Here is a 54,451-nt window from a genome sequence, read left to right on the forward strand (position 1 = left end):
AGCCGGCCACCGACGTGCGCCTGGTCGGCGTGCACCGCCGGGCCGATCGAGTTGGTGACCACCGCCTCCACGAAGTCCAGATCCCCGGAGATGCGGGCGCTGGTCAGGTTGATCGCGCCGGTTCTCGCCTCGCTACCGGAGAACTGCGCCCCTCTTTCCAAGTGGACGCCTTTGCCGACCTCGATGCTGTTCGCGTTCAACGCGGGACCCAGACTGCTGCTGACCTCCGCCTCCAGCTGGAGCTCGCCATCGATGCGGCTGCCCGCCAGGTCGATCGCGCCGTCCAGGCTGTGACCGTTGATCTTGACCTTGGTCCGGAGGGTCACGGAGCCACCGACCTTCGAGCTGCTCGCATCGAAGCCACAGCCGTTCTTGTTGGTGATCTCGGCGCTCGCCAGGGTGATGTCCATTGCCAGGTTGGCGTTGCTCAAGGTGACCGCGGACGTCCTGGTGTGTCCAACGGCGCGGAGGCCTTTCTCCAGAACGATGAAGCTCTGGATGTGGGCGTCGTCCGCGTTCAGGGCGGGGCCGGTGGGATTCGTGATCCGCACGCCGCTCAGCTCGACATCTCCGGCGATGTGGGCGCTCATCAGGTTGACGGCGCCTTGCCATCCCGCTCCGGTGATGCGGACGTCCTCGCGCACGAACACAGAGCCGTTGACGTGAATCCGCTCGGCCTGGACCGCGGCTCCGGCCGTGTTGGTGACCTCCACGTCTTCCAGGCTCAGGTCGCCGCCGATGTCGCCGCCGATCAGCACGATCAGGCCGTCCTTGCGTTTGCCGTCGACGCGCAGGCCGCCGTCCAGGTGCAGGTCGCCGTCGATGTGGACACCGCCGGCCTGCAGCCCCGCGCACTGTCCGCCGCTGATCGTCAAGGCCCTCAGGTGGGCGTAGCGGGCTTCGACCGGTTCGTCGACGACGCAGTCGTGCAGGAAGAGACCGACGGACGCGGTCACGTAGTCGAGGTCGAACGTGCCTTTGATCCGAGCGGCCTGCAGCTGCACACCTCTGGGATCCAACTCGCCGTGCCGGCCGAGCAGCAGCTCCCTGATCAGCTCCGCGCGCACCGAGGGAGCCGAGGCAGGGCACACCAGCAGCTCGCCGCGCTGGGCGAACCCGATGAGCCGCTTCTCGAACTCGGTCACATAGGGGAAATCCGCAGGTGGGGGCGTTACGTTAGCAATCCGAGCCGCTGAGCCTCCGAAAGTGCCTGAGCGCGGTTGTGCACCCGGAGCTTGAAGAACAACTGCCGCTGTTCCGACTCGACGGTCTTCACGGCGATCCCCAGCACGTGCGCGGTCTGCCGCACCGACTCGCCCCGCGCGATCGACGCCAGGATGTCGTGCTCGCGGTGCGTCAGGGTGGGAACGCTCTCATGAGCTGCGGTTTCAGGGGGCCGGGTGCGGATGAGACCGAGCCGCGCGACGACCGCGGCGGCCTGGACGCGGCTCTGGACGCCGAGCTTGGCGAAGATGCGGCGCTTGTAGTTGACGACCGTGTGCGGGGAGAGCTGCAGCGCGGAGGCGACCGAGGCGGCGGACAGTCCAGAACAGACGTGGGTCAGGACTTCCATTTCACGGTCGGTCAGCGCACCTGGGGCGTATCGGCGCAACGGGACGAGGGGCACGTGTTCCAGCGACGCCCGCAGCGTTGCCAGTCCGCAGGTCGGGCAGAGGAAGACGAGTGGAAAGTCCGGTACGAAGCCCGGTTCCAGCTGGCCCACCACGACGTCGGGTGGTCTGAGCCGGCACAGCAGGTGGAGGTCGTCGAGCGAGCACGCGGTGCCCACGACGAGCCAGCCGGGCAGTGTGTCGAGCCAGTTCGCGACGGCGTCCGTCGTGAGCCGGTCCCAGGAGTGCACTGCGATCCTCGTTGACCGCACGCAGTTGGGCATGGCGCCTCACGCTCGAAGCGAGGCGGCGGCACTTGGGCTTACGTCACAAGATAGGACGTGGGTGGTTCCTGTCGCCAGCGCGACAAGAACCACCCACGTTCGACGAACTAGCCCAATGCCACGGCAAAAATGTGCAGGTTGACATCGTCCGGCAGCACGACGCTGGCGAGCGTCTTGCCTTCCGGAGCCACGTACGTCTTCGTGGCGAAGATGTGCGTGGCGACCTTTTCGTTGCCGCCGCCGCTCTGGTTGCGGTACGGCGTGGCCGCGACGATCACGTTGCCGTAGCTCGGGGTCTGCCCGCCGCCGCCCAGCGTCCAGTCGCTGAAGCCGATCTCGACCGCGGCGGTGGTGCCGTCGGTGAACGTCACCGTGGCGGGCTTGGTGCGGGCGCCGTTGGCCGCGGAGCCGACGAACGCGAGCCGCGTCCCGGACAGTGCAAGCGTTTGCTTCGTCGCGGTCGCGTTGTCCGGCCGGCCCGCGGGGGAGTTCGGCCAGGTGAACGTCAGGCCGTCGACGGTGCCCGTGCCGCCCGGCGGCAGGCCGGCCGTGGCCAGTGCTTCCCTCGAGTAGCTGTAGCCGCCGCCGTCGAAGTCGCCCTCGCCGTCAGCGTCGGCGGAGGCACCGACGTTGTTCACGGCCGCGAGCATGCTGCCCGCCGGCGCGACCTTCACCGTCTGCGGCAGCACGACCGGCTTCGCGGCGCCGTCGACGGTCACCGTGACGGTGAAGTCGTAGAAGCCTTGGGCGGTACCGGTTTCCGCGGAGATCGTGAACTCGGACGGCACCGCTCCGGTGGTGGGCGCGAACTTCAGCGCCTCCGGGCCGGTGATCGTGTAGGTCGCCTTCGGGTCGCCGTCGTACAGCTTGACCGAGTTGACCTTCGCCGTGACCGACTTGCCGGGCTCCACGACGAGCTGGCGCGGTTCGACCGTGAGGAAGTACGGCTGGTCGTGCTTGATCGGCTGCTCGCCGTCGCGGAACGACGGCGGCGCGTCCGACGCGCCCGTGCCCCACTGCGAGGGCGTCTTGCCCAGCACGAAGTCCAGCTTGCCGCCGCGCTCGACGAACGACTCGGGCAGCCAGGTCTTCGTGGTGCTGCGGCCGTTGACCTTCAGCGACTGCACGTACTTCGTGGCGGTGTTGGCCTGGGGCGCGTTGATCGTGATGTCCTTGCCGCCGCCGCGGTTGATCTTCACCGAGGTGAACAGCGGGCTGCTCAGCACCAGCTCCGCGCGCGACGGCACCTGCGGGTAGATGCCCATCGACGTGAAGACGTACCACGACGACATCGCGCCGAGGTCGTCGTTGCCGGGGATGCCGCCGGGAGCGTTCTTCCACAGCGTGTTGATGGTCTCCCGCAACGTTTCCTGCGTCTTGGCGGGCTGGCCGGTGTAGTTGTAGAGCCACGGCACGTTCACCGACGGCTCGTTGTCCAGTTCGGACTTCGCGCCGCCCTTGCCGGTCAACGCCCAGCTGCCGTCGGCGTTGTGGAAGAAGTCGTCGAGCCGCTTGTTCGCGCGGGCGTTGCCGCCCATGGACTGCACGAGCCCGGCGACGTTGTGCGTGACCATCCACGTGTACTGGGCGCTGCTGCCCTCGACGAACCCGTTGCCGGTGTCCGGCGTGAAGTCCTTGACCCACGTGCCGTCGGCGTTGCGGTTGCGGATGTAGCCACCGGTGCTGTGCGCGACCGGGTCGAAGTTGTTCTGCCACCACTGCGCGCGTTCCTGGAACGTCCTGGCGGTCCTGCGGTCGCCGGTGCGTTCGGCGAGCTGGCTGATCGCGAAGTCGGCCGCGGAGATCTCCAGGGTCTCCGCCGCGCCACCCCACGCGTTCGACACGGACGGCATGTACTTGTGCTTCAGGTACTTGTCGAGCGACGGCCGCTGCCCGACCGACATGACGGCCCAGCCGTCCTTGCTCAGGTCCAGCGCCGTCGGCACGGTCGCGGCCTTGACCAGAGATTTGAGCGACGCCTTGACGTCGTACTTGTCTCCGCCGAACGCCGAGATGGCGGCGAGCGCGATGGGCGCCGGGTCGCCGTTCATGACGTGCGTGCCGCCGTTGTTGTGCGACCAGCGGTCCCAGACGCCGTTGTTCTGCTCGGCCTGGTTGAGCAGCGACTGCGCGATGTCCGACCCGATCTGCGGCTCCAGCATCGTGACGAGCTGAAGTTGCGAGCGGTAGATGTCCCAGCCGGAGAACGTGCCGTACTGGGCCTTCTGCCTCGCCTTGTTGATCTTGTGGACCTTGCCGTCGAACCCGGCGTACTCGCCGTTGACGTCGCTGAAGAGGTTGGGGTGCAACAAGGAGTGGTACAGCGCGGTGTAGAACTTGGTCCGCTCGTCATCGGAGCCGCCGCCGACCTCGATGCGCTTGAGCTGCTTCTGCCACGCGATGTACGCGTTGTCCCTCATGTCCTCGATGGACTGACCCTTGTTCTCGCTCGCCAGGTTCTGCTTGGCGTTGTCCAGGCTGACGTAGGAGATGCCGACCTTGACGTTCACCTGCGAACCGGGTGCGAACCCGAGGTAGGCGCCGGAACCCTTGCCCAGCACCGGCCAGCCGTTCGTGCCGTACGTCGTGCCGCCCTTGGAAGTGGCACTTCCGGGCGTGACAACGTTGTCTTGATACGTGCCGATGTCGGTGAAGTCCTGGTCGAACTCCGCCACGAAGTGCAGCGTGTAGTAGCTGCGGCGGCCGACCTGGTTGATGTAGCCGCAGAAGTTGCCGGCGGTGACGCTGCCGGTGATCGTGCGCTTCTCCTTGTCGATCACGGTCTGGGCGTCACTGCTGCCGACCTGCGACTTGGAGGTGTTGATCAGGACCGTGGCCGGCTTGTCGGCGGGGAAGCTGAAGCGCGCCGCACCGGTGCGTTCGGTGGCGCTGAGCTCGGCCTTCGCACCCGACTTGAGCGTCACGTCGTAGCGGCCGGGCTTGGCCACCTCGTCGGCGTGCGCGAACTCGCTGGCGTAGAGCGCGTCGGTCGCGTCCGTGGTCGGACTCGTGGTGACGGTGCCGACGTGCGGGAAGATCGGGATGTCACCGGAGCCGCCCGCACATCCCGTCCCGGACATGTGGGTGAGGCTGAAACCGCGGATCTTCGTGGCGTCGTAGCGGTAGCCGCCGGGTGCCGCGGCGCGCAGGGTGTTGCCGCGGGACGCCTCGGGGCTGAAGGAGAACATGCCGAACGGCACGACCGCGCCGGGGAAGGTGTTCCCGAGGTTGGTCGTGCCGATGAACGGGTTCACGTGTGCTGCCGGATCCGGCACCACCTGAATCTGGGGCTGAGCGGAGGCAGGGACCACTCCGAATGTCATGGCCACCGCCACCGCAGCTGTCGTGAAGACTCTTCGCTGCATGGTCGCGGACCCTACTTACCGTGCCCGCGCAACCCCAGAGAGCGACGCGAAGTTGTCGTCAAACGGACAAGCGCTGCTCCATGAAGGCCCTCAGCGCGGGCCAATCGGTGTCTTCCGCGACCTCTACCTGGTGGTTTCCGGTCACGAGCGCGCCTTCGTCGTCGATGTCGAGTCCGTGGGTCCTCGTGCTGAGCGTGCCGGGAATGATCGCCTCGGCCACCGCGACGGCGTCGTGGACGAGGATGCCCTCTTCGCGGTCGGAGAGGTTCTGCTCGGCGTGGTGCTTCAGGTAGTCGCGGTAGGTGCCGGTGAGGTTGCTCAGCACCGGGTCGACGTTGCTCAGGAACTCGGTGTCGGCGATGCACCGCTGGGTGAGGTTGAGGGGCACGATGATCGGGTTGCCCTTGCGGATCACCGTCTGCGCGGCCTTCGCGTCGGCCCAGAAGTTGAACTCGGCGCGCAGCGTCATGTTGCCGATGCCGAGCCCGCCGCCCATGACGATCAGCCTGGGGAACGTGACGCCGGCTTCGATCGCCTTCGCGATGTTGGTCAACGGCCCGATGGCGGCGACCACCGCGTCCGGGTGGTCCGCGAAGAACTGCGTGACGTCCTCGCCGTGCAGTTGCCGTGGGTTCTCCGGCAACGTGTGCGCCTGCCCGCCGAGCCCGTCCTCGCCATGCACGTCGGAGGCCCCGCCCGGCCCTTCCGCACCTTTGACCACAGGCACGTCGGTGCGGCCGAGGTGCGCGAGCAGTCGCTGGGCGTTGCGGGTGGTGTGGTCGAGCCCGACGTTGCCGAACACCGTGGTGAGGCCGACGAGTTCGACCTCGGGGCTGTGCGCCGCGAGCGCGATCGCGAACGCGTCGTCGACGCCGGGGTCGGTGTCGATGATGAGCTTGTGAACCATGTGTCTAGGGTGCCTGAGACTCGGCGCCGACCTCGGCCACATCCCAGACGAGGCACCGCAAGCCGGGCCGTTCGAGGTAGCCCTCATCGCGCATCTTCGCGTGGTAGCGGCGCGCGTCGTCCTCGTTGTCGTACACCTGGATCGCATGGCCGTCCTGCGACCACGTCCCGTGCACGAACCCCGGCAGCCCGACCTTGCTCGACGCCATCAACGGCACCTGCGCCCGCCACTCGTCGTGCATCTCCGGGCTGAGCTCCCACACGCCTACGACCGTCCACATGCCGCACCTCTGTTCGTCGAGGTCACTTTAGAACTCGGTCAGTGGAGGTCAAGGACTGTGTCGAGCCGTGCCGCGAACACCTCGTCGAAGTCGCCGCTGATCCTCACGGACACGTGCCCGCGGTCGTCCATCAGCGCGAGCCGCAACGTCAGCGCCCCGACGGGGTGCTCGTACCACTCGTCGCGGTCCTCGTCCGTCTTCGGGAGGCCTGCCTCCAGCGCCCCGGCGTCGAGGTCGTCCCAGTCGTGGCGCGCGAGGAACGCGATGTACTCGACGACCTTGTCCAGGTTCTCGGTGAAGATCCAGCCACTCACCTCGTTCACGACCCGCATGGTGCCTCGCGGGTGCGGTGTTCGCGAATAGTTAAAGTGCCGTCCATGACTTCCATGTGGGGCGCTCCGGTGTGGACTCGTTGGGCCAGGTCGCGCCGTGACCCCGCCCAGGCGCGCTTCCTCACGCTGGCCTCCCTGCGCTGGGTCCTGCGCCACCGCGCCTACACCCCCTGGTACCTGGTCAGGTACTGGCGGCTGCTGAAGTTCCGCCTGCTCAACCCGCACGTGGTGCTGCGCGGCATGGTGTTCTTCGGCAAGCGCGTCGACGTCATGGCCCGCCCCGGCTACGGCCGGCTGGAGATCGGGCGCTGGGTGCACATCGGCGACGGCAACGCCATCCGGTGTCACGAGGGGTCGTTGCGCATCGGCGACAAGGTCGTGTTCGGCAAGGACAACACGGTCAACTGCTACCTCGACATCGAGATCGGTGCGTCGTCGCTGGTCGCCGACTGGGTCTACATCTGCGACTTCGACCACAAGACCGAGGACATCACCCTGCCGATCAAGGACCAGGGCATCGTGAAGTCACCCGTGCGGATCGGGCCGGACTGCTGGCTCGGCGCGAAGGTGACGGTTTTGCGCGGCACGAGGGTCGGGCGAGGGTGTGTGCTCGGGGCGCACGCGGTGGTGCGCGGGGACGTGCCGGACTTCAAGATCGCGGTGGGGATGCCTGCTCGGGTGGTCCGGGATCGGCGCGCCGACTACGAGGCGGATGCGCAGCGGCGGGCGGACATCGCAGACATGGCCCGCAAGGCCAAGGACGCCTTGGCCAAGCGGGTCGAGGACGCGTCGGCCTGAACTGTCAGCCGGCCACGGGCGGACGCAAGGACAGCGGCGCGAGCTGCGGGCGCTTCGGCGTGAAGCCGTCGCCGGGCTGGCGGCCGATCAGCTTGTTGCGCGTCCGCGTGTAGGCGACGGGCAGCACCTGGTCGCGCAGCCACCGCCAGTGGTCCAGCAGTGAGGCCGGGGCGGCCTCGCCGGGTAGCGGTGCCAGCCACGACGGGTCGAAGTCGAGTTCCAGTGCTGTGAGCAGGTGGCCGGCCAGCCGGCGGTGGCCCAGCGAGGACAGGTGCAGGCGGTCCGGGCCGAAGTACCGCGAGTCGTGCACGGCCTCGTCGGCGGCGACGTCGACCAGAACCGCGCCATAACGCGCCGATGCAGTGCGCACGGCGTCGTTCAAAGCCTCGATCCGTGGACTCAGGCGCCAGCCGAACGGCATGCGATGCGAGATGTCGCTCAACGTGAAGACAGCGACCGTAGGGGCGAAGGACGTCACGGCGCGTACGGCGGCGTCCACGCGTCGGGCGATCTCCGGACCGGAAGCGCCGGACATGACGTCGTTGCCACCGCAGAACACGGCGACGAGATCGGGTTCCAACACCGAAGCGGACGGGACCTGTTCCACCAGCATCTGGTCCAGGCGACGGCCCCGCACGGCCAGGTTGGCGTAGCGGAAGCCCGGCGCGTCCAGCACGGACGCGACGCGGTCCGCCCAGCCCCGGTACCTGCCGTCGGGCAGCAGGTCGTCCAGACCCTCGGCACAGCTGTCGCCGAGGGCGACGAAGCGTTGGTATTTCATTCAGTCCTCGGTCACCTGTTGTTCATGTGGCCGACGACTGTAGCGAACCTAGGTGAACAGATTGCCCGTAGCGATCTTGGGACGGCCCAGCACGCGTGGTTCGCGCACGAAAGCAGAGGCATAAACGGCAGCCGTGTCGTGCGCGATCGTGGCCCAGTTGAAGTCCGTGGCCAGCCGCTCCTTGGCCGCACGGGCACGGACCGCCGCAGCGGCAGGATCGGAGAGCACGTCACGCACGGCTCGGGTGAGTCCGTCCACGTCACCGGGGGCGAACGACAGGCCGGTGACGCCGTCCAGCACGACCTCGCCGAGGCCACCCGCGGTCGACGCCACGAGGGGTGTCCCGGCAGCGGCGGCCTCCAGTGCCACGATGCCGAAGGGCTCGTAGCGAGAAGGCAGAACCACGGCGTTGGCGGCTGTGAGCAACGCCGCCAAAGACCTGTCGGAGAGATGTCCGACGAACTCCACGGCCCGCAGCACGCGGTGCTTGCGCGCCTGTTCCTGCAGCCACTCGGTCTGCGAACCTCCGCCGGCCACGACGACCCGAGTGCCCCGGTGGAAGCGGCGGATGCGGGGGAGCGCGGCGATAAGGTCCTGGATGCCCTTCTCCCACTCGATGCGGCCGAAGAACAGCAGCAACGGATCACCGTGCGGCGAGTGGGCACGGCGAGCGGCGCCGACGTCCTTCGCGCGCACCTTCCAGCCGCCGGGCTCGATGCCGTTGTGCAGCACGGAAACGTCGGCGGTGTCCACATCGAACAGATGTGCCACCTCGCGCCGCATCGCGGAGGAGCAGGTGATCAGAGCGTCGGAACGGTTGGCCAGCCACCACTCCACGGAGTGCACCTGCTGGTTCAACGGGTGCGAGAGCCAGCCGGAGTGCCGCCCGGCCTCGGTCGCGTGAATCGTGGCCACCAGAGGAACGCCGAAAGCCTCGGCCAACGCCACGGCCGGGTGCGTGACGAGCCAGTCGTGGGCGTGCACGACGTCCGGACGCCAGGAGCCCAGGGACAACCCGGCGCGCGTCATCGCGTGACCCATCGCGAGGGTCCACGCCAGCAGGTCCTTCTCGAAGACGAAGTGCGCGGGGTCCTCGGCGACCCGGATCAGCCGCACGCCCTCGCTCACCACGTCGACGGTCGGGTGCGTGACGGCGTCGGAGCCGGAAGGCTGACGGCACAACACCACCACGTCGTGCCCCTGCGCGGCCAGCTGTGTCGCGAGCGCGTGGACGTGCCTGCCCAGTCCGCCGACGACCACCGGCGGGTACTCCCACGACAACATCAGCACGCGCATCCCGCTACCTCATTCCTCGCGCGTCCAGATGCCCGAAGGGGCCATCCGCCGCACGGAGCTCCGTTGCCCTCGTGTGCCCACGACCGCCACGCGCCAACGCCGCCAGCTCGCTGAAACGATCGCTGTGAATCTTCGCGCGGTAGCGGGCGTAGTCGGCGGCCGAGTCCTTCGTGACCATGAACGCCCAGTCGCTCGACAACGCCAGCAACGCCTCGCGCACCGCCTGGTCCAGCACCGGGTCCCGGACCTCGCAGGAGAAGTCCAGCCCCAGCAGTTCCTGTTGCACCGACGCGTTCAGCGACACGATGTCCGACACCTGCGCGCCGTCCCACACCCGCCAGTCCTTGCCGCTGCCCCACGACGACGCCGGCAGCTCCACCGGCGCACCGACGTGACCGGCCTCGACGGCGCCGCGCAACGTCGTCACCCGCACGCCCGCCTCCGGCAACGCGCGCAGCACGCCTTCCAGCCACAACGGACCTTCGTGCCACCAGTGTCCGTAAAGCTCGGTGTCGTACGCAGCCACGACGAGCCCGCCGTCGATCGCCCGCAACCGCCGTACGACGGTCTCGACGAAGTCCTCGACGTGTCGATCAACGGCCTCGCGCGCGAGCAACGGGTCGTACGGCCGCTTGTCCTGCGGCGCCACGTTCTTGCCGGTCACCCGTGCCGGCTTCAGGCCCGTCGGGTGGTCGTAGGTGTGAAAATCCCGGTACGCGGCATCGCCCGGATAGCCGACCTTCGGCGACCACACGCGGTACGAGACTTCGAGATCACGCCCGAACGCCAGCACGTCCGACGACCCGACGGGGTGCGCCGACGACGTGTCGCCGTGCAGCGCGGGTCCGTCCACCATGAACCGCTGCACGCCCGCCGCCGCATACCCGGCTTCCATGCCGGGCGAGTAACCGCACTCGGGCGCCCAGATCCCCTCGGGTGCGCGGCCGATCCGCAGCGCCGTGTCGTCCAAACCGGTCCGCAGCGCGAACTCCCGGACACGTGGATCCAGCAACGGCTGAAAGGGGTGCGTCGCCGGCCCGCCGAGCAGCTCGATCGTCGAAGAGTCCACAAGGGACCGCAGCAGTGGCGAGAACCCGTGCCGCCAATGCGATTCGAACTGGTCCAGCGCCCAGGAAGACGCCCGGTGTTCGTACGTGGACAGCTCGCGCAGCCGTTCGCCGGCGAAGTGCGAGCGCAGGTGCCAGTTGCCGAGCCAGTCGTGCGCGCCGCGTAAGCAGTACGGGTCGTCGAGCTGCGCGGCCAGGATCGGCGTGACGCCGAGCGTGAGGACGTCCTCGCGCCCCTCGTCCGCGAAACGGCGCAGCATGTCGACGACGGGCAGGTACGAGTGCGCCCACGCCTGGTAGAGCCACTCCTCACCGACCGGCCACGCGCCGTGGTGCGCGAGCCAGGGCAGATGGCTGTGCAGGACCAGGCAGAACGTGCCCTCGGAAGCCTTCTGGGTCACGCGCGCACCGCCACGGCCACGAGGTCGAGGCAGGTGTCCATGTCTTCGGACGTGATGTCGAAGTCCTCCACCGTCACCGACTCGACCGCCTCCTTGAGCTCGGCGGGCCACGGCGCACCCGACAGGGCGACCTCGACCTGTGCGTCGATGATCCGTCCATCCAGGAGGGAGTCAAGCCTCTTCCCGTGACGCAGTCCCGTCAGTTCGTCAACGCGGAAACCGGCGTCGCGCAGCATCTCGTCCAGTTCGGACGGTGCGAGCTCCCTGGTGTGGAACGGGTTGAGCGGCGTGTCCTGACCCGGCGAGAACGTCAGCCTGTTCGGCGTCGTGACGATGAGCTTGCCGCCGGGGCGCAACACCCGCAGGCACTCGGCGAGGAAACCCTCCTGGTCCCACAGGTGCTCGATGACCTGCAGGTTCGCCACGACGTCGACGCTGCCCGACCGCAACGGCAGTGTCGCGAGGTTGCCGCGCAGCACGTCCAGCTGCGGGTACGCGCGCGAGACGTGCTGCGAGGTCAGCTCGTCGTAGTCGAGCGCCACCACCCGCCGTGCGACCGTGCGGATCAGCTGGGCGCCGTAGCCCTCACCGCACCCGGCCTCCAGCACGACGGCGTCCGCGCAGTGTCCGATGAGGTGCAGGTAGGCGGCCTCGTGCCGGCGGAACCAGTAGTTCTCCTCGGCGATGCCGGGCACCGTGCGTTCGCCGGTCAGGGGGAGGGTCACGCCGCCAGGTTACTTGCCAGTAGAGCGCCTGCGAACTACCTGGTGCGCGACGGCGACAGCGACCCCTGTCGCGGCGAGCACGGCCGTCATCGCGGGGCTCATGTACTTCGACAGGCTGGGTGCCTCGCTCGGCCCGGTCAGCCAGAGCGTCAACGGGGTGGCGTAGGCCAGCGCCAACGCTCCTGTCCACCAGCGCAGGGCCTTCGAGCGGCGGTCGCGCAGGCTGGCGACGAGCACGACGGCGATCGGAATCCCGGAGAGCAGCCCGAACTTGCCGATCACCATGACGGGCACGGCCCAGGCCGCGACCAGGGCGGACGTCGACGGGTGGGCGGCGGTGCGGGTCTTCGCGGACATGACAGGCTCCTCGGTTCGTTAGTGGTTCTTCCTTCAGTTAGATGTTCTAACTGAAGTGACACCATGAAGCTAGACTGCGGTGAGCGTGTGAGTCAATAACGAACGTGAGAGGGTCTAACTATGGAGACAGGGCAGAACCCTCGGGAGCGCTATCGGGTCCAGGTGCGCGACGAGGTCAAGCGGCACGCGTGGGGGCAGATCGCCACGGCCGGGGTGACGGCGTTGTCCCTCAACGCCATCGCCAAGGAGATGGGCATGAGCGGGCCGGCGCTGTACAGGTACTTCGCCAGTCGCGACGAGCTGATCACCGCGCTCATCCGGGACGCGTACCGCAGCCTCGCCGACACCGTCCGCGCCGCGCACGAGCCCGGCATCGACGTCGTCGGGCTGGCCGCGGTCATCAGGGCGTGGGCCCTGGAGGACCCGCACCGGTACCTGCTCATCTACGGCACGCCGGTGCCGGGCTACCACGCGCCCGACGAGATCACCGCGATCTCGAACGAGATCCTGGCGGTGCTGCTGGAGGTCTGCGCGGACCCGTCAGAGGGCACCGAGCAGACCTCGTTCGACGTCGAACTGGCCGGGAACCGCGAGTGGGCTGGCCGTCTGCCGGCGTCGTCGACGACGGTGCATCGTGCCCTGTCGTTCTGGGTGCGGCTGCAGGGCGTGCTGTCGCTCGAACTCGCCGGCCACTTCCCGATGGGGTTCGACCCCGGCCTCCTGCTCGAGGAGGAGGTGACGCGGCTGTGAAGGTCAGAAGGGCGAGACGGTCACGGCCAGCGCGCCGGGGCCCACGTTCGCGCCGATCGCCGCGCTGACCTGGGTCAGGACGATGTCGCGGGCGTGCGGGATCCGCTGCTGCAGCAGCTTGAGCAGCTCGTGACCCTCCCTTTCGGCCGCGAAGTGCTCGACCGCGAGGTCCACGTTGCGTCCATAAGCGAGTGCCACGGCCTTGTCGACGAGCTTCGACAACGCCCGTTCGCGGCCCACGACCTTGTCGAACGGCTCCACCTCGCCGTTGACGACGGTGAGCAGCGGCTTGACCGAGAGCGCGTCGCCGAAGAGCTTCGCGGCGGCGCTGACCCGGCCGGCCTGGCGCAGGTAGTGCAGCGTGTTGACGTAGATCAGCACGCTGGCGTTGCGGCCGCGCTCCTCGGCGACCTTGCGCGCGTTCTGGACGTTGCCCCCGGACTGCACGATCCGCGCGGCCGCGAGCGCCGCAAAGCCGAGCGTCATGCCTGACGAGTGCGAGTCCACGATGAACACCGGCACGCGCGACTTGGCGGCGGCAGCCTTCGCCGCGTCCGTCGCGGGGGAGAGCTTCGGCGTCACGTGCACCGAGACGATCGTTTCCGCGCCCTTGGCCCACGCGTCCTGGTAGGCCCAGAAGAACGCGTCCGGTGCGGGCGGCTGGGTCGTGATCGGGATCTGCGCGTCCATCGCCTGCAGCAGCCGGTCCGTCGGGACGTAGGCCTCGTCGATCAGTTCCGACCCGATCTTGAGCTGCATCGGGACCGTGATGATGTTGAACCGCTCGGCCAACCGGGTCGGGAGTGACGCGGTCGAGTCGGTGACGACGGCTACTCGTGAGGACACGAACGAGAAGGTTAACCAAGGGTGATCGAAGTAGCCACGACCGATCGATGGCAATTCGTGTGATCTGCGCCTGGGCGGTTGCATTCCGTACACGGCGAACGCGCGGAGTGAACCCCTCGGAAAGGCGTCCTACTTGACACAATCGGGTGACTGCTCGTTGTTTGGAGTTGATCTACGGGCGTCTCGTTTGCGCAGGAAGCCCGCGTTATTCCACGTGTTACATGCACCCGTTCTGTCCACTGTCGACGCTGGTTGGCGGTACCGGCCGTGGGTAAGCTCGCACAATCTTCAGCCTGGTTGAGTGAGTAGGTGACCATGGGTGCAAAAGAGCAGGAACTAGTTCCGCTGCACGCCGCTTTCGACGTTGTCTACCGAGGTTTTCATCGCCGTCAGGTCATCGACCACATCGAGAATCTCGAGGAGCAGCTGCGCTTCACGAGCGTCGACCGTGCCGAAGCTCTGGCGCAGGCCGCTGATTTGCGCAAGCTCCTGGAAATGACGCGCCAGGACCTGGACGAGGCGCGCGCCAGGATCGAACGGCTGGAGTCGACCTCCGGTACGCACGCCGGCGCCACCGAACGCATGCACCGCATGCTCCGCCTCGCCGAGGACGAGGTCGCGGAGATGCACCTGCAGGCCGAACGTGAGTGCGCCGACCTCCGCCAGCGCACCGACGTGGAGATCGCCGCGTTGCGCGCCGAGGCCGAGCGCGAGTCCGCGGCGATGCGTTCCGAGGCCGAGGCCGAGCTCTACGCGGCCCGCCAGGACTGTTCGTCCCGCGCCGCCGCGATGGAGCGGCGTGAGATCGAGATGGAACGTCGCTGCTCCGATCTCGAAGCGCAGCACCGCCAGCGCGCCGACGAGGTCGAGCGCGAGTGCACCGAGGCGGTGGCCCAGGCGCAGGCGGATGCCGACCGCCTGCTGCGGGAGACCGCGCTCCAGTGCAACTCCCTGGAGGCCGACTCGGAACGCAAGCGCGAGAAGGCCCAGCAGTTCTTCGAGCTCACCATGACCCGCCGCCGCAACGAGGCCGCGCAACACCTGCAGGAGCAGGAGGCGCTGGCCAAGGCTCGTGCCGAGTTCGTGGTGAAGGTGGCGTGCCGCGAGGCGAACAGGCGGCTGGCCGATGTCGCGCAGGAGATGGACGAGCTCCGCGAACTGCGCCGCGTCGTGCACTCCCAGCTCTCCGCCGCCCGTGCCGCGTTGTCCACGGCCGCCGAGCGCGTGGCGCCGGCGATGATCCCGGAGCAGGTGGCCGCGTCGTGAAGCGCTGGGTTCCGCTGGTCGTCGGTGCGCTGATGGTGCCGGCGTCGGTGACGGCTTTCGGGTTCTCCGTGTACGGCGAGGAACTGTCGACGGCCTTGTCGTCGTCTCCCGCGGTGCCGCCGGTTCCGGCTCTCGCGCTGCCGGCGCCGGTGATGCCCCACCTGGAGCCGGAGCACCGCCTGCAGCTGCCTCCGCTGTTCGTGTCGCCGGACCGGGCGCAACAGGCCGTGCGGGCTCTGTTCGCGTCGCACGCCGTCAAGGGCGTGACCTTCGCGCCGGGCACGGCGGACCTCGTGGGGCGCGGCGCCGATGTGCAGCGGGGGCTGGCGTCCGCGTTGCGGAACGTCTCGGGCGGTGTGGTCACGTTGGTCGCGCACGCGTGGAACGGTGAGACGGCCTCTCACCGGTGCGACGTGCTCGCGATGCACCGGGCCGGTCTGGTGCGGGACTACCTGGCCGCACAAGGGGTGGACAGCGTCATCACTACTCGGGTGATCGTGGACCCCGTTTGGGGCCCACCCTCGGACGGCGGACCTCAGGTCGACGTCCTCGTCGCGTAGCTAGGAGCTTTCGCATGGCAGGGGCCGTCGGAATCGTCTTCGGGTTGTGCGTGCTGTCCTTCACGTTAGGGGCAGCGCTGATGTACGTCGTGCTGCGCCGCCGCGAGGACGGTGCGCCGCCTTCGAACGCGGCCGCCGATGCGCCGGCCGAGCGGGCGTGGGTCGAGAAGCCCGTGGTGGAGCCGGTCGAGGACGACTACGACACGCGGCCCATCCACCGCAACCCCGTGGTGGGGCTGCCGCAGCTGGAACCGGCGCTGGCGGCGCTGGCCGAGCCGGTCGCAGAGCCCGAGCCGGAACCCGAGCCGGAACCGGTCGCGGAAGTCGAGCCAGAGCCCGAGCTGGAGCCGGTCGCGGAAGTCGAGCCAGAGCCGGAGCCGGTCGCGGAAGCCGAGCCGGAACCCGAGCCCGAGCCGGAGCCGGTTGCGGAAGTCGAGCCGGAGCCTGTCGACGAGCCAGCCGTGACCACCGCGCTGCCCCCACCCGCCAAGCCCCAGGCCGCGGAGCACACCACGTGGGTGGAGCGCGAAGACTTCCGGGCGCGGTACCTGCGGACGTTCGAAGAGGTGCGCCGCAAGGCCGGCAGCAACTGACGTCCACTGTGGACGGCCTGTCCGAAACTCGTCGGTTCGTGTCCGAAACTCGCCGGATTCTTGTCGGTGCGGCCTGATATCACTCAGGTCATGACTTCCAGCGCTGACCGCAACCAGCTCTTCCACGCCCTGCACCGCCCCGGCCCGCTCGTGCTCCCCAACGCCTGGGACGTCGCGTCCGCCCTGATCGTCGAGTCGGCGGGGGCGAAGGCGGTGGCCACCACCAGCGGGGCCGTGGCGTGGAGTCTCGGTGCGGCCGACGGCGACAAGCTGGACCGGGACAGGGCGATCGACCTGGTCGCCAGGATCGCCAAGGCGGTCAAGATCCCGGTGACCGCGGACATCGAGTCCGGGTTCGGCAAGGACGCCGCGGAAGTCGGCGAGACCATGCGGGCGATCAGCGAGGCGGGCGCGTCCGGCGTGAACATCGAGGACGGTCACGGGCCCGCCCTGCGCGACGTGCAGGAGCAGGTGGACCGGCTGGCGGCGGCCCACGAGGCAGCCCCGGACCTCTACCTCCACGCCCGGATCGACGTGTACCTGCGCGGGATCGGTGAGCCCGAAGATCGGGTGAGGATCACGTTGGAACGCGCGCAGGCCTACGTCGAAGCCGGCGCGAGTGGGATCTTCGTGCCGGGCGTGACCGACCTCGACACGATCAAGCAGCTCTCCGAGGGCATCGACGTGCCGCTCGGCGTGCTCGCCGGGCCGGGTGCGCCCGCGGTCGGCGAACTGGCGGGCGCGGGCGCCGCCCGGATCAGCATCGGCACCGCGATCGCCGAGGCTGCCTATGCGCTGACGCGCAAGGCGGCCGTCGAGCTGTTGACGAGCGGCACGTACAGCAGCGTTGAGGAGAACATTTCCTACGGCGAGCTCAACGCGTTGTTCAACTAGTGCCGCTTGCCACGCAGCTTGCGCAGCAGCTGCTCGGCCTGCGCGCGCTTGCGCGGGTCCTGAGCCATCTGCCGTGCCTTCGCTTGCAGTTTGTGGCCCTGCGGGCTGCGCAGGAACCTGGTGATCTTGTCCATGAACGAGGCCATCGGTAGGTCCCTCCAGGTGTCCGTTACGTCCATTTCAACGGACGTAACAGCCCTCCGAGTTCCCGAGATCAGACCGGCGAAACCGTGATGCCCAGCGCACCGGGGCCCACGTGGGCGCCGATGGCCGAGCTGACCTGCGTCAACATGAACTGGCGGACGTTGGGCACACCGCGCCGGAGCTTGCGCAGCAACCGGGTCGCCTTCTCCTCGGCGTCGAAGTGCTCCACGGCGACGTCCACGGGTTCGGTGCCCGCGCGCTTGATCGCGATGTCCAGCATCCGGTTGAGCGCGCGGTCGGCGCCCATCACCCGGTCCAGCGGGGTGATCTGGGCGTCGGCCATGGTCAGCAGCGGCTTCATCGACAGGGCGGAGCCGACCAGTGCGGCGGCGGCACCGATGCGGCCACCGCGGCGCAGGTACTCCAGCGTGTCCACGTAGATGAGCTCGGTGGATCTGTCGAAGCGGCGCTGGGCGGTCGCGAGCACCCTCTCGACGCTGCCGCCTGCTTCTGCGATCTTGCCGGCGGCCTGGACGGCGTAGCCGATGCTCATCCCGCAGGTGTGGGTGTCGACGACGTGCACGGGCACGCGGACCTGGGCGGCTGCGGCACGGGCCGCCTCGACGGTCGCGGACAGCCGGCCCGACACGTGCACGGACACGATCGAGCGGACGCCCTGCGCGGCCAGTTCGTTGTACGTCCAGAAGAACGCACCGGGATCGGGCGGGATCGTCGCCACCGGGACGTTCGAACGCATGGCCGAGACCAGGTCCGGGACCGGGATGCGGGACTCGTCATCGGTGTGGTCGCCGATCCTCACCTGGATCTGCACGACCTCGATGCCGAGTTGATCAGTCAGCTGCGCCGGGAGACAGGCTGTGGAGTCGGTGACAACTGCTACTCGCCGGTACATGGCCGGTCAGATTAGTCCCCCGAATGGGTTAAGTCTCAAAAGGTGTCGTCAACGGGTGACAACTGTCACGCTAGCGGGGTGCTTGCTGCCGTTTGCAGGGGTGCTACTGGCGGGTAACATCCGGGTGATGGCAGGGTCGTGAACACCCGGCGGCGCAGTCTTTAAAGTCCTCTGCGTAAGCGTCGCCGCCCGTCCGCAGGAGGTCGAAGAGGACCTATGAACATTGTTGTCCTGGTCAAGCAGGTGCCTGACACCTGGTCCGAGCGCAAGCTCACCGACGCCGACCACACCCTTGACCGCGAGTCCGCGGATGCCGTGCTCGACGAGATCAACGAGCGCGCTGTCGAAGAGGCACTGCTGCTGCAGGAGGCCCACGGCGGTGAGGTCACGGTGATCGCCATGGGTCCCGACCGCGCCACCGACGCCATCCGCAAGGCGCTGTCCATGGGTGCCGACAAGGCGATCCACGTGAGCGACGAGGCGCTGCACGGTTCGGACGTGCTGGCCACGGCCAAGGTCCTCGCCAAGGCGATCGGCACGGTCGAGAACGTCGACCTGGTCATCGCGGGCAACGAGGCGACCGACGGTCGCGCGGGCGCTGTCCCGGCCATCGTCGCCGAGCTGCTCGGCCTGCCGCAGGTCACCCAGCTGCGCAAGGTCACCGTCGAGGGCTCGACGATCAAGGGCGAGCGCGAGACCGACGAGGGCGTCGCGTTCCTCGAGGCCTCGCTCCCGGCCGTGGTCTCCGTGACCGAGAAGATCAACGAGCCGCGTTACCCGTCCTTCAAGGGCATCATGGCCGCGAAGAAGAAGCCCGTCTCCACGCTCACCGTGGCGGACCTGGGCATCGACGCGTCCGAGGTCGGCCTGTCCGGTGCGTGGACCCAGGTGCTGGAGGCGGCCCCGAAGCCGCCGCGCGGTGCCGGCGAGCGCGTCGAAGACGGTGGCGACGGCGGCGCGAAGATCGCCGAGTTCCTCGTCGGCCAGAAGCTCATCTGAGGGAGGGGAAATCATGTCTGAAGTTCTGGTTCTCGTTGACCACGTCGACGGCGAGGTCAAGAAGGTCAGCTACGAGCTGCTCACGGCCGCGCGCCGGCTGGGCACCCCGGCTGCCGTGGTCGTCGGCGCGTCCGGCGCCGCGTCCAAGATCCGCGAGTCGCTGGGCAAGTACGGCGCCGCAAAGGTCTACGCCGTCGAGTCCGACGACGCGGCCAACTTCCTCGTGACCCCGAAGGTCGACGCTCTGGCCTCCCTCGCCCCGAACGCGTCCGCGGTGCTCGTCTCCGCGACCGTCGAGGGCAAGGAGGTGGCGGGCCGCCTCGCGGTGCGCATCGGCGCCGGTCTGCTCGTCGACGTCGTGGACATCGAGGAGGACGGCACCGGCGTGCAGTCCATCTTCGGTGGCGCGTTCGTCGTCAAGGCCAAGGTCGGCAACGGCACCCCGGTCATCACCGTCCGCCCCGGCGGCGTCGAGGCCGTGGAGTCCGCTGCGGACGCCGTGCTGGACGAGTCGGTCACGGTCTCCGTGGACGCCGCCAAGTCCGCGCGGGTCACCTCGCGCGAGGCCGTCGTCGGTGGCGACCGCCCGGAGCTGACCGAGGCCTCGGTCGTCGTCTCCGGTGGCCGTGGCGTCGGCTCGGCGGAGAAGTTCTCCGTCGTCGAGGAGCTCGCGGACTCGCTGGGTGCCGCCGTCGGTGCCTCGCGCGCCGCGGTCGACTCCGGCTACTACCCGCACCAGTTCCAGGTCGGCCAGACCGGTAAGACGGTCTCGCCGCAGCTGTACGTGGCGCTGGGCATCTCCGGTGCCATCCAGCACCGCGCGGGCATGCAGACCTCGAAGACGATCGTCGCGGTCAACAAGGACCCCGAGGCCCCGATCTTCGAGATCGCCGACTTCGGTGTCGTGGGCGACCTGTTCAACGTCGCGCCGCAGCTGACCGAAGAGGTCAAGAAGCGCAAGGGCTGAGCACTCCCGCTCATCGCCGATGGCCGTCCCGTTCGCGGGGCGGCCATTCGCCGTTCGTGAGGCGGAACTCGCTGGCGAAGATCGTGGCGCGGCGGGAGAATCACCGCCATGACCGAAGAGCGCTACTGGCTCCAGTACCAGTGAAGGAAAGTGTCCCGGCTGCACGCGCCGCTTGACGACGCGGAGCCGGCCACCTGTGGCGGCACGATTCGCCGCTATCTGCGCCGCTACCGGTTCCACCCGCCTGAGTCGCGCTCCTACGAGCGGACTTTCCAGTTGCTGTGGTGTTCCGACTGCCGGACATACGCGACCCAGACCGTGCACGTGCCCCGCGCCACCGTGCTGCCGAATCCACTGGCGGATCTTGCCGTGGAGGTGCGCGAAACCCTGGAGCGCAAGGAACTCGCTCTGGTCAAGCACCTCGATCGGATGGCCCGGCGCGGGCAGCTGTGATTTGTCCGTTTCGGGATGCTAAGTGTCGTCAGCGGTTTGTCAGGGCATAAGTGAAGTCTGTCCGTGTTGAACCGACCAGGGGAGTTCAAATGGGACAGATCAAACGACTCGCGTCAGTGGTTCTCGGTCTCACGATGGCCGCGGGCTTCATGACCCTCGCGGCCGCACCGGCCAGCGCGGACCGTCCGTGCACCGGCCGGCAGCAGAAGCTCTACTTCATGGGTGAGAAGGACGCGAACTTCGGCGGCAGCGGGATCGTGACGCTGCTGAACTGCCACGCGAGCAAGCGCAGCGCGAGCATCGACGTGTCGCGCGGGTTCGACCCGGACTGCAAGAACATCCCGTTCGGGGAGACCCGCTCGTTCGAGTACAACCGGCTCAAGGGGATCGCCTCGTACAACAAGCCGAAGTGGTGCTGAGGCTGCGGTGATTTGTCTGCTTCGCGCTGCTAAGTGTCGTCAGTGGTCTGTCAGGGCTTTCGCGAAGTCTGTCCGCGTTGGAACCGATCAAAGGGGATCAAGTGGGACAGATGAAGCGGATCGCGACGGTTGTGCTGAGCGTGGTGATGGCCGGCGGGTTCATGACGATCGCGGCCGGGCCGGTGAGCGCCGACCAGCCGTGCTCTTGGCGTGAGCAGAAGCTCTACTTCTACGGAGAGCGGGACGCCAACTTCGGCGGCAGCGGCATCGTGACGCTGCTCAACTGTCACCCGAGCAGGACGTCAGCGAGCATCGACGTGTCGCGTGGCTTCGACCCGGCCTGCAAGAACATCCCGTTCGGGGGAACCCGCGAGTTCGAGTACAACCGGCTCAAGGGGCTCGCCTCCTACAACAAGCCCAAGTGGTGCTGATTCAACAACGCGAAACGTCCCTCCCCGGCTGACCGGGGAGGGGCGTTCCTGTGGGCGAACTTCTGGATGTCCAGTTGTTGCAGTCCCGCTGGACGACGGGCGCGCCGTCTGCCACTGAGGAGGAGTCGGAGGTGGTGGCATAGGCGACGAGGATCTCGCCGAACTCGTTGCGGTAGCTGGCTCGTCGAAGGTCGCTGCGGAACATGACAAGCAGCACGGCCGTTACGTGCCACCATGTCCGAGGTGTCGGCCCATGCTCGAGGAGTTCGGGCTCAACCGAGCGAAGAAGAAGAGCGGTAGATGAGTTCGATCGACGAGTGGTGGCCTCAGCGGGCGATCGACCTCCTGACGGAGGCCGGTTGGTCGCCGGGGCGGGCCGTGGACGTCACCGAATGGCGTGTGGAGCTGGAGGAGATGGGCTTCGTGATGCACGAGGCCGCGGAGCGGGTGCTCGTGGAGTTCGGAGGCCTCCTGCTGGAGGCGGAGGGTACCGGCGTGCGGCATGGCCGGTGCGCTCTCGAGCTGGATCCCTTGCTCGGCGTCGGGTCTAGGAAGTCGTTCGACGACTTCGCGGCGAAGGCCGGCACGCGGGACCTGTACCCGATCGGCGAGGTCGACTGGGGCCACGCCAGCCTGGCGATCGACCCGGACGGCCAGGTCCTCATGCTGTGGGGACCCGGCTTCACCCGGCTCGGCAAGGGCAGGGACGCCATCGTCCGTGCGACAGAAGGCGACTACTGAGCAGCACAGAACGGCCCTCCGGAGGGCCGTTCGCAACTCCGGGCGACCCCCCATCACCCGCCCGGGCGAGCAGACCACCAGCGGTTAACCCGACTGCCACTGAGGCGTCATCGTTCTGACCTGCTGTCATTCGCCAATCCGGCTTCACCCTGGTTCGCATGACGCAGCCGGAACTGCTTGTCAGCACCCCCGCCCAGCAGGGCGAGGACGCCCCCCGCTACTCCCTCCTCGTCGCCCGCGACAGCGAAGAAGTCGTCGCCGCGCAGAGACTGCGCTACGAGGTGTTCGCCGGTGAGATGGGAGCGACGCTGCACACCAGCGTGCCCGGCCACGACGTCGACGAGTTCGACGAGCACTGCGACCACCTGGTGGTGCGTGACGACCGGACCGGCGAGATCGTCGGCGGGTACCGGATGCTGCCGCCGGAGCGCGCCAAGGAAGCCGGGCGGCTCTACAGCGACGGCGAGTTCGACCTGAGCAACCTCAAGGACATCCGCCACACCACCGTTGAGACCGGACGGTCCTGCGTGCACCCCGACCACCGCAACGGCGCTGTCGTCAGCCTCGTGTGGGCCGGCATCGCGCGGTACATGTTGCTGAGCGGGCACAAGTGGCTCGTCGGGTGCGCCAGCATTCCGTTGCAGGACGGTGGCAGTTTCGCCGCTGGAGTGTGGGACACGGTGCACGCCAAGCACTACGCGCCCGAGCAGTACCGCGTCACGCCGCACAACCCGTGGGACGTCGACCAGATCGCGCGGCCGGACAAGACCGTGGTGCCGCCGTTGCTCAAGGGGTACCTGCGGCTCGGCGCGAAGATCTGCGGGCGGCCCGCGCTCGACGCGGACTTCGGGGTCGCCGACCTGTTCATCCTGCTCGGCATGGATCACGTGGACCAGCGCTACCTCAAGTTCTTCCTGGGGGAGACGGCATGAGTCACGCCTGGATGCCTTCGTCGCCGTGTGGTGACGGGTGCGTCAACTCGGCACATGACAGCGTCAGCGGGCTGCGGCAGGTCTGGCGCGCGGTCACGGCCGTCACGGCGATTCTGTGCGGCGTGACGATCGCGCTCGCGTTGCTGCTGCCCAGCAGGCAGCGTGAGAACGCTATCCGGCTCTGGTTCCACGCGGTCTTGAGGGCGTTCGGGGTGAGGCTCCAGGTCCACGGCGCGCGGAGGTTCCAGGAGATCCCGGAGCGCGGTGTGCTCGTCGCGAGCAACCACGTGTCGTGGCTGGACGAGCTCGCGATCGACTCGGTGCAGCCGATCCGGCTCGTCGCCAAGAAGGACATCAAGAGCTGGCCGGTGCTCGGCAAGATCATCACGGCGGCCGGGACGGTCTACCTCGACCGCGAGAAGCTGCGTGAGCTGCCGCAGACGGTCCAGGAGCTGGCGACCACGCTCAGGAGCGGCAGTGCGGTCGGCATCCACGCCGAGGGCACCACGTGGTGCGGGCTCGCGTCCGGGCGCTACAAGCCGGCGCTGTTCCAGGCCGCGCTCGACGCCGGTGTGCCGGTGCGGCCGATCGTGCTGCGCTACCGGATCGGTGACCACGTGAGCACGCAGCCGGCGTTCATCGGCAGCGACACGCTCGTCGACTCCATCCGGCGGGTGCTGAAGGTCAAGGGACTGGTCGTCGAGGTGCACGTGCTCGACGAGATCGCACCCGGTCGTGCCGCGTCGCGCCGGGAACTGGCGAAACTTGCCGAAGAGCAAGCAAACCGCTTGACCTCGACCGAACTGGAGATTGCACCATCTACGGGTGACACTCACCGCGCCCGTCCCGTCTCGCCTCTGGTCGCCTGACCGACGCTGGCCCACGACGGGCATCCTGCTGCTGGTCACCCTGCTCGCCTTCGAGGCGATGGGGGTCGGCACCGCGATGCCCACCATGGTTCACGAGCTGAAGGGCGAGGCGCTCTACGCGTGGCCGTTCCTCGCGAACCTCGCGGCGAGCGTCATCGCCACCGTCTTCTCCGGGCGGCTCTCCGACCGGCGCGGACCGAAGCCCGCGGTGCTGATCGGCGTCACCCTGTTCCTCTCCGGCCTGGTCGTCGCGGGTGTCGCCGAGACCATGACGGTGCTGCTGGTGGGCCGCGCGCTGCAGGGCTTCGGCGCGGGTTTCCTGATCGTCGCGATCTACGTGGTGATCGCGCTCGCCTACCCCGAGAACGACCGGCCCGCGGTCTTCGGCGCGCTGGCCGCGGCGTGGGTGGTGCCGTCGCTGGTGGGCCCGGCGGTCGCGGGCTGGGCGACCGAGCACCTGAGCTGGCGGCTGGTGTTCCTCGCGATCGTGCCGCTCGTGGTGTTCGGCAGCGTGTTGCTCATCCCGGTGTTGAGGTCGTTGCCGCCGCACGACGCGACGCCTCCACAGCGCAAGTACCTGCCCATCGCCGCCGTGGCGGTCGGTGTGGGCGTGGCGAGCCTGAGCTGGGCGCTGCAGCACCGCACGTGGTGGCTGCTCGCGGTGGCGTTGCTGCTGCTGGCGTCCGCGCTGCGCATCCTGCTGCCGAAGGGCACGCTGATCGCCCGGCGCGGCCTCCCCGTCACGATCCTCGCGCGCGGTCTGCTCGCGGGCACGTTCTTCGCGGTCGAGGGCTTCATCCCGTTGACGCTGACCGTCGTCCACGGCTACTCGCCGCTGGAGGCGGGCCTCCCGCTGACCCTGAGCGCCCTGGGCTGGGCCGGCGCGTCGATGTGGGCGTCACGGCACCCCGAGATCGAGCGCTACACCCTCGTGCGCGTCGGCTTCATGTTCGTCGCGACCGGCATCGCGGCCGTGACGCTCATCGCACCCACGTGGGGTCCGGCCTGGGCGACGCTGCTCCTGTGGGCCATCGCGGGTGCCGGCATGGGCATGGCGACGTCCAGCGTCGGCGTGCTGATGATGGCCGCGTCGCCCGAGGAAGACCGCGGGTTCAACTCGGCGGCGCTGCAGATCTCGGACATGCTCTTCTCCGCGACCATGATCGGACTCGGCGGTGTCGTCGTGGTGGCCACCGCGCCGACCGCGGGCGTGGTGGTGCTGAACCTGTCGATGGCGGCGTTGGCCGTGGTGGGAGCGATTCTGACCGGGCCCCGCATGCGGGCTACCCTTGAGGCCTGATGGCTTATCTCGACCACGCTGCCACGACCCCGATGCACCCCGAGGCGGTCGCGGCGATGACCGAGGCGTTGTCCACCACGGGCAACGCCTCGTCGCTGCACACCTCAGGCAGGCGGGCGCGGCGTGCGATCGAGGAGGCCCGCGAGACCATCGCCGACGCCCTGGGCGCCCGGCCGTCCGAGGTGCTGTTCACCGGCGGCGGCACGGAGAGCGACAACCTCGCGGTAAAGGGCATCTACTGGGCCTCCGGCAAGCGCCGCGTCCTGGCCTCGGCCGTCGAGCACCACGCGGTGCTGGACGCCGTCGAGTGGCTCGAGCAGCGGGGCGCCGAGATCACCTGGCTGCCGACCGACCGGTTCGGCCGGGTCTCCACCGAGGTCGTCTCGGAGGCCCTGGACTCCTCTGACGACGTCGCGCTCGTCACGACGATGTGGGCGAACAACGAGGTCGGCACCATCAACCCGGTGCACGACATCGCGCGTGTTTGTGCTGATCGCGGCGTGCCGTTCCACACGGACGCGGTGCAGGCAGTGGGTGCGGTTCCGGTCGATTTCGCCGCTTCCGGCGCCTCCGCGCTGACCATGACCGGCCACAAGGTCGGCGGCCCGTACGGCGTGGGCGTGCTGTTGCTCGCGCGTGACGTGAAGTGCGCGCCGCTGCTGCACGGCGGTGGTCAGGAACGTGACGTGCGCTCCGGCACGTTGGACGTGCCGTCGATCGTCGGTCTGGCCCGTGCGGTGCGGATCGCGGTGGACGAGCAGGAAGCGCGTGCGGCCGAGCTGGCGGCTTTGCGCGAGGAGCTGATCGCGCGGGTGCGCGCGGTCGTGCCGGACGTGATCGTGAACGGCGACCCGGTGGACCGGCTGCCCGGCAACGCGCACCTGACGTTCCCCGGCTGCGAGGGCGACAGCCTGCTGATGCTGCTCGACGCCCAGGGCGTGGAGTGCTCGACGGGCTCCGCGTGCACGGCCGGTGTCGCGCAGCCTTCGCACGTGCTGCTGGCGATGGGCGTCGAACCCGCGCTGGCCCGTGGATCGCTGCGGTTCTCGCTGGGGCATACGTCGACGTCCGAGGACGTTGAAAAACTTGCGTCGGTCATCGGCCCGGTGGTCGAACGCGCACGTACGGCAGGTTTGGCAGGCATGAGGCGTAACCGGAAGGTGGTCAAGCAGTGAAGGTCCTCGCGGCGATGAGCGGTGGTGTCGACTCCGCGGTGGCGGCGGCACGAGCCGTCGAAGCGGGGCACGACGTGACGGGCGTGCACCTGGCGTTGTCGGCGAAGCCCGGCACCCTGCGCACCGGCGCGCGTGGCTGCTGCACGATCGAAGACGCCCACGACGCCCGCCGCGCCGCGGACCTGATGGGCATCCCGTTCTACGTCTGGGACTTCGCCGAGCGCTTCACCGAGGAGGTCGTGGAGGACTTCGTCGCGGAGTACGCGGCGGGGCGCACGCCCAACCCCTGTTTGCGCTGCAACGAGCGGATCAAGTTCGAGGCGCTGCTGGACAAGGCGATCGCTCTGGGGTTCGACGCGGTCTGCACGGGGCACTACGCGCGGCTTGAGCTCGTGGACGGGCGTCCGGAGCTGCGGCGGTCGGCCGATCTGGGTAAGGACCAGTCGTACGTGCTGGCTTCGTTGACGGCCGATCAGCTCGCGCACGCGATGTTCCCGTTGGGGGACACCAACAAGGACGACGTGCGGGTTGAGGCTGCTGCGCGTGGGCTGTCTGTTGCCAAGAAGCCGGACAGCCACGACATCTGCTTCATCCCGGACGGGGACACGCAGAAGTTCCTGGCCGGGCGGATGGAGACTCGGCCCGGGTTGCTCATCGATGACGAGACCGGGGCGGTGCTGGGGCGCCACGCCGGCGTGCACGAGTTCACGGTGGGGCAGCGCAAGGGGCTTGGGATTGACGGGCCCGCTCCTGATGGGCGGCCTCGGTACGTGCTGGCGTTGGAGCCGGTTTCTGGGAACGTTCGGGTTGGGTCGGCTGAGAAGCTTGCGGTGACTGGGATTTCGGCTTCCGCGGTGGTTGCGCACGTGGAGCTGGATGGGCCCGTTGAGTGTGTTGCTCAGGTTCGGGCGCATGGGGGGACTGCGCCGGCTGTTGCCGAGCTTGTCGACGGGGTGTTGAAGGTGTCGCTGCGGGAGCCGTTGAAGGGTGTGGCTCCTGGGCAGGCTGTGGCGATCTATCGCGAGGATGCTTTGGGGGACATCGTGCTGGCCAGTGCGACGATCGATGCTACGCGGTGAGCGCAGTGAGCTTCACTGATGCTGATGTTGCGGAGCTTTACGACAAGCTGAACCCCTGGGGTGGGGGTGATGCGGCGTTTTATGACGCGCTTGTTGATGAAGCTCGGGATGTGCTGGACGTCGGGTGTGGGACCGGGCAGATGTTGATCGCTGCTCGGGAGCGCGGGCATGTTGGGCGGTTCGTCGGGCTTGATCCGGATTTGGCTTCGCTTGAGCGGGCTCGGGTTCGGTCGGACGTTGAGTGGGTGCAGGCTCGGGCTGAGGATTCGATCTGGGTTGCCGAGTTTGACCTTGCTGTGATGTCCAGTAACGCGTTCCAGTTCTTTGTCACTGATGATGAGCTGCGGAAGTCGTTGCGGGCCATCAGGAATTCGTTGCGTCCTGGTGGGCGGTTCGCGTTCGACACGCGGTATCCCGCTGCTCGTGAGTGGGAGCAGTGGCCGCTTGCTGAGATCGAGGTTGACGGGTTGACGGTCAGCTACGAGGTCGAGAGCGTTGAGGACGGTGTGGTGGCCGTTGCTGAGTTGACCTCGCGTGGTGGTGAGCTTCTGCATAGGGATCGGGCTTCGTTGCGGTTTCTTGAGGTCGGGGTGCTCAACGAGTTCCTCGTTGAGGCCGGGTTTGTCGTTGAGGGGCAGTACGGGGATTGGCAGGGTGGGCCGATCACCGGGGAGTCTGTTTCGATTGTCACGGTGGCTGGGGTCGCGTCGGTTTCGTAGGTCGTCCCCTGGTGCGTTGGCGGGTTCGAGTCCGTGACGGCTCGGCTCCGCCGTCGCGGAAGATCAGCGTGGCTGCCACTCCGAGTTGGCGCCGCAGAGCAGTACGCACGGCAGCTCGCCCGGTACCTCGCCCTTGAGGAACGCTGCGAATGCCGTGGCGCCCGCCGGTTCTACCGCCAGCCGGAACTCTGCCCACAGGCGGTCTCGTGCCGCGAGAATCTCCTCATCGGACACCAGCACAGACGTGACGTTGTGCTGCTGCAGGATTTCCAGGCTGTTCTCGCCTGCGCGGGTGGCGCCCAGTGCGTCGGCGGCGATGGAGTTGACCGGGCCGTCCACTGGTTCGCCTGCTGCCAGGGCGCGGTGTACCGCGCAGCAGTTCTCGGGTTCTACGTTGACGATCAGTCGCCCGCCGGAGGCCAGCGCGGCTCCTGCGATGAGGCCGCCGCCACCGCTTGCGATCGCGATGGTGTCCACTTCGGGCGCGTCCTCGACGATTTCCCGGGTGACTGTGGACTGGCCCTCGATGACCGTTGGGTCGTTGTAGGCCTCGATGTAGGTGAGGCCGAAAGCGCGGGCGGCTGTGGCTGCTTCGGCGTAGGTGGTGCCGTGGCGGATCAGCTTGGCGCCCAAGGCTTCGATGCGGCTCGTTTTGGTTTCGGGGGCGGTCACCGGGACGAAGACGGTGGCGTGTGCGCCCAGCAGGTGGGCGGCTTGGGCTACGGCGATGCCGTGGTTGCCGCCGGATGCGGTCACCACTTCGGACACGTTGAGCGAGAGAAGTTTGTTGAGTGCGCCGCGGATCTTGAACGAGCCGGTCAGCTGGAGGTGCTCCAGTTTGAACACCAGCGGGCGGCCGTCTACTTGCACGTGCATGACCGGGGTGCGGCGGACGTACTGCGACAGCGTTCTCATGACACCAGCTTCCACAAGAACTGGGCGAGAGTCACGATGCCCAGCAGGAAACACACCAGGACGAAGGTGCCGCCCACCATCACGATCAGGCACGCCCCCCAGGACGTTTCCTCGTTCGGGGTGGCGTCCAGTTCGTGTTGCAGTTCGACCCGGGCTTCCAGGTAGAGGGAGGCCAGGCGGGTTCGTGCGGTTTCGGTTGGGGCCTCGTCCACGCGGCCCTGCCAGTTCAGCGCCACGAGTCTGGCCTCGGCGCGGCGGTAGGCGCGTTCGAAGGCCATGGTTTCCTCAGGGTCGCGGTCTTCGGCCAGATAGGTCCAGCGACCGGCCTGGGCGGGTTGGCCGAGGATGCGGTAGACCTCGGCGAGGCGTTCGCGCAGATCCAGCCGGTGCGGGTACGTGCCCACGAGTCCGGCGATGCGCTGACGTGCTCTGAGCACGTTGGCGAGATCGCCCTGTTGCAACTCGTCGGCCGCTTTGTGGAGCGTCAGCTCTACCGGCATGAAGATTAGTTTCGCAGGTAGGGCTAGCTTTGACCTGTGTTTGGCCTATCGCTGCTGGTCTCCGGCCTCGCCTGGTGGTTGGGGCTGTACCTGCTCGCCCGTGATCCGCGCAAGCCGTTGCTGTGGTGGGCGGGCTCTGGACTGATCACCTACGCGGCGGTGGTCGTCGTGCCACATCCGGTGCTCGTCGGGCTACCGGCGCTGGCCTGGACGGGTGCAATCCTGCTGCTGGTCCGGCCGGCGTTGATCCGGTGGTGGATCTTCGCGGTGGTGCCGTTCTTGATCATCTCGCTCTGGTTGCCGTGGATCGTGTTGCTCCCGTTGGCCGTGGCGACGGTGCTAGCCATAAGGAAACGCACTTACTTTTCACTCGTCGGAGTGATGTTCGGCCTGTCGGCGGGCGCGTTTCTGCTCGGTCTGCTGCCTGACGCGATCACGTTGCCGTCGCTCGGGTTCGACGTGGTGGTGTTCGGTGTGCTGGTCGCGGTGACCGATGCGGTCGAGGAAGGTGAGGCGATCCGGGCGGACATGCTGCGGTCGTTGGTGATCGCCGGGTTCACGGCGGTGCTGTTCGGGTCGCAGGTGGTCTTCTTCGGTGGGCCTGAGCTGCTCGTGTACACGACGGTTGCGGCGGCGATCGCGGTGCAGGTGCTGGCGAACCCGCTGGCTGCCGTGGTCGACCGGCTTGCGGTGCCTGCTGTTGCGGCCGAGCGGGCCGAGCTGCGGGAAGCCGTGGAGTCGTTGCCGAAGCGGCGGCCGTTGATCACTGAGGACGAGACGGAGTTCGCGCGGCTGACGCGGAAGGCGTTGAGTCACTACGGCGATCTCGGGAAGTTGGTCGCGAGTCCGTTGATCGCTTTGACGGAACCCGGGCCGCCGCTTGATCGGGCCGCTGAGCTGAAGGTGTTGTTGCTGACCAGCATTCAGCGACTCAAGCCCGCTGGTGGCGATTTCGGCACGAGCGATGAATGGCGTTATTACAACGCGCTGTACTTCTACTACGTCAAGGGGATTCGGCCGTATTCGGTGCGGACCAAGCGTGAGGACCTCGACGCGGAGGATCGGCGCGCGCTGCAGTGGTTTGTGACACAGGTGCCTGAGCGCACCCTCCACAACTGGCAGAACGCTGCCGCGCGGCTGGTCGCGGTGGACCTGATGGCAGGAGTTGGCAGCGCTTGACGTGGTTCTGGCAGCGTCTGGGCGGCCATGGTCGGGTCATGTTGAAATTCGCCTTGAAACTCGACGGTGTCGCTTCGTTCACGATGGGCGTGCTCGCCCTGGCCCTGCGTCCGGAAATCGGGCTTCCCATGCCGTGGTTGGTCGGGGTCGGCATTTTCTTCGTCGCCTACGGCGTGGGTGTTTTCTCGCTCGGCATGCGTTCCGTGCCGGATCGCCGAATGGTGCTGCTCGTCATCATCGGCAACACGGTGTGGGGTGTGGACAGTGTGCTGACGGCCGAGCTGAAGTGGTTCCCGCTCACGGATGCCGGCGTCGGGCTGGTGTTGATGCAGGCGCTGGCCGTGTTCGTCTTCGCCGCGCTGCAGTTCGCCGGCCTCAGGCGCGCAGGGTCCGTGAGCGACCGCGGAACTCGGCCACGATCTCGGTCCCTCGCCTGATCGTGATGTCGTAGATCCCGCTGCGGCCGAACCGGGTCCGTTCCACCGCCTCCGCCACCAGCTCGTCGCCCTCGTGCACGGGTTTGATGAAGTCGATCTCGGCCGTGGCGGCGACGGTGACGGACCCGGCCCTGTTGCAGGCGCAGGCGAACGCCGTGTCCGCGAGCAGGAAGACGTAGCCGCCGTGGGCGATGCCGTGGCCGTTGATCATGTTCTCGGTGACCGCCATGCGCAGCAACGCGTACCCGTCGCGCAGCTCGACCGGCGTGATGCCGAGCGCGGTCGAGGCCTTGTCGGCGGCGAGCATCTCCGCAGGACCATTCATTCGTGGCAGCGTAATCACCCTGGCGGTGGTGTCACGCGGCGTCGGCCGAGCCCTACCGTCCGAATGCTTGATCGCTCAACATCGGAGGTGGTCATCATGGCTGGATGCTCTTGCTGCGGCTCGTGCACGGGTCCGGGCTGCGGGTGCTGCAGCGGCTGTTAGAAGCCTCGGACGAAATAACGAGGGCCGGTGCGGGGGAGCCCCCGCACCGGCCTTCACTCCGCGGCAGGGTCAGCCGACGCACTTCGCGTAGGCGTCACCCATCGCGGCTTCCTGCCCTGGTTCGCACGGCGAATCCGGCGTGAGGAACGTGTCCGCGTTCTGCCGAAGAGCCGCTTGCAGCGCGTTGGACATCCGGGTCGGGATACCGCTCGCCAACGCGTCGTTGATCTGCTGGTTCCGGTCCGCGGTCGTGGTGCAGCTGATGAAGATGCCGGACGTGACCTGCTTCGGCAGCCAGTACGCGTGCAGGTCGAAGTGGCACTCCTGGACCGTCCAGTGTGGTGCGGCCTGGGCGGCGGGAACCGTCCAGAGGCTTGCTGAGATGACGAGGCAGACGACAGCGATGGACCTTCGAACCGATCTGATCACGGGACTCTCCTGATGGTTGGTCAGAAAGAAAAGTCCACGTCCGATCAGGTGGTCGGTGACCTGGGCCGTGCTGTTAGCGGCTCGTCGTGCATTCACCCGGTTCAGCTACCGCGGACGTCCTGCCCCAGCTCGGCGAACGCCTTGAAGTCCTCCATGTGCTGCAGCGACTGCTTGCGGAAGGCGCCGGGCATCAGGAACCCCACCAGCCGCATCATCACGCCGCTGAACCGGTACTCGTTCTCGCTCACCCAGAGCGTCGTCTCCGGCCCGGCTTCGGTCAGCCGTTCGCGCGCGGCGCTCCACATGCCGTCGCCGACGATCTCGCGCTCGAAGTGAACGACGCTCCCCGCCGGGATCTCGCTCAGGTCCTCCGGTTCCCGGCGCGTGATGGTCTCGGTGCCCTCGAACTTCTGCTGCCCCATCTGCATGACGACCCGCGACTCGGTGCCGACGTGCCCGTGCACCCCGCTCAGCGGCTCGTGCACCACCAGACCCCGCAGCCACTTCGGCATGTGGGCGGGGTCGGCGAGCAGCTGGGCCACCCTCTCCAGCGGCAGAGCGATCTCGATCGAGACGGTGTACTTCATGGGCAGCATCTTCGCCCAGGTTTGCCTGGTCAGCCCGTGTAGACCTTGAACATGTTCGTGAATTCCCAGTTCGCCTGCGAGATTCCACTGCAGGTGGGCGAAACCCCGCCGCCGGGGCACGATCCGTTGTCACGGCCGGCGGACCAGAACGCGATCCGCCCGACGTGGTTGGCCCGCGCGTAGTCGAGGACCTTGCGCGCGTCGGCCTGGGTCGTCGTCATCCCGGTGTCGTTGCGCCCGATCATCGGCGTGAGACCGAGCGACGCCTTCAACTGCGCGTCGGTCTTCGACGGCCAGATGGCGCGCATCTGCCCGAGGGTGGCGTTGGAGGCGGCGACCATCGCGTCGCCCCAGTTGCCCGTGTAGCCGAAGTTCATCAGCATCGGGTTCACCAGCACGTTGACGCCCTTGGCGGCTGCGTCCTTCAGCACGTCGACCGAGTACGGGTCCATGCCGTAGTCCTGGCCCTGGATGCGCATCGTGTAGCTGACGGTGGTGCCGCGGGTGTCCTGCAGCCGCTTCAGCGCCGTGTTCACGATCGCCTGCGGGATCGTGGCCTCCACGTCCACGTCGATGCTGTTCGACCCCACGGCGTCCAGCACGGCCACGTAGGCGTTGTAGAGGGAGTCGGCCGTCGAGCAGACGTGTTCGAGGTACGGGCCCATCGCGCCGCCGGTCGCCACGATCACGCTGCCGCCGCGGGCTTTGAGCGCCTGCACGTCGTTGATGATCCGGCTGTCGTTCAACGCGACCGTGCCGCCCCACGCGGGTGCGCAGCCGGCCGACGAACCCAGTGCGAACGCGAGGGTGAAGACCTTCTGGCCGGTCGCGTTGGCGACGTCGACCAGTGACGGCGAAGGCATCGTGATGTCGATGTACGGCGCGACGCGTGCGCTACCGGGCGTTGGCGGCACATCGGACGTCGTGGTGGTGGACGGCGGCGTGGTGGTGGTCGAGGTGGGCGTGCCACCCGAGCACGGGACGCCGTTGAGCTTGCAGTTCGTCGGCAACGCCGAGCCGCTCACCAGGAAGCCGAAGCTCGCGGACGCGCCGGGTTGCAGCGAGCCGTTGTAGTCGCGGTTCGTGAACGTGTGGTGGTTGCCGCTGCTGGTCACCGTGGCGTCCCAGTAGGACCCGAGTGACGCGCCGGCGAGGTCGAACTCCAGCTTCCAGCCGTTCAGCGCGGTGCTGCCGGCGCTGATCGTGTACTTGCCCTGGTAGCCGGAGCTCCAGGAGGAGTCCTGGCTGAAGACGGCGGATTCGCCGGCGGCTGAGGCGGGAGCGATGGCGACGAGTCCGGCCACCAGTGCGGTGGCGGCCCCGGCGGCGAAAAGGGCGAAGCGGGCCATCGGAGGTCCTTCCGGCAGGGGTGGAAGGGAGTGGTGTGGGAACGCGGGGCGCGTCGCGTTCCCACACCACGTCAATGAGGAGCTCGTACTGAGAGCGCCTGCTCAATCACGGTAAGTGGCCTAGACCATAGCGTCAATGGGTCTAGACCTTTCTTGTCTGCAGGACAGTGGAACAATTCAGCGGGTGCGTGGAGCCACTGGAATCGGATCGCTGCCCGGAACCGACATCGACGAGGCGGCGAGGGTTGTCGTCGGAGAGCTGCCGGAGCTGCCGCACGTCCCGGAGCTGCCTGGCCGGGGAGTTGGCGCGGACATGATCGGCCGCACCGCCGGCCTGCTCGTCGACCTCGCGATCGAGGTCATCACCTCCGGCTACCGGGTGAACCCGCGGCCGGGTCGTGACCACCGCCGCGCCGTCGACCTGATGCGCGGTGACCTGGACGCGTTCGACGAGGCCTTGGAACGGGCGGGCGCGCAGCCTTCCGTGGTGAAGGTGCAGGCCGCCGGGCCGTGGACGTTGATGTCGAACATCGAGCTGATGCGCGGCCATCGGGTGCTCACGGACCGCGGCGCGGTGAAGGAGTTCTCCGAGTCGCTCGCCGAGGGGCTCAAGCTGCACGCCGCCGAGGTCGCCAAGCGCACCAAGGCGAAGGTCGTCGTGCAGCTCGACGAACCGGGCCTGCCCGCGGTGCTGCAGGGCCTGCTGCCGACGCCGTCGAAGCTCGGCACGGTGGCCGCGGTGCCCGAACCGGACGCGCGCTCGGTGCTCGCGACCGTGATCGAGGCTCTCAGTGAGCACGAGGTGCTGGTCCACTGCTGTGCGCCGCACCCGCCGTTGACGTTGCTGAGGGAGGCGGGCGCGGCGGCGATCGCGTTCGACGCGACGTTGATCAAGGGTGCAGACGCGCTCGACGAGATCGGTGAGACCTGGGAGGCGGGCACGACGCTGGCGCTCGGGCTGGTGCCGAGCACGGACCCCGGCGCACCTGTGACGTTGAAGGACGTCGGGCAGCGGGCGTTCACCCTGGTCGACCGGCTGGGCTTCCCGCGGTCGATTCTCGCCGATCAGGCGCTGCCGACGCCGACGTGCGGCCTAGCGGGCGCTACGGCTTCCTGGGTCAAGCGTTCGCTGTCGCTGACCCGTGATCTCTCCTCGGCCTTTTTGGAACCGCCTGAGGGCTGGTGATGTCCGGTTTGTGGAGCTAGTCTGCTGCGAACTATTAGGAAACTTTCTTAACCGTAGGCCGCCCGCCGAGGCCTGGACCGGGAGTTCCCCTCATGCGCATCAGACGTGCGGCTCTCGTTGCCGCAGTGCTCACAGGTGTGGTCGTGGCGCCTGCTCAGGCAGCCCCCACCGGACACATCAGGCTGGATCAGGTCGGTTTCGGCACCATCGAGGCGAAGCACGCGTACGTGCTCGGTGGGGCCGCGAACACCACGTTCACGGTCGTCGACAACCGCGGCCGGACCGTGCTGACCGGGAAGACGGGTGCCTCGACGGGCTCGTGGAGCGACAAGTTCCCCTCGGTGCACCCGATCGACTTCTCCCGCGTGAAGACGCCGGGCACGTACCGCATCAAGGTCGGCTCGACCGTGTCGACCTCGTTCAAGATCGACACGTTGTCGCGGTTGTTCCAGCCGGTCGCGAACAACACCGTCGAGTTCTTCCAGGCGCAGCGGGACGGCGCGAACGTCATCCCGGGGCGCCTGAACCGCAAGCCCGCGCACCTCACCGACCGCGAGGCGCTGGTCTACGAGGAGCCGGTGTTCAAGGGCGAGGGCGGCGACGAGATCGCGGCGCCGCTGAAGCCCACGGGCGCCAAGGTCGACCTCGAAGGCGGCTGGTTCGACGCGGGCGACTTCGTGAAGTTCACCCACGCCTCGTCGTACTCGACCGCGTCGATGCTGCTGGCGTTGCGCAACAAGCACAACGCCGCGCTGTACGAGGAGGCCAAGTTCGGCCTCAAGTGGCTCGACAAGGCGTGGGACGAGAAGACCGGCACGCTTTACGCGCAGGTCGGCATCGGTACCGGCTCCGAGGAGTTCGGGTTCGTCGGCGACCACGACGTGTGGCGCCTGCCGGAGGCCGACGACAAGCTGAACGTGAAGCCGGGCGACAGCGAGTACTACATCAAGTACCGGCCTGTTTTCCGTGCGAATGTCGCCGGCGAGAAGATCAGCCCGAACCTGGTCGGTCGAGTGGCCGGCTCGTTCGCTCTGGCCGCGCAGATCGAGGCTCATCGGAACCCGCGGCTGGCCTGCGAGTACCTGAACAAGGCTGCTTCGCTGTTCGCGCTGGCCAAGACCGAGAACGTCGGCGAGCTCGTCACGGCGTTCCCGCACGCGTACTACCCCGAGGGCTCCTGGGCCGACGACCTGGAGTTCGGCGCCACCCAGCTCGCGCTGGCCGCGAAGGCGTTGAACGACAAGCGTTACGGCCAGTTCGCCCGTGCCGCGACGCACTGGGCCAAGGAGTTCCTGGCCACGGGTGACCCAGACACGTTGAACGTCTACAACATCTCCGCACTCGGCCACGCGGACCTCGCCCCGTTGCTGAAGAAGGGCATCCCGGGCGCCGAGGTGACCGAGGCGCAGGTCGTGGGTGACATCAAGCGCCAGCTCGCGCAAGGTGCTGCAGCGGCTCAGAACTCGCCGTTCCGCACCGCGGCCAACGTCGAGACCTGGGACGTCGGCTCGCGCACGTTCGGGTTCATCACGACCGCCGCGCTCTACCAGAAGCTGACTGGCTCGAAGGAGTACGAGACGTTCGGCACCCAGCAGCGCGGGTTTGCGTTGGGCACCAACGCGTGGGGAACCTCCTTGATCGTCGGTGTCGGCGCGAAGTTCCCCGAGTGCCCGCACCACCAGGCGGCGAACCTGTCCGGCTCGCCGAACGGTGGCTCGAAGGTGCTGGTAGGCGCCGTGATCAACGGCCCGAACGACGCCTCGCTGTTCGGCGACCTCGGCGAGATGCCGCCGGGTTCGGTGGACTGCACCAAGCCGTACACGCTCGAGTTCAACTCCGCGAAGTCCGTGTTCGCGGACGATCTGAGGTCGTGGCCGAGCTCCGAGCCCGCCATCGACTTCACGGCGACGGGTGTGCTCGGCTTCTCGCTGATCGCCACCTCCTGAATGGCGCCGGCGCGAGCCTGGGTGTCCAATTCGGACTTGTGCTCAGGCTCGCGCTGGTGTTCCTGCTTCTGACGGCTGGTACTGCTGAGGCCCTGCCGTCGAACGTGTTGTGCCGAGTGCCCGGCGTGCACGACCCGGACGTGATCCGGATCGTGCACGCCGTCGGTTTGTCGTTGAAGGTCAGCGACAAGGTCATGCTCGCCGGGTTCGAGGCCGGGTGGGTCGAGTCGCACATGAACAACTTGGACTGCGGCGACCGGGACTCGCTGGGCGTGTTCCAGCAGCGGCCCTCCATGGGGTGGGGCACGCCTGCGGAGATCATGGACGTCGCCCACGCCTCGCGGCGCTTCTTCGAGTACGCGGTGAAGGTGGACCGGCCGGATCTCACGCCCGGGTTGCTCGCCGATGCGGTGCAGCGGTCTTGCTGTCCTTCGCGGTATGACGAGGCGTTGCCGCGGGCTTCGGCGATGTTGCGGCAGGCTTGGCAGGGTGGGCCCGAGGTTGTCGCCGCTTCGGTGTATGTGGTGGAGGACGGGGATGTCTGGGTTGGCCGCGAACGCTTGAGCACGGCTGGCGACTTCGTTGGACGGCCTGCGGTGGCTGGTCGGTTCGTGTTCGCTCGGACCGATCGCGGTGTGGTCATGGCGCTGGCTGATGGGGCGTGGCGGGCGGTGGCTGCGGGCGTGGCTGGGGATCCGGAGGCTGTTCTTCGTCCTGATGGGACGGTCGCCCTTTATGCCGTGCTGGCCGACGGCAGCGTCGCGGAACTGTCAGACCCTTCTGCGACGATTGGGATGGGGGGTAGCTCCCCCCAGGGGGTCGGCCGATCCGGATCGATTCCGCTGAGCCCGCCAGGGTTCGCCGTCGGCAAGCCGTCCGCGATCGCTCACGCTGACGGCTCGGTTGCGGTGTACGTCCGGTCGGGAGGTGCGCTCATGGTCCGCGCGGCCGGAGCGTGGCGTGAAGTCGCTTCAGGCTTGATCGAGAGCCCTGAGGCGGTCCTCCGTCCTGATGGGACGGTCGGCCTCTACACGCTGATCAACGGCCGCGCCCACCGTCTGGGCGCGGGCTGGGAGCCGTTGAGCGACACCCGCTTCATCGACACGGTGTCCGCGCAAGCTGACGGCACGGTCCACGCGCGTCAGGCCGACGGCACGGTGCTCAGAGCTGGTTGAAAGGCTCCGCGTACCGGAACGCCCCACCAGGAACCTCACCGAACAACCGAGCCTGGAAGTGCGGCGCCCACTCGGCAACCGGCGGCGTGATCCCGAACTCCGCAGCGAGCCGGAACCCGAACCGCGAGTAGTAGTCCGGCGAGCCCAACAGGATCACCGCACGCTCCCCGCGAGCCTCCGCCGCACCCAGAACCGCGTGCATCAAAGCCTTCCCGACCCCACTCCGCTGATGATCCGGGTGCACGCTCAGCGGCCCAAGCCCCAAGGCCGGCACCTCCCCGATGTACCCGCGCGTGCACACGACGTGCCCGAGCACCGAGTCCTCGACCAGCGACAGCTCCGGGATCCACCCCTCGTCGGCACGCAGCGAGTCGATCAACTCCGCTTCTTGCCCGCTCGCGTACGGGAGGTTGTCGAACGCGAGGTTCGTGAGCTCGCGGATGGCGTCGATGTCTGCGGGTGTCTCCCGCCGGATCAGCATGCAGCGAACTGTGTCTGGGCAAAGCACGGAACGCCACTCATAATTCGCCGCGGGGGGGAGGGGGAGCGGGGAGATGAAGCGCTGGTGGCCGTTGCTGGTGCCGGTAGTAGTGGCCGCACTGGGGTGGTTCGCGCTCGGCGGGCCGGAAAAGCTCAAGGGCACCGCTACCGGCATCAAGCCGGTGGAGCTGGTGACGTGGGCGGAAGCGCAGGTCGGCGACTGCGTGTGGCTGGACGACGAGGGCACGTTGTTCAAGGTCGACTGCCGGACCGGGTACGCGGGTCAGCGGGTGGTGTTCCACAACGAGCCGATGATGGCGTGCCGCAACGGGGACGCCTACATCTGGCTGCAGCAGGACGACAACTCCCCGAGGCTGTGCATGGTCCTCAACGCGGTGAGCGGCGACTGTTTTGCGAAGGTCAGCGGCTTCGACGCCTACATGGGGCAGGCGGTGAAGGTCGAGTGCGCGACGGCGAAGGCGCAGATCAAGGTGCTGATGGCCGGGCCGTACGACTTCCAGGCGAAGTGTCCGGAGGAGACGAACCAGTCCCACCGGTACCCGTGGCCGCCGATCTTGCTCTGCGTGAAGGTCTACTGAGCCCCATAATCCGCGTCGTGGTCGTGAGACAGACCGTGCTCGTGTGCGTACTCGCCGTGCTGGCCTACGTCGGCTTGTGGGCGTTGTTCAGCGGCGACGAGACCGAGACACCAGCAGCGCCGGACGCCATGTTCCTCACCGACTACTCCAAAGCCACAACAGGCAGTTGCGTGAAGTTCAACGGCCCCGGCGAGAACGACCTGGGCCTGACCGTCGTCGACTGCAAGGGCAGCAGAGCGGCGTTGAAGATCGGGACTGTTCTCCCCAACACCTCCGGGGAGTGCCCGCGCGGCGACTACAAGGTGCTGCGCGACACCAGGCACAACGCTGCGCTGTGCCTGCTGCCCAACGCCGAGCCCGGTGACTGCTTCGAGATCGACACCGAGGACATCCAGCGGTCCGTGGTGTCCAAGTTCGACTGTGCGGCGCCGCGGGTGAACGTGCAGGTCGTGGACGTGGCGAAAGAAAGTTGTCCCGAAGAGGCCGAACTCGGTGTTCCCTATGAGGACCTGACGTTGTGCCTGAGGAGGGTGCGTTGATCGTCTTCGAGGGGCCCGAGCAGTTCGACGCGTGGCTGCACGAGAACGGCGCCACCGAGACCGAGCTGTGGATCAAGTACGCCAAGAAGGGCTCGGGGCTCAGGTCGATCAGTTACGACGAGGCGCTGGACATCGCGTTGTGCCACGGGTGGATCGACGGGCTCGTGCGGTCCGTCGACGACAAGTACTACTCGCAGCGGTGGACGCCGCGAACGAAGCGCAGCAAGTGGTCCAAGCGCAACTGCGGCAAGGTCGAGGAGCTGATCGCGGCCGGCAGGATGCTGCCGGCCGGGCTCGCGGAGATCGAGAAGGCCAAGGCGGACGGTCGCTGGGAGGCCGCTTACGCCGGTCCCGCGACGATCGAGGTGCCGGACGACCTGCAGGCGGCGCTCGATGCCAACCCTGAGGCGCTTAAGGCGTTCAAGACGCTGAACAGCCAGAACAGGTATGCAGTGCTGTTGCGCGTGCACGACGCGAAGAGGCCGGAGACGCGCGCACGGCGCATCGCTCAGTTCGTCGAAATGCTGGCGGACGGACGCAAGCCCTACGCTTGAGCGAATGAACTGGTTCCGCCGCCGCAAGGCCGAAGACGTTGCTCCCGCGCACCTGCCGAACGCGGAGGAAGCCGCGCAACGCTTCTGGGAGCGGTGGTTCGAGCTGGTACCGGTGGTGAGCGCGGCGCTGGGCGACGGCGAACCGCACCGGGTCGAGGACGAGATCCGGGACCTCGTCTCGACGATGCACCCGGACCTGCTGTTCTCGCTCGAACAGGGCCATCTCGCCATGTACGCGCTGGTGATCACCGGTCAGGAGGACCCGCGGCTGCGCCCGTACACCGACGCGTGGATCGCCGCCGCGCCGCCGACGGACATGGTGTGGGAGTTCCACGACTCGGTGCCGCCGGTGCCGGACCCGACCGAGGTGATCGTGAACCTCGGCGACGTGCGGTTGCGGCTGGGCGACTACCGGATCGTGGCCCAGGTGGACGGTGACGTGGTGGACGTGGCGGTCTACCACCCGGCGCTGGCGGAGCTCAGCGACCAGCAGCGGCAGACGATGACGTTCCTGCCGCTGGACGTCACGCTGGGCGAGCGGCTGGCGGGCGAGCGGTTGCGGCGCGTGGAGACCGCGCAGCTGGAGCCGGAGGGCACGATCAGCCTCGTGGAGCTGCGTTCACTCGTCCGGACACTGGCTCAGGCATCTGACGACTGAGTGGTTCCGGGAATTGTCAGACCTGGTCACTAAGCTTTGTGACGTGACCACCGAGAGCCTTGAAGACGTCCCGGCAGAGGTGCGCGAGCGGCATGCCGTGCTCGCGGAGCAGGTGCGCTCTCACCAGTTCCGCTACTACGTGCTGGACGACCCGATCGTCACCGACGGTGAGTTCGACGCGCTGCTGAAGTCGCTGGAGGCGTTGGAGGCCGAGCATCCGGGTCTGGCCACGTCGGACTCGCCGACGCAGCTGGTCGGCGGCACGTTCTCGACCGAGTTCAAGGCGGTCGACCACCTGGAGCGCATGCTCAGCCTGGACAACGTCTTCACCCAGGACGAGCTGACGGGCTGGTTCGAGCGGGTGCAGAAGGAGATCGGCTCGGGCACGCACTTCCTGTGCGAGCTGAAGATCGACGGCCTCGCGATCAACCTGCTCTACGAGAAGGGCCGGCTGACGCGGGCGCTGACCCGCGGCGACGGCCGCACGGGCGAGGACGTGACGTTGAACGTCCGCACGATCTCAGACGTGCCGGTGGAGCTGAAGGGCTCCGCCGAGTTCCCGGTGCCGGACCTGGTCGAGGTGCGCGGCGAGGTCTTCCTCGCAATCGAGGACTTCCTTGCTTTGAACGCCTCGCGGGTCGAGCGGGGCAAGTCGCCGTTCGAGAACCCGCGCAACACGGCGGCCGGATCGTTGCGGCAGAAGGACCCGAAGGTCACCGCGTCCCGCAAGCTGCGCATGATCTGCCACGGCATCGGCAAGACCGAGGGCTTCGAGATCGCTCGTCAGTCGCTGGCCTACGAGGCGTTGAAGTCGTGGGGCCTGCCGGTGTCCTCGCACACCGAGGTGCTCACCGACCCGGCGGACGTCCGCAAGAAGGTCGAGTACTGGCGAGAGCACCGGCACGACGCGGTCCACGAGATCGACGGTGTGGTCGTGAAGGTCGACGAGGTGTCGCTGCAGCGCCGGCTCGGGACGACTTCGCGCGCGCCGCGGTGGGCGATCGCGTACAAGTACCCGCCGGAGGAGGCCACCACGACGTTGCTGGACATCCAGGTCCAGGTGGGCCGCACCGGCCGCGTGACGCCGTTCGCGCTGATGGAACCGGTGAAGGTGGCCGGTTCGACGGTCGCGCGCGCGACGCTGCACAACGGCTCCGAGGTCAAGCGCAAGGGCGTGCTGATCGGCGACCGCATCGTCATCCGCAAGGCAGGCGACGTGATCCCCGAGGTGCTCGGCCCGGTCCTGGCCGCGCGCCCGGCCGACGCACGCGAGTTCGTGATGCCGACGCGTTGCCCGGAGTGCAACGCCGAGCTGCGCCCGATGAAGGAGGGCGACGTCGACATCCGCTGCCCCAACGCGGAGACGTGCCCCGGCCAGCTGCGCGAACGCCTGGCGTACCTGGCTTCCCGCGCCGCGCTGGACATCGAGGTGCTCGGCTACGAGGCAGCCGCCGCGATCACCGAGTCCACGGTGTACACGAACGAGGCCGACCTGTTCGACCTGGACGCCGACGACCTGCTGCAGATCGAGCGCTTCAAGACGATGAAGGGCGAGCTCTCCGCGAACGCCCTGAAGCTCCTCGACAACCTGGAAGCCGCCAAGTACCGTCCTCTGTGGAGGGTGCTGGTAGCGCTGTCGATCCGCCACGTCGGCCCGACGGCCGCCCGCGCGCTGGCGCTCCAGTTCGGCTCGATGGACGCGATCATCGCCGCTCCTGAAGAGGCCCTGGCGAGCGCAGAGGGCGTGGGCCCGACCATCGCCGCGGCCGTCGTCGAGTGGCGCGAAACGCCGTGGCGCCAAGGAGTCGTCGAACGCTGGCGCGCTGCCGGCGTGCGGATGGAGGACGAGCGCGACGAGTCGATCACCCGCAACCTCGAAGGCCTGTCCATCGTGGTCACCGGCTCGCTGACGTCGTACTCCCGCGACTCGGCGAAGGAGTCCATCCTGGCCCGCGGCGGCAAGGCGGCCGGCTCGGTCTCGAAGAAAACCTCTTTCGTGGTCGTAGGCGACTCGCCAGGATCGAAGTACGACAAGGCCATCTCCCTGAAAGTGCCGGTCCTCGACGAGGCGGGCTTCCGCGTCCTGCTGGAGCAGGGCCCGGACGCGGCGAGGGAGGTGGCCATCACCGAGGAGGAAGGCGCTGATGGCTGACCTGATCATCCGCCCGGCCACGGAGGCGGACCTGCCGGCGATCGGCGCCGTGACAGTCGAGGCGTACCGCGTGGACGGCTACCTGGAAGGCACCGAGGACTACGCCGACCACCTGGCCGACGCCGCGTCGAGGTTCCGCGACGCCGAACTGCTGGTAGCCGTGGACACCTCAGGCGCCGCGAACAGCTCAGATGCGGTGGACTCCGCGGGCTCCGGCACCGTGCTGGGCTCGGTCACGATCGTGCTGCCAGGCACCCCGTACGCCGAGATCTCCCGCCCAGGCGAGCTGGAGTTCCGCATGCTCTCCGTGTCCGCCGCCGCACGAGGCCGCGGCGTCGGCGAGGCCCTGGTGCGCGCGGTGATCGACCGCGCCCGCGCCGCCGGGATCGGCCAGGTCGTGCTGTCGTCGTCGGAGAAGATGGCGGCGGCGCACCGGTTGTACGAACGGCTCGGCTTCACGCGCCTGCCAGAACGCGACTGGGCCCCGCTGCCCGGCCTGAACCTGGTGGCCTACGCGTACGGAATGCCGCTCTGACGGGCAACCGCGCCGCATCCCGGGCGTCCACCGGATAGCTTCTGGTGTCGGCGAATGGGGGTTCGCGAGATGAGATCAGCCGCTGTCCTGCTGGCGTCCGCACTGGTGCTGGCCGCCTGCTCCGCCGAGGAAACAGGAGCAGACGACCCGCGCACGGCCGTCGACACGTATCTGGCGGCGATGAACGACCAAGACGAACCGGCCCTGACGAAGGTGCTGAACGAGGCGCACCGGGACCAGGCCGCGTCCCACCTGTCCGACCGGGGCGGCAGCGCGTTGGCGGTCGAGTCCGTGGACATCACCCAGGACTTCGGCCCGATGTTCGCCAACGCTCACGTGAAGGGCGCGCACGCGGACGGTTCTCGCTACGACGAGCGGATCGTGGTGTCGAAGATCGACGGCCGCTGGTACGTGGCCCTCCCCGGCCCGATCCGCGTACCGCCCGGCGGCAAACCGACCAGCGCGGTGACGCGATGAGACCGGCGCTTCTCGCCGTGATCGCCCTGCTCCTGCTTGCCGCCTCGGCCGCACCGGCCCACCTGTCCGACCACGACCGCCGAACCATCGCCGACCTGGCCCAGCGCTACCTCCAGCACCGCGCCGACAAGGTCACCAACGTCCAGCAGACCGCAGGCTTCGGCATCCCCACGACCGGCGCGCTGACAGCCCAGCTCCGCACCGACGAGATCAAGCTGGAAGCTCGCAGGCAACGGATCAGCGCACTCCCGTTCGGCGGCTACTCACACGCGGAGACCAGCACCGACCTGAAGCGGGTGCACCTGACCGAGGACGGCAGCGTCGTCGCACACGTCCGCGAGCTGACCGCGTTGTACTTCGAGGAATCCGCCACGATCGACAACACCAGCTTCTCCATGACCCACGTGCTGATCTTCGCCCGCACCGCCACCGGCACCGGCTGGGCACTGGCCACGGCGACCTTCCCGCCAGGCTCGAAGTGCGGGATACCACCGGAAACCCAGTTCTGCGGCCACATGTCCGACCGCTGACGTGATCAACTCGACTAGCCTTGGGGGCCACACAACGAATGGGGGATTCGAGTTGATTCGCAAGGCATTGCTCGGCGCCGCGGTGTTCGGCGCACTGATCATCGGCGGCACCACGGCGTCCGCGGACCCGCAGGACCACGGCACGCAGACGCCGGTGACCACGGAGCACGCGCCCCGCACGGGAACCTGATCAGGCCTGCATGATCCGAGCCCGCACGGCCGGATCACCGGCCGCCTGCTCGTAAAGCAGGTCGCGCAACACCTCCGCGGGCAACGATCTCAGCCGGTCCCGCAGCTCGACGTCCTCGGCGTCGGGCGGCGGGACCGTCAGGCCGCGGTCCAGCAACACCAGCCCGACCGCCACGCAGTGCTTGCAGAAGAACCCCTCCGACCCGTGCGGGCAGCTGCAGTCACCGACCAGCTGAGGACCCGACCAGGACATCTGGATCGTGTAGACGGCGTCCTCGCTGCCCCGCACCCGAGCCGCCACGTGCCGGCTGTGCACCCGCAGGGACAGCACGGAGTCGCGGTAGGTGAGCCCGCGCCAGTACGACTTGGTGCCCGCGCGGTGCAGCAGCAGTTCGGTGGTGAGGTCCGTCGACACGGGGGTCATCCAACCGGGTGACCGCAGAAAGGATCAACATGATCGCGATCGGCCACCTCGAGCTCGCTGACCGCACCAGGTGGCAGGAGCTCTTCACCAGCTACAACACGTTCTACGAACGCACGCTGCCGCACGAGACCTACGACGAGAAGTGGCAAGCGTTCCTGGAGAACAAAACCATCCACGCCCTATGCGCCCGCGACGAGCACAACACCGTCGTCGGCATCACGCACTTCTTCCAGCACCCCAGCACGTCCGGCCCGGACGTCTGCTACCTGCAGGACCTCTTCACCGCCCCCGAGGCGCGCGGCCGGGGCGTCGGCCGCGCGCTCATCGAAGCGGTGGCGGAGTGGGCGGAACAACGCGACTGCTGCCGCGTCTACTGGCACACCAGCGAGTGGAACGAAACCGCCCGCCGGCTCTACGACCAGGTCGCGGAGAAGACCCCGTTCGTCCACTACCGCATCGCGCTCTAACGCGCGGTCGCCTCCAGGTCCAGCAACGTCACGGCAGCGCGGAAGTACTTGTTGGTGCCCAGGTCGCGCACGGTCTTGATGTTGAACGCGGCCTTCAGCTTCTCCGCGTCGCCGGGGCTCACACCCTGCAGCGCGTCGACGGGGGCGTCCAGGATCTCGTTGAGCGGGAGGTTCTCGTACTGCTTGTCGAGGAGCATGTCGAGGTTCACGGTGATGGCCATGATCTTCTTACCTCCGGTGGAGTGAGCGATCACGGCCGATTCTGGTGCCAGATCACCACGCCCGCAGAACGGAACGGCTTGCTGTGATCACCGCTTCCCGCGCATGACGGCGACGACGATCACGCCCGCCACCGCGAGCACACCGGCGATGCCCAGCGCCAGATCGCCGATCGCCAGATCGGGCTGAGCGAGCACCAGGGCCAGTCGCATGTCCTCAAGCTAGCCGTTGGAGCAACGCGCGGACCATGATTGTGTGGGACCGTATGAAGTGTGCTGCAAGCCTGTCTGAACGGCTCCCGCACAGCCGAGGAGCACCCGGCCCTGCCGCTCACGCCGGAGCGTCTGGCGGAAGACGCCGCCGACGTGGCCGCGCTGGGCGTCACCTCGGTGCACATCCACCCGAGAGACGTCATTGGTGCGCCAACGCTCGTAGGCCCAGAAGTGGCGACAACGATCGCCACGGTCAGGGCGGCCGTGCCGGGCATGGAGATCAGCGTGTCGACGAACGTCCCCGGCAACCGCACCACGCTCATCGCCAGCTGGGCCCCACTGGCCGCGGGACGACCGGACATCGCGAGCGTCCACGTCGACGAGCCGGGCTGGCGAGACCTGGCTCAAGCCCTCTACCAGGTCAACGTGGCCGTAGAGCTCGTAGTAGCAGCGCCAACAGAACTAGACCCACCACCAGGCACCACAAGGATCACCGTCACCGCGACCGAGCACACGGCAGAGCAGATCCTCCAGCAGGTAGAACCGCTGGGCCTGCCGATCCTGTTGCACGGCAGGGAGAACAGCGCCTGGCCGGTCTTCACCTACGCGGCACGGCTCGAACACCACACGCGCATGGGCCTGGAGGACACCCTTGTCCTCCCCAACGGCGACCAAGCGAAGAACAACGCCGAACTCATCGCGATGGCCAGAAGAAACCTGAAGGCCAAGGCCCCCAACTAGTCCGGCAGCACAACAGCGACGATGCCGGCCAGGTGCGCCAACCGCGCCACCTCCGCCGCACGGAACATCGGCCCACCCGGACGCCCGACGACGAGCACCCGATCCGGCTTGCCCAGAGGAGTCGCCGCGAGCTCGGTTCCCAGCTCCCGCCAGGTCTCCGGCACCCACTCGTCCTCACCGTCGAGCACGGTCGCGCGCTCCAGCGGGAACCACGGCGCCGAAGCCATCCGCGTCTCCGGGGCGGCGGAGGACGCCGTCAGCCGGTTGATCCCGGTCCCCTCAGGCCCGACGACCACGGCCCAGCCGGCACGGATGATCTTGGGGACACCCTCGGTGAACACCTCAAGGCCCTTGTGCGGCTCGTCGGCGACCTCCTCCACGAGCTCCAGCTCGCGGTGGGTGTCCAAAATCCCGGCGTAGGGGCGGACCGCGTCGACCTCGACGCCGTCGACGGACTCGGCGGCGGTGATCAACGTGTCCGGCAGGCGACCGGACGGGAGTTCGACGACCAGGTCGTCGATCGCCACGCCGGAACCGCGTTCCACGACGTCCACGCTGAGTATGTCCGCCCCGATCTCGCCCAAAGCCGTTGCGACCGCGCCGAGGGTGCCGGGACGGTCCGGGAGCTGGACCCGGATCAGGAACGACAAGGTGAACGCCTCCATAGCTCGTGCGCGAGACCCCGCGTCTTGCGCCGTTGCCGGTCGGTGATTCTCGCAGACGCAGGTTGCGGTCATGACCTGCTGTCCGCGTTGCGGAACGGTTAAGTTGACGTGCCGGTCAGCCTCAGAGGCGGTAACCCGTTCGAAGGCGCGCCTGACCAGCCCATAGACTCACGGGGTTCCCGATTCGAATCCCGACCCTACGGGGGTTGACAGGAGTGCCCAGCATCTCCCGCGACGAGGTCGCGCACCTGGCGAAGCTCGCCAGGCTGGCTGTTACCGAGGACGAGCTCGACTTGTTCGCCGGACAGCTCGACGTGATCCTCCAGTCGGTGGCCACCGTTGGCGACATCGCCACGGCCGACATCCCGCCGACGTCGCACGCCGTTCCGCTGACCAACGTCTTCCGCGAGGACGTGGTCCGTCCGAGCCTCGGTCAGCAGCAGGCGCTCTCAGGCGCTCCTGAAGCCGAGGACGGCCGGTTCCGCGTGCCCCGCATTTTGGGTGAGGAAGCATGACCAACGACCTGATCCACGCCACCGCGGCCGAGCTCGCCGCGAAGATCCACAGCGGTGAGGTCTCCAGCGTCGAGGTCACGCAGGCCCACCTGGACCGCATCGCCGAGACCGACGCGAAGGTCCACGCCTTCCTGCACGTCGACGCCGAGGGTGCGCTCGCGCAGGCCCGCAAGATCGACGAGGCCGTGAAGGCGGGCGAGACCGTCGGCCCGCTGGCCGGTGTGCCGCTCGCGCTCAAGGACGTCATGACGACCGAGGGCGTGCCGACGACCGTCGGTTCCAAGATCCTCGAGGGCTGGCTGCCGCCGTACGACGCGACGGTGACCCGCAAGCTCAAGGAAGCCGGCGTCGTCATCCTCGGCAAGACGAACATGGACGAGTTCGCCATGGGTTCGTCGACCGAGAACTCGGCCTACGGGCCCACGCACAACCCGTGGGACCTCGACCGCATCCCCGGCGGCTCCGGCGGTGGCTCGTCCGCGGCGCTGGCCGCGAACCAGGCGCCGCTCGCGATCGGCACCGACACCGGCGGCTCGATCCGCCAGCCCGGCGCGGTCACCGGCACCGTCGGCGTGAAGCCGACCTACGGCGGCGTTTCCCGCTACGGCCTCGTGGCCTTCTCCAGCTCTTTGGACCAGGCCGGTCCGTGTGCGCGCACGGTGCTCGACGCCGCGCTGCTGCACGAGGTCATCGCGGGCTACGACCACATGGACGCCACGTCCATCAACGCCCCGGTGCCGCCGGTCGTCGCGGCTGCCCGCGAGGGCCTCAGCGGTGACCTGTCCGGTCTGCGCATCGGTGTCGTCACGCAGTTCAGCGGTGAGGGCTACCAGCAGGGCGTGCTGCGCAGCTTCGAGGCCGCCGTGTCGCAGCTCAAGGAGCTCGGCGCGGAGATCGCGGACGTGTCGTGCCCGAGCTTCGACTACGCGCTGCCCGCGTACTACCTCATCGCGCCGAGCGAGTGCTCGTCGAACCTCGCCCGGTTCGACGCCATGCGTTACGGCCTGCGCGTCGGCGACGACGGCACGCGCAGCGCCGAGGAGGTCATGTCGCTGACCCGCGAGGCCGGCTTCGGCCCGGAGGTCAAGCGCCGCATCATGATCGGCACGTACGCGCTGTCGTCCGGTTACTACGACGCGTATTACGGCTCGGCGCAGAAGGTCCGCACGCTGATCACGCAGGACTTCGCGAAGGCGTTCGAGAACTTCGACGTGCTCATCTCGCCGACCACGCCGACCACGGCGTTCAAGATCGGTGAGCGCGCGAACGACCCGATGGCCATGTACAAGGCCGACCTCTGCACGATCCCCGCGAACCTCGCGGGCACCCCGGCCATGAGCGTCCCGAGCGGTCTGTCCGACGAGGACGGCATGCCGGTCGGCCTGCAGATCATGGCTCCGGCGCTGCAGGACCACCGCATGTACCGCGTCGCCGCCGCGTACGAGGCAGCGCGTGGTGCGTTTGGGGGTCCCTCGCTGTGAACATCAAGAAGGCAAGGGGCTTCCTCGGTCTCTTCGGTGCCGTGATGGGAGCCGTGGGAGCGGTCTCCGGCCTCAAGGCGGCCCGGGAGAAGAAGGACAAGCTGGCCCTGGCGAACGCGGTCGCCAGCATCGCCGTGGCGATCACCGGTGCGGCGCTGGCCGTTCGTGCTCTGCGGAAGGACGAGTTGGCATGACCTCTCTGGTTGAGCTGATGGACTACGACGAGGTCATCGAGAAGTACGACCCCGTCCTGGGTCTGGAAGTGCACGTCGAGCTGCACACCAACACGAAGATGTTCTGCGGCTGCGCCAACGAGTTCGGCGGCGAGCCGAACACGCACACCTGCCCGACGTGCCTCGGCCTGCCCGGCTCGCTGCCGGTCGTCAACGCCAAGGCCGTCGAGTCCGCGATCCGCATCGGCCTCGCGCTGAACTGCGAGATCGCCGAGTGGTGCCGGTTCGCGCGGAAGAACTACTTCTACCCGGACATGCCGAAGAACTTCCAGACGTCGCAGTACGACGAGCCGATCGCCTTCAACGGCTGGCTCGACGTGACGCTGGACGACGGTGAGGTCATCCGGGTCGAGATCGAGCGCGCGCACATGGAGGAGGACACCGGCAAGTCGCTGCACGTCGGTGGCGCCACCGGTCGCATCCACGGCGCCGAGCACTCGCTGCTCGACTACAACCGCGCCGGTGTGCCGCTGATCGAGATCGTCACGAAGATGATCCCGGGCACCAAGGAACGCGCTCCCGAGGTGGCCCGCGCGTACGTCACGGCGCTGCGCGACCTGCTGAAGGCGCTCGACGTGTCCGACGTCCGCATGGACCAGGGCTCGCTGCGCTGCGACGCGAACGTCTCGCTCTCGCCGAAGACCACCGGCGCGCTGGGCACCCGCACCGAGACCAAGAACGTCAACTCGCTGCGCAGCGTCGAACGCGCTGTCCGGTTCGAGATGACGCGTCAGGCCGCGGTGCTGGAGTCCGGCGGCGAGGTGATCCAGGAGACCCGTCACTTCGACGAGTCCTCGGGCAGCACGTCCCCCGGCCGCAAGAAGGAGACGGCGGAGGACTACCGCTACTTCCCGGAGCCTGACCTGGTCCCGATCGCGCCGTCGCGCGAGTGGGTCGAGGAGCTGCGCGGCACGCTGCCCGAGCTCCCCTGGGAGCGCCGCGCGCGCATCCAGAAGGAGTGGAACCTCACCGACGAGGTGCTGCGCGACCTGGTCAACGCAGGCGCTCTCGACCTCATCATCGCCACCGTCGAGGCGGGCGCGAAGCCGGACGAGGCCCGCCCGTGGTGGGTGTCGTACCTGGCGCAGCAGGCCAACTCGAAGGGCGTCGAGCTCACCGACCTCGCCATCACCCCGGCCCAGGTGGCGCGGGTGATCGAGCTGGTGAACTCCGGCGCGCTCACGAACAAGCTCGCCCGTGAGGTCGTCAACGGCGTCCTCGAAGGCGAAGGCTCCCCGGACGACGTCGTCGAAAAGCGCGGCCTCAAGGTCGTTTCCGACGACTCGGCACTGGAGAAGGCCGTCGACGAGGCCCTCGCGGCTCAGCCGGACGTCGCGCAGAAGATCCGCGACGGCAAGATCCAGGCCGCCGGTGCGATCGTCGGCGCGGTCATGAAGGCCACCAAGGGTCAGGCCGACGCGGCCCGCGTTCGCGAGATCGTGGTCGCACGCTGCTCGTAGATACATAATCGAAGCAAAAATCACAAAGGGTCACCTGTTTGTGCAGGTGACCCTTTGTGATCTTAGGCCGGTCGAGTGGCTGTTAGCTAAATGAGACGTATACCTGTAGCCGTGTGTGCGACTCTCTCGTACGCACCCATCTGGGGGGATGGGAAGTAAATAGTCCAAACGAGGGGGGAAACCTCAAATGACTGGTCAGCGCGAAGGCTTCTTGGACGACATCCTTGACAAGGTCAAGGACATCATCACCGACGACAACCCGAACCCGACGCCGCCTCCGCCTCCGGCTCCCACGCCGGTGCCGCAGCCGAAGCCGCCCGTCACGCCCAAGTGCTGCGGCCAGACTCCGAAGTTCGCGCCAACGGCAGAGGACTTGACCGTCGAGGAGTCGAAGGTGCACGACGCGGACTGCCCGAACCACCCGGACAATCTGCCCAAGGATGTCGTGGTCTAGGTCACACTCCGCGCTGTCCGTCACCCGGCTCTGCGCCTGGTTGGCGGACAGCGGCATTTGGGCGCATGTGGTGTGATGATCACATGCCCGCTCTGGCCCTGGATAGAGCGCGCGAGTTGTACCAGAAGGGATGGACGGAGCAGGACCATTACCGGTTCCCGTCCTCAATCCGCCTTCACAAGCGTGCACTCGTGCACGCCGATCGCGCGCCTGACAGTCCCGAACGGACGGAGCTGCGGGCCCGCATCCTGTACTGCCTCGGTGACGCCACCGGCGAAGCCAGCGGGTTGGACGCCGCCGTCGGGTTCTTCGACCAGGCGCGCCAGGAGCTCGAACGGCTTGAGGACCCGTGGTTGCGCGTCCTGCTCAAGGGCTCCGCCGACTACTACCAAGCCTGCATCATCCTGCGCATGGGGCAGCCGGAGCAGGCAGTCCCGTGGTTCGGCCCGTTCATCGACTTCGCTGAGAACGCACTGCGGACCTCGCCCGAGCGCGTCGACTCGGAATGGGTGAATCGGCTCGCGACCTCGTTGATCTCCAGGGCGCTCGCGAACGCGGCCATCCGCCGCAGCGAGGCCGCTGTCACGGATCTGGAACGGGTGGCGGCCCTCAGTGCTGAGCACAGCCTGGACCGGCTCTATCCCTACGCGATCGCGGCGCTCGCCAACACGTACAAGCAGAGCGGGCGCGTAGCTGAGGCTCTGCGGCACTTCGAGGAAGCCGAGCGTCTTTACCGCGTACATCAGAAGCCGTCGGTGCTGGCCAGTTCGCAGCTCCTGCACGCCGAATGCCTGCTGATGGCCGGCATGTCCGACCATGTCGGCCGGATGCTCGACGAGGCGTTGCCGGTACTGCGGAAGAACAAGGTCAGTCAGGACATCGCCGAGGTCGAGATGTACCGGGCGTCGGCGGCACTCCTCGACGACCAGTTCGACCTGGCCCGCCGAATGGCGAAAGCCTCCATGCGCAAGTTGCGCAAGCGCGGCAGCACGTGGTGGATGATGGCGGCGCTGATCGAGCTCTGGGCCCACGCCATGCAGGTGAAGCGCGTGACGAACGCGCTCGTGCAGAAGGCGTTGATGCTCTCCGAACAGCTTGCGGCCAACCATCTGCTCGACGAGGCCCGGCTGGCCGGAGTGCTCGCCGTCCGGCTCCAGGTCCGCCGCCGCCGGCTCGCAGAGGCTGAGGAACTGTTGAGCCAGCTTCCGGCTCCACGCGCTGTCACGCCGCTCGACCACCGCATGCAACGACGGCTCGTGCTCGCAGAACTCGCGCTGGCCAAAGGGGATCGCCGCACTGCGCTGATGCACGCGCGCAAGGGTTTGGACGAACTCGGCCAAGTGCGCGACCAGCTCGGTGGGCTGGAGCTGGTGTCCGCCACGGCAGTGCACGGTCGTGAGTTGCGTGAGCTTGCGATCCGCCTGGCATTGGAGAGCAACAACGCGCGCAAGGTGTTCGTGTGGCTGGAACGCACCCGCGCGCAGGCGTACCGCTACGAACCGCTGGAACTGGTCGAGAACTCCGAACTGGCCGAACGCATCGCGGAGGTTCGCGGACTCGGCCGGGAGCTCATGCGCGCGGGTCTCGACGGCCGGCCCACCACCGAGCTGCGCAGCGACCTGTTGAAGGCGCAACGTGAAGCCAACAGGCTGGGGTGGCACTCGCAGCGGTGGGGTCGCACGCGTCCGATGGCGACGATCAACGAGGTGATCGCCGAGCTGGGCGAGCGCGCCATGGTCAGCTTCGTGGTGTCCGGTGGGGACATGGTGGCCGTCGTGGTCGCTGGCGGTCAGGTGCGGATGGTCAGGCTCGGTGCCGCGCACGACGCGCTGGAAGGGGCCCAGAAGCTCCACATCGACCTCAACGCGCTGGCTCCTGACTACCTGCCGCCGCCGCTGGTCGAGGTCATCGGCGGGTCGGCGCGCAGGCAGGCAGGCACGCTGGACTCGTTGCTGATCAAGCCGTTGATCCACCTCATCGGCGAACGGGAACTGGTCGTGGTCCCGACCGGTCCGCTGTACACGGTGCCGTGGGGCGTCCTCCCGAGCCTGCACGGTCGCCCGGTCGTCACGGCGCCGAGTGCGACGGCGTGGCTCGCCGCGACCCAGGCCGACAAGGTGAAGGCCGATCGGGTGCTGCTGGTCAGGGGGCCGAACCTGCAGTTCGCCGACGACGAGCTGGACCGGCTCGCCTCACACCACGACAGGGCGAAGGTGCTGTCCGGTGAGGACGCGACCGCGGCGGAGGTGCTCGCACACCTCGACGGCGCGGATCTCGTGCACGTGGCCGCCCACGGTGAACACGAGAACGAGAACGCGTTGTTCTCCCGGCTCGAACTCGTCGACGGTCCGCTGTTCGCCCACGAGCTGGGCCGGCTCCGCAAGCCGCCCGCGCACGTCGTCCTGTCCGCCTGTTCGCTCGCCT

The 54,451-nt window shown here is 68.0% G+C and carries 64 protein-coding genes and 1 pseudogene (1 of these 65 cut by a window edge); 40 read left to right on the top strand and 25 right to left on the bottom strand.

Translation table 11 applies throughout. The annotated features are described in order from the left end of the window. The 6 genes and pseudogenes from LFM09_RS39105 to LFM09_RS39130 form a co-directional block, all read right to left on the bottom strand. Positions 1-1,145 (bottom strand): annotated as a pseudogene (locus tag LFM09_RS39105) (hypothetical protein); the annotation flags it as partial. Positions 1,146-1,171: 26 nt separating this feature from the next. Continuing rightward, complete coding sequence (locus tag LFM09_RS39110) at positions 1,172-1,627, bottom strand: response regulator transcription factor (protein ID WP_414101678.1); 456 nt, start codon at positions 1,625-1,627, stop codon at positions 1,172-1,174. A gap of 374 nt (positions 1,628-2,001) precedes the next feature. Next, complete coding sequence (locus tag LFM09_RS39115) at positions 2,002-5,259, bottom strand: GH92 family glycosyl hydrolase (RefSeq protein ID WP_414101679.1); 3,258 nt, start codon at positions 5,257-5,259, stop codon at positions 2,002-2,004. A 58-nt stretch (positions 5,260-5,317) separates the two neighbouring features. Beyond that, positions 5,318-6,166, bottom strand: a complete 849-nt coding sequence (locus tag LFM09_RS39120) for a nucleoside hydrolase (RefSeq protein WP_414101680.1) — start codon at positions 6,164-6,166, stop codon at positions 5,318-5,320. 4 nt (positions 6,167-6,170) lie between these two features. Further along, positions 6,171-6,446, bottom strand: coding sequence for a hypothetical protein (locus LFM09_RS39125; protein WP_414101681.1), 276 nt, complete (start codon positions 6,444-6,446; stop codon positions 6,171-6,173). A 38-nt stretch (positions 6,447-6,484) separates the two neighbouring features. Then, positions 6,485-6,769 carry a hypothetical protein gene (locus LFM09_RS39130; RefSeq protein ID WP_414101682.1) on the bottom strand — a complete coding sequence of 95 codons (285 nt, stop codon included), beginning with the start codon at positions 6,767-6,769 and terminating at the stop codon, positions 6,485-6,487. Positions 6,770-6,823: 54 nt separating this feature from the next. Between LFM09_RS39130 and LFM09_RS39135 the strand changes: the two genes are divergently transcribed. Next, positions 6,824-7,576 carry an acyltransferase gene (locus LFM09_RS39135; protein ID WP_414101683.1) on the top strand — a complete coding sequence of 251 codons (753 nt, stop codon included), beginning with the start codon at positions 6,824-6,826 and terminating at the stop codon, positions 7,574-7,576. 4 nt (positions 7,577-7,580) lie between these two features. Here the strand turns inward: LFM09_RS39135 and LFM09_RS39140 are convergent, their stop codons facing one another. From LFM09_RS39140 to LFM09_RS39160, 5 genes are read right to left on the bottom strand one after another with little or no spacing between them, the layout of a single operon-like run. Further along, on the bottom strand, positions 7,581-8,357 hold the full coding sequence (locus LFM09_RS39140) for an SGNH/GDSL hydrolase family protein (protein WP_414101684.1): 777 nt from the start codon (positions 8,355-8,357) through the stop codon (positions 7,581-7,583). Positions 8,358-8,405: 48 nt separating this feature from the next. Continuing rightward, complete coding sequence (locus LFM09_RS39145; protein ID WP_414101685.1) at positions 8,406-9,653, bottom strand: glycosyltransferase family 4 protein; 1,248 nt, start codon at positions 9,651-9,653, stop codon at positions 8,406-8,408. Positions 9,654-9,657: 4 nt separating this feature from the next. Continuing rightward, the gene (locus LFM09_RS39150) at positions 9,658-11,121 is read right to left on the bottom strand and encodes a 1,4-alpha-glucan branching protein domain-containing protein (RefSeq protein WP_414101686.1); all 1,464 of its coding nucleotides are present in this window, start codon (positions 11,119-11,121) and stop codon (positions 9,658-9,660) included. Continuing rightward, positions 11,118-11,846 carry a class I SAM-dependent methyltransferase gene (locus LFM09_RS39155; RefSeq protein ID WP_414101688.1) on the bottom strand — a complete coding sequence of 243 codons (729 nt, stop codon included), beginning with the start codon at positions 11,844-11,846 and terminating at the stop codon, positions 11,118-11,120. Before LFM09_RS39155 ends, LFM09_RS39150 begins: the two co-directional genes overlap by 4 nt. Before the next feature lie 9 nt (positions 11,847-11,855). Then, a complete protein-coding gene (locus tag LFM09_RS39160; RefSeq protein WP_414101689.1) occupies positions 11,856-12,203 on the bottom strand; it encodes a hypothetical protein in 348 nt (115 codons plus the stop codon). 120 nt (positions 12,204-12,323) lie between these two features. Between LFM09_RS39160 and LFM09_RS39165 the strand changes: the two genes are divergently transcribed. Then, positions 12,324-12,953 (top strand): TetR/AcrR family transcriptional regulator, encoded by a 630-nt coding sequence (locus tag LFM09_RS39165; RefSeq protein ID WP_414101690.1) that lies wholly within the window; start codon positions 12,324-12,326, stop codon positions 12,951-12,953. Positions 12,954-12,956: 3 nt separating this feature from the next. Here the strand turns inward: LFM09_RS39165 and LFM09_RS39170 are convergent, their stop codons facing one another. Then, positions 12,957-13,799, bottom strand: a complete 843-nt coding sequence (locus LFM09_RS39170) for a DegV family protein (RefSeq protein WP_414101691.1) — start codon at positions 13,797-13,799, stop codon at positions 12,957-12,959. 315 nt (positions 13,800-14,114) lie between these two features. Between LFM09_RS39170 and LFM09_RS39175 the strand changes: the two genes are divergently transcribed. The 4 genes from LFM09_RS39175 to LFM09_RS39190 all read left to right on the top strand — a co-directional run bounded on the left by LFM09_RS39175 (position 14,115) and on the right by LFM09_RS39190 (position 17,112). Then, the gene (locus LFM09_RS39175; protein WP_414101692.1) at positions 14,115-15,065 is read left to right on the top strand and encodes a hypothetical protein; all 951 of its coding nucleotides are present in this window, start codon (positions 14,115-14,117) and stop codon (positions 15,063-15,065) included. Then, positions 15,062-15,625, top strand: a complete 564-nt coding sequence (locus tag LFM09_RS39180; protein WP_414101693.1) for a hypothetical protein — start codon at positions 15,062-15,064, stop codon at positions 15,623-15,625. Before LFM09_RS39175 ends, LFM09_RS39180 begins: the two co-directional genes overlap by 4 nt. A 14-nt stretch (positions 15,626-15,639) precedes the next feature. Continuing rightward, entirely contained in the window at positions 15,640-16,218 is a 579-nt protein-coding gene (locus LFM09_RS39185; RefSeq protein ID WP_414101694.1) for a hypothetical protein, read from the top strand. Positions 16,219-16,308: 90 nt separating this feature from the next. Next, the gene (locus LFM09_RS39190; RefSeq protein WP_414101695.1) at positions 16,309-17,112 is read left to right on the top strand and encodes an isocitrate lyase/PEP mutase family protein; all 804 of its coding nucleotides are present in this window, start codon (positions 16,309-16,311) and stop codon (positions 17,110-17,112) included. Here the strand turns inward: LFM09_RS39190 and LFM09_RS39195 are convergent. Together LFM09_RS39195 and LFM09_RS39200 are read right to left on the bottom strand one after the other, a co-directional pair. Next, positions 17,109-17,258, bottom strand: coding sequence for a hypothetical protein (locus LFM09_RS39195; RefSeq protein ID WP_414101696.1), 150 nt, complete (start codon positions 17,256-17,258; stop codon positions 17,109-17,111). The genes LFM09_RS39190 and LFM09_RS39195 overlap by 4 nt on opposite strands. Before the next feature lie 68 nt (positions 17,259-17,326). Continuing rightward, complete coding sequence (locus LFM09_RS39200) at positions 17,327-18,169, bottom strand: DegV family protein (protein ID WP_414101697.1); 843 nt, start codon at positions 18,167-18,169, stop codon at positions 17,327-17,329. Positions 18,170-18,385: 216 nt separating this feature from the next. On the opposite strand from LFM09_RS39200, the gene LFM09_RS39205 reads away from it, so the two are divergent. The 12 genes from LFM09_RS39205 (at position 18,386) to LFM09_RS39260 (ending at position 28,253) form a co-directional block, all read left to right on the top strand. Continuing rightward, complete coding sequence (locus LFM09_RS39205; protein ID WP_414101698.1) at positions 18,386-19,168, top strand: electron transfer flavoprotein subunit beta/FixA family protein; 783 nt, start codon at positions 18,386-18,388, stop codon at positions 19,166-19,168. A gap of 13 nt (positions 19,169-19,181) precedes the next feature. Continuing rightward, a complete protein-coding gene (locus tag LFM09_RS39210) occupies positions 19,182-20,135 on the top strand; it encodes an electron transfer flavoprotein subunit alpha/FixB family protein (protein WP_414101699.1) in 954 nt (317 codons plus the stop codon). A 150-nt stretch (positions 20,136-20,285) separates the two neighbouring features. Further along, positions 20,286-20,588: a hypothetical protein gene (locus LFM09_RS39215; protein ID WP_414101700.1), complete on the top strand. Its 303-nt coding sequence runs from the start codon at positions 20,286-20,288 to the stop codon at positions 20,586-20,588. A gap of 89 nt (positions 20,589-20,677) precedes the next feature. Further along, positions 20,678-21,007 carry a hypothetical protein gene (locus tag LFM09_RS39220; protein ID WP_414101701.1) on the top strand — a complete coding sequence of 110 codons (330 nt, stop codon included), beginning with the start codon at positions 20,678-20,680 and terminating at the stop codon, positions 21,005-21,007. Between the two features lie 110 nt (positions 21,008-21,117). After that, on the top strand, positions 21,118-21,438 hold the full coding sequence (locus LFM09_RS39225; protein WP_414101702.1) for a hypothetical protein: 321 nt from the start codon (positions 21,118-21,120) through the stop codon (positions 21,436-21,438). Positions 21,439-21,738: 300 nt separating this feature from the next. Beyond that, positions 21,739-22,179 carry an SUKH-3 domain-containing protein gene (locus LFM09_RS39230; RefSeq protein ID WP_414101703.1) on the top strand — a complete coding sequence of 147 codons (441 nt, stop codon included), beginning with the start codon at positions 21,739-21,741 and terminating at the stop codon, positions 22,177-22,179. Between the two features lie 158 nt (positions 22,180-22,337). Then, a complete protein-coding gene (locus tag LFM09_RS39235; RefSeq protein ID WP_414101704.1) occupies positions 22,338-23,111 on the top strand; it encodes a GNAT family N-acetyltransferase in 774 nt (257 codons plus the stop codon). Continuing rightward, positions 23,108-23,980 carry a lysophospholipid acyltransferase family protein gene (locus LFM09_RS39240; protein WP_414101705.1) on the top strand — a complete coding sequence of 291 codons (873 nt, stop codon included), beginning with the start codon at positions 23,108-23,110 and terminating at the stop codon, positions 23,978-23,980. Before LFM09_RS39235 ends, LFM09_RS39240 begins: the two co-directional genes overlap by 4 nt. Then, positions 23,937-25,280 (top strand): MFS transporter, encoded by a 1,344-nt coding sequence (locus LFM09_RS39245; protein WP_414101706.1) that lies wholly within the window; start codon positions 23,937-23,939, stop codon positions 25,278-25,280. Before LFM09_RS39240 ends, LFM09_RS39245 begins: the two co-directional genes overlap by 44 nt. Next, positions 25,280-26,455: a cysteine desulfurase family protein gene (locus LFM09_RS39250; protein WP_414101707.1), complete on the top strand. Its 1,176-nt coding sequence runs from the start codon at positions 25,280-25,282 to the stop codon at positions 26,453-26,455. The genes LFM09_RS39245 and LFM09_RS39250 overlap by 1 nt, the downstream gene beginning before the upstream one ends. Continuing rightward, positions 26,452-27,534, top strand: a complete 1,083-nt coding sequence (gene mnmA, locus LFM09_RS39255) for a tRNA 2-thiouridine(34) synthase MnmA (protein ID WP_414101708.1) — start codon at positions 26,452-26,454, stop codon at positions 27,532-27,534. The genes LFM09_RS39250 and mnmA overlap by 4 nt, the downstream gene beginning before the upstream one ends. Positions 27,535-27,539: 5 nt before the next feature. After that, on the top strand, positions 27,540-28,253 hold the full coding sequence (locus LFM09_RS39260) for a class I SAM-dependent methyltransferase (RefSeq protein WP_414101709.1): 714 nt from the start codon (positions 27,540-27,542) through the stop codon (positions 28,251-28,253). Between the two features lie 63 nt (positions 28,254-28,316). Here LFM09_RS39260 and LFM09_RS39265 read toward each other — a convergent pair whose 3' ends face one another. Continuing rightward, a complete protein-coding gene (locus LFM09_RS39265; protein ID WP_414101710.1) occupies positions 28,317-29,168 on the bottom strand; it encodes a serine/threonine dehydratase in 852 nt (283 codons plus the stop codon). Continuing rightward, the gene (locus LFM09_RS39270) at positions 29,165-29,668 is read right to left on the bottom strand and encodes a DUF6584 family protein (RefSeq protein WP_414101711.1); all 504 of its coding nucleotides are present in this window, start codon (positions 29,666-29,668) and stop codon (positions 29,165-29,167) included. Before LFM09_RS39270 ends, LFM09_RS39265 begins: the two co-directional genes overlap by 4 nt. 36 nt (positions 29,669-29,704) lie before the next feature. On the opposite strand from LFM09_RS39270, the gene LFM09_RS39275 reads away from it, so the two are divergent. Both LFM09_RS39275 and LFM09_RS39280 read left to right on the top strand, forming a co-directional pair. Next, a complete protein-coding gene (locus tag LFM09_RS39275; RefSeq protein WP_414101712.1) occupies positions 29,705-30,847 on the top strand; it encodes a hypothetical protein in 1,143 nt (380 codons plus the stop codon). Then, the gene (locus tag LFM09_RS39280) at positions 30,844-31,284 is read left to right on the top strand and encodes a hypothetical protein (RefSeq protein ID WP_414101713.1); all 441 of its coding nucleotides are present in this window, start codon (positions 30,844-30,846) and stop codon (positions 31,282-31,284) included. The genes LFM09_RS39275 and LFM09_RS39280 overlap by 4 nt, the downstream gene beginning before the upstream one ends. On the opposite strand, the gene paaI is transcribed toward LFM09_RS39280, so the two are convergent. The 4 genes from paaI to LFM09_RS39300 all read right to left on the bottom strand — a co-directional run bounded on the left by paaI (position 31,223) and on the right by LFM09_RS39300 (position 34,136). Further along, on the bottom strand, positions 31,223-31,609 hold the full coding sequence (gene paaI / locus LFM09_RS39285; RefSeq protein WP_414101714.1) for a hydroxyphenylacetyl-CoA thioesterase PaaI: 387 nt from the start codon (positions 31,607-31,609) through the stop codon (positions 31,223-31,225). The two genes, LFM09_RS39280 and paaI, sit on opposite strands and share 62 nt — an antisense overlap. A 231-nt stretch (positions 31,610-31,840) precedes the next feature. After that, positions 31,841-32,200 carry a hypothetical protein gene (locus tag LFM09_RS39290; protein WP_414101715.1) on the bottom strand — a complete coding sequence of 120 codons (360 nt, stop codon included), beginning with the start codon at positions 32,198-32,200 and terminating at the stop codon, positions 31,841-31,843. Between the two features lie 101 nt (positions 32,201-32,301). Continuing rightward, positions 32,302-32,787, bottom strand: coding sequence for an SRPBCC family protein (locus LFM09_RS39295; protein WP_414101716.1), 486 nt, complete (start codon positions 32,785-32,787; stop codon positions 32,302-32,304). A gap of 29 nt (positions 32,788-32,816) precedes the next feature. Then, positions 32,817-34,136 (bottom strand): cellulose binding domain-containing protein, encoded by a 1,320-nt coding sequence (locus LFM09_RS39300; protein ID WP_414101717.1) that lies wholly within the window; start codon positions 34,134-34,136, stop codon positions 32,817-32,819. 136 nt (positions 34,137-34,272) lie between these two features. On the opposite strand from LFM09_RS39300, the gene LFM09_RS39305 reads away from it, so the two are divergent. The 3 genes from LFM09_RS39305 to LFM09_RS39315 all read left to right on the top strand — a co-directional run bounded on the left by LFM09_RS39305 (position 34,273) and on the right by LFM09_RS39315 (position 38,443). Next, the gene (locus LFM09_RS39305; RefSeq protein ID WP_414101718.1) at positions 34,273-35,322 is read left to right on the top strand and encodes a methionine synthase; all 1,050 of its coding nucleotides are present in this window, start codon (positions 34,273-34,275) and stop codon (positions 35,320-35,322) included. A 92-nt stretch (positions 35,323-35,414) separates the two neighbouring features. Continuing rightward, on the top strand, positions 35,415-37,268 hold the full coding sequence (locus LFM09_RS39310) for a glycoside hydrolase family 9 protein (RefSeq protein ID WP_414101719.1): 1,854 nt from the start codon (positions 35,415-35,417) through the stop codon (positions 37,266-37,268). Positions 37,269-37,324: 56 nt separating this feature from the next. Further along, positions 37,325-38,443 (top strand): hypothetical protein, encoded by a 1,119-nt coding sequence (locus tag LFM09_RS39315; RefSeq protein WP_414101720.1) that lies wholly within the window; start codon positions 37,325-37,327, stop codon positions 38,441-38,443. Here the strand turns inward: LFM09_RS39315 and LFM09_RS39320 are convergent. Then, entirely contained in the window at positions 38,430-38,924 is a 495-nt protein-coding gene (locus LFM09_RS39320) for a GNAT family N-acetyltransferase (protein ID WP_414101721.1), read from the bottom strand. The two genes, LFM09_RS39315 and LFM09_RS39320, sit on opposite strands and share 14 nt — an antisense overlap. Positions 38,925-38,997: 73 nt before the next feature. Between LFM09_RS39320 and LFM09_RS39325 the strand changes: the two genes are divergently transcribed. From LFM09_RS39325 to LFM09_RS39365, 9 genes are all read left to right on the top strand, one after another. After that, positions 38,998-39,522 (top strand): hypothetical protein, encoded by a 525-nt coding sequence (locus LFM09_RS39325; protein ID WP_414101722.1) that lies wholly within the window; start codon positions 38,998-39,000, stop codon positions 39,520-39,522. A 17-nt stretch (positions 39,523-39,539) separates the two neighbouring features. Beyond that, a complete protein-coding gene (locus tag LFM09_RS39330) occupies positions 39,540-40,061 on the top strand; it encodes a hypothetical protein (protein WP_414101723.1) in 522 nt (173 codons plus the stop codon). After that, positions 40,040-40,615, top strand: coding sequence for a YdeI/OmpD-associated family protein (locus tag LFM09_RS39335; protein WP_414101724.1), 576 nt, complete (start codon positions 40,040-40,042; stop codon positions 40,613-40,615). The genes LFM09_RS39330 and LFM09_RS39335 overlap by 22 nt, the downstream gene beginning before the upstream one ends. 4 nt (positions 40,616-40,619) lie before the next feature. Further along, positions 40,620-41,273: a hypothetical protein gene (locus LFM09_RS39340; protein WP_414101725.1), complete on the top strand. Its 654-nt coding sequence runs from the start codon at positions 40,620-40,622 to the stop codon at positions 41,271-41,273. A 43-nt stretch (positions 41,274-41,316) separates the two neighbouring features. Then, positions 41,317-43,425: an NAD-dependent DNA ligase LigA gene (gene ligA, locus LFM09_RS39345; protein ID WP_414101726.1), complete on the top strand. Its 2,109-nt coding sequence runs from the start codon at positions 41,317-41,319 to the stop codon at positions 43,423-43,425. Further along, on the top strand, positions 43,418-43,960 hold the full coding sequence (locus LFM09_RS39350) for a GNAT family N-acetyltransferase (RefSeq protein WP_414101727.1): 543 nt from the start codon (positions 43,418-43,420) through the stop codon (positions 43,958-43,960). Before ligA ends, LFM09_RS39350 begins: the two co-directional genes overlap by 8 nt. A gap of 69 nt (positions 43,961-44,029) precedes the next feature. Next, positions 44,030-44,437 (top strand): hypothetical protein, encoded by a 408-nt coding sequence (locus LFM09_RS39355; RefSeq protein ID WP_414101728.1) that lies wholly within the window; start codon positions 44,030-44,032, stop codon positions 44,435-44,437. Beyond that, the gene (locus LFM09_RS39360; RefSeq protein WP_414101729.1) at positions 44,434-44,967 is read left to right on the top strand and encodes a hypothetical protein; all 534 of its coding nucleotides are present in this window, start codon (positions 44,434-44,436) and stop codon (positions 44,965-44,967) included. Before LFM09_RS39355 ends, LFM09_RS39360 begins: the two co-directional genes overlap by 4 nt. Before the next feature lie 52 nt (positions 44,968-45,019). Then, on the top strand, positions 45,020-45,157 hold the full coding sequence (locus LFM09_RS39365) for a hypothetical protein (protein ID WP_414101730.1): 138 nt from the start codon (positions 45,020-45,022) through the stop codon (positions 45,155-45,157). Here the strand turns inward: LFM09_RS39365 and LFM09_RS39370 are convergent, their stop codons facing one another. Then, the gene (locus tag LFM09_RS39370; RefSeq protein WP_414101732.1) at positions 45,158-45,571 is read right to left on the bottom strand and encodes an SWIM zinc finger family protein; all 414 of its coding nucleotides are present in this window, start codon (positions 45,569-45,571) and stop codon (positions 45,158-45,160) included. 17 nt (positions 45,572-45,588) lie between these two features. On the opposite strand from LFM09_RS39370, the gene LFM09_RS39375 reads away from it, so the two are divergent. Beyond that, a complete protein-coding gene (locus LFM09_RS39375) occupies positions 45,589-46,047 on the top strand; it encodes a GNAT family N-acetyltransferase (RefSeq protein WP_414101734.1) in 459 nt (152 codons plus the stop codon). On the opposite strand, the gene LFM09_RS39380 is transcribed toward LFM09_RS39375, so the two are convergent. Together LFM09_RS39380 and LFM09_RS39385 are read right to left on the bottom strand one after the other, a co-directional pair. Next, positions 46,044-46,301, bottom strand: coding sequence for a hypothetical protein (locus LFM09_RS39380; RefSeq protein WP_414101735.1), 258 nt, complete (start codon positions 46,299-46,301; stop codon positions 46,044-46,046). The genes LFM09_RS39375 and LFM09_RS39380 overlap by 4 nt on opposite strands. 54 nt (positions 46,302-46,355) lie before the next feature. Further along, positions 46,356-46,478 carry a hypothetical protein gene (locus LFM09_RS39385; protein WP_414101736.1) on the bottom strand — a complete coding sequence of 41 codons (123 nt, stop codon included), beginning with the start codon at positions 46,476-46,478 and terminating at the stop codon, positions 46,356-46,358. Between the two features lie 60 nt (positions 46,479-46,538). Here LFM09_RS39385 and LFM09_RS39390 point away from each other — a divergent pair, with 60 nt between their 5' ends. Next, the gene (locus LFM09_RS39390; protein ID WP_414101737.1) at positions 46,539-47,219 is read left to right on the top strand and encodes a 3-keto-5-aminohexanoate cleavage protein; all 681 of its coding nucleotides are present in this window, start codon (positions 46,539-46,541) and stop codon (positions 47,217-47,219) included. Here the strand turns inward: LFM09_RS39390 and LFM09_RS39395 are convergent. Continuing rightward, positions 47,216-47,869, bottom strand: coding sequence for an ACT domain-containing protein (locus LFM09_RS39395; RefSeq protein ID WP_414101796.1), 654 nt, complete (start codon positions 47,867-47,869; stop codon positions 47,216-47,218). The genes LFM09_RS39390 and LFM09_RS39395 overlap by 4 nt on opposite strands. 230 nt (positions 47,870-48,099) lie before the next feature. Between LFM09_RS39395 and gatC the strand changes: the two genes are divergently transcribed. The 6 genes from gatC to LFM09_RS39425 form a co-directional block, all read left to right on the top strand. Next, positions 48,100-48,399, top strand: a complete 300-nt coding sequence (gene gatC / locus LFM09_RS39400) for an Asp-tRNA(Asn)/Glu-tRNA(Gln) amidotransferase subunit GatC (RefSeq protein WP_086660690.1) — start codon at positions 48,100-48,102, stop codon at positions 48,397-48,399. Then, on the top strand, positions 48,396-49,880 hold the full coding sequence (gene gatA / locus LFM09_RS39405) for an Asp-tRNA(Asn)/Glu-tRNA(Gln) amidotransferase subunit GatA (protein WP_414101738.1): 1,485 nt from the start codon (positions 48,396-48,398) through the stop codon (positions 49,878-49,880). Before gatC ends, gatA begins: the two co-directional genes overlap by 4 nt. Then, on the top strand, positions 49,877-50,074 hold the full coding sequence (locus LFM09_RS39410; protein ID WP_414101739.1) for a hypothetical protein: 198 nt from the start codon (positions 49,877-49,879) through the stop codon (positions 50,072-50,074). Before gatA ends, LFM09_RS39410 begins: the two co-directional genes overlap by 4 nt. After that, positions 50,071-51,573, top strand: a complete 1,503-nt coding sequence (gene gatB, locus LFM09_RS39415) for an Asp-tRNA(Asn)/Glu-tRNA(Gln) amidotransferase subunit GatB (RefSeq protein ID WP_414101740.1) — start codon at positions 50,071-50,073, stop codon at positions 51,571-51,573. The genes LFM09_RS39410 and gatB overlap by 4 nt, the downstream gene beginning before the upstream one ends. A 187-nt stretch (positions 51,574-51,760) precedes the next feature. Further along, positions 51,761-52,027, top strand: coding sequence for a hypothetical protein (locus LFM09_RS39420; RefSeq protein WP_414101741.1), 267 nt, complete (start codon positions 51,761-51,763; stop codon positions 52,025-52,027). A 191-nt stretch (positions 52,028-52,218) separates the two neighbouring features. Next, positions 52,219-54,451 carry the 5' portion of a CHAT domain-containing protein gene (locus tag LFM09_RS39425; RefSeq protein WP_414101742.1) on the top strand. 233 nt of this gene lie beyond the right edge of the window, so only the first 2,233 of its 2,466 coding nucleotides appear in the window; its start codon is at positions 52,219-52,221; its stop codon lies beyond the right edge, outside the window.

Origin of the sequence: Lentzea alba, from assembly GCF_047445655.1 — a bacterium.
Lineage (GTDB): Bacteria > Actinomycetota > Actinomycetes > Mycobacteriales > Pseudonocardiaceae > Lentzea > Lentzea alba_A.

Coding starts and splice junctions, on each gene's coding strand:
- LFM09_RS39205 (WP_414101698.1), top strand. CDS start 18,386: ATGAACATTGTTGTCCTGGTCAAGCAGGTGCCTGACACCTGGTCCGAG.
- LFM09_RS39240 (WP_414101705.1), top strand. CDS start 23,108: ATGAGTCACGCCTGGATGCCTTCGTCGCCGTGTGGTGACGGGTGCGTC.
- LFM09_RS39115 (WP_414101679.1), bottom strand. CDS start 5,259: ATGCAGCGAAGAGTCTTCACGACAGCTGCGGTGGCGGTGGCCATGACA.
- LFM09_RS39310 (WP_414101719.1), top strand. CDS start 35,415: ATGCGCATCAGACGTGCGGCTCTCGTTGCCGCAGTGCTCACAGGTGTG.
- paaI (WP_414101714.1), bottom strand. CDS start 31,609: ATGAATGGTCCTGCGGAGATGCTCGCCGCCGACAAGGCCTCGACCGCG.
- LFM09_RS39195 (WP_414101696.1), bottom strand. CDS start 17,258: ATGGCCTCGTTCATGGACAAGATCACCAGGTTCCTGCGCAGCCCGCAG.
- LFM09_RS39120 (WP_414101680.1), bottom strand. CDS start 6,166: ATGGTTCACAAGCTCATCATCGACACCGACCCCGGCGTCGACGACGCG.
- LFM09_RS39220 (WP_414101701.1), top strand. CDS start 20,678: ATGGGACAGATCAAACGACTCGCGTCAGTGGTTCTCGGTCTCACGATG.
- gatA (WP_414101738.1), top strand. CDS start 48,396: ATGACCAACGACCTGATCCACGCCACCGCGGCCGAGCTCGCCGCGAAG.
- LFM09_RS39225 (WP_414101702.1), top strand. CDS start 21,118: ATGAAGCGGATCGCGACGGTTGTGCTGAGCGTGGTGATGGCCGGCGGG.
- LFM09_RS39340 (WP_414101725.1), top strand. CDS start 40,620: ATGAACTGGTTCCGCCGCCGCAAGGCCGAAGACGTTGCTCCCGCGCAC.
- LFM09_RS39190 (WP_414101695.1), top strand. CDS start 16,309: ATGACTTCCAGCGCTGACCGCAACCAGCTCTTCCACGCCCTGCACCGC.
- LFM09_RS39200 (WP_414101697.1), bottom strand. CDS start 18,169: ATGTACCGGCGAGTAGCAGTTGTCACCGACTCCACAGCCTGTCTCCCG.
- LFM09_RS39250 (WP_414101707.1), top strand. CDS start 25,280: ATGGCTTATCTCGACCACGCTGCCACGACCCCGATGCACCCCGAGGCG.
- LFM09_RS39125 (WP_414101681.1), bottom strand. CDS start 6,446: ATGTGGACGGTCGTAGGCGTGTGGGAGCTCAGCCCGGAGATGCACGAC.
- LFM09_RS39230 (WP_414101703.1), top strand. CDS start 21,739: ATGAGTTCGATCGACGAGTGGTGGCCTCAGCGGGCGATCGACCTCCTG.
- LFM09_RS39265 (WP_414101710.1), bottom strand. CDS start 29,168: ATGAGAACGCTGTCGCAGTACGTCCGCCGCACCCCGGTCATGCACGTG.
- LFM09_RS39360 (WP_414101729.1), top strand. CDS start 44,434: ATGAGACCGGCGCTTCTCGCCGTGATCGCCCTGCTCCTGCTTGCCGCC.
- LFM09_RS39270 (WP_414101711.1), bottom strand. CDS start 29,668: ATGCCGGTAGAGCTGACGCTCCACAAAGCGGCCGACGAGTTGCAACAG.
- LFM09_RS39295 (WP_414101716.1), bottom strand. CDS start 32,787: ATGAAGTACACCGTCTCGATCGAGATCGCTCTGCCGCTGGAGAGGGTG.
- LFM09_RS39235 (WP_414101704.1), top strand. CDS start 22,338: ATGACGCAGCCGGAACTGCTTGTCAGCACCCCCGCCCAGCAGGGCGAG.
- LFM09_RS39135 (WP_414101683.1), top strand. CDS start 6,824: ATGACTTCCATGTGGGGCGCTCCGGTGTGGACTCGTTGGGCCAGGTCG.
- LFM09_RS39185 (WP_414101694.1), top strand. CDS start 15,640: ATGGCAGGGGCCGTCGGAATCGTCTTCGGGTTGTGCGTGCTGTCCTTC.
- LFM09_RS39305 (WP_414101718.1), top strand. CDS start 34,273: ATGGGTCTAGACCTTTCTTGTCTGCAGGACAGTGGAACAATTCAGCGG.
- LFM09_RS39420 (WP_414101741.1), top strand. CDS start 51,761: ATGACTGGTCAGCGCGAAGGCTTCTTGGACGACATCCTTGACAAGGTC.
- LFM09_RS39145 (WP_414101685.1), bottom strand. CDS start 9,653: ATGCGCGTGCTGATGTTGTCGTGGGAGTACCCGCCGGTGGTCGTCGGC.
- LFM09_RS39175 (WP_414101692.1), top strand. CDS start 14,115: ATGGGTGCAAAAGAGCAGGAACTAGTTCCGCTGCACGCCGCTTTCGAC.
- LFM09_RS39325 (WP_414101722.1), top strand. CDS start 38,998: ATGAAGCGCTGGTGGCCGTTGCTGGTGCCGGTAGTAGTGGCCGCACTG.
- LFM09_RS39160 (WP_414101689.1), bottom strand. CDS start 12,203: ATGTCCGCGAAGACCCGCACCGCCGCCCACCCGTCGACGTCCGCCCTG.
- LFM09_RS39300 (WP_414101717.1), bottom strand. CDS start 34,136: ATGGCCCGCTTCGCCCTTTTCGCCGCCGGGGCCGCCACCGCACTGGTG.
- LFM09_RS39385 (WP_414101736.1), bottom strand. CDS start 46,478: ATGCGACTGGCCCTGGTGCTCGCTCAGCCCGATCTGGCGATCGGCGAT.
- gatB (WP_414101740.1), top strand. CDS start 50,071: ATGACCTCTCTGGTTGAGCTGATGGACTACGACGAGGTCATCGAGAAG.
- LFM09_RS39165 (WP_414101690.1), top strand. CDS start 12,324: ATGGAGACAGGGCAGAACCCTCGGGAGCGCTATCGGGTCCAGGTGCGC.
- LFM09_RS39320 (WP_414101721.1), bottom strand. CDS start 38,924: ATGCTGATCCGGCGGGAGACACCCGCAGACATCGACGCCATCCGCGAG.
- LFM09_RS39210 (WP_414101699.1), top strand. CDS start 19,182: ATGTCTGAAGTTCTGGTTCTCGTTGACCACGTCGACGGCGAGGTCAAG.
- LFM09_RS39140 (WP_414101684.1), bottom strand. CDS start 8,357: ATGAAATACCAACGCTTCGTCGCCCTCGGCGACAGCTGTGCCGAGGGT.
- LFM09_RS39350 (WP_414101727.1), top strand. CDS start 43,418: ATGGCTGACCTGATCATCCGCCCGGCCACGGAGGCGGACCTGCCGGCG.
- LFM09_RS39355 (WP_414101728.1), top strand. CDS start 44,030: ATGAGATCAGCCGCTGTCCTGCTGGCGTCCGCACTGGTGCTGGCCGCC.